Here is a 50,330-nt window from a genome sequence, read left to right as displayed (position 1 = left end):
CCCCCCCCGCGGGGCCCCCCCCGCGGGGGGCGCCACCCCACCCTCTCCCCCCGGGCGGGGCCCCCCCCTGCGCGGCTTCTTCTTTATTTTTTTTTTTGACATGTCATCACGGCACTCAGATGAAGGCACTCAGATGAAGGCAGGCTGCGTGTCACCCGAAAACTCCGGTGGCCCGTGCCCGGAACATTGCCCGTACCCGGAACAATGGTTCGCAGCTGCGCTAAGTGTTTGAGGTGCAACATCAGACCCGGCCCCTGAGCCTCCGGCCCGAACCACGCCCAAAACGCCCGTCACGGGCGTTATTCAGGACGGGGAACGGGAAAAACCCTCAGGGTGTGGATTGCGCTGCCAGTGAATCCAGCCAGATCAGCAGGTCCTGAACATTCCGGTCAAGCCAGAGCCGGAGCTGGTCAACGCCGCTGACATAGGAGGACAGATAGGGGTCCACCTGCGGCACCGCGCGGGCGATCTGCGGGGCAAAGACATAGATGGCAATCAGGATTGCCGCGCAGAGGATCACCAGCACGAAGCCACGGCCGAAACCGCCCCCGCGCGCGGTGACCGGCAGATCACCCTCGCCCGGCGCGCTCTGGGGGGTGCCGCGCTCATGATCGCTGCGCAGGGTGGAGTTGATCTCTTCGATGTCGGGCAGCAGTTCCCGGCGCGAGGACATGGCGGCGGCGCGGGCCTCTTCCTCTGACAGCGGTTCCGGCTCGCCCCGCATCCGCGCCATCCGGCGGCGGGCCTCCAGCGCGCGGCGTTCGCGGTCGTCTTCGGGGTCGGCCACATCCAGCCCCAGATCGGGCTGGCTTTCCAGCGGCTGCGCCTGCTCCTGGCGGCGTTTGCGCGCCTCATGCTCGGCTTCCGCTTCCTGGCGCAGGATGTCGGCCACCGCCGGATCCAGCTTGCGCCGCTCCGGCGCCGGGGCGGGCCGGGCGGGTGGCGGCGGCGGTGCGGTTTCCTCGTCCGGTGCCGGGGCATCGGGCGGCGGCACCTCGACGGCGTCTTCACTTACCTCTTCGGGGGCATGGTCCGGGTGATGCTGAAACCAGGTCTGGCCGCAATTGGAACATTGCACATCCCGCCCGGTTGCCGGCATGACGTCATCGGGCACTTCATATTGTGCATCGCAATTCGGACAGGTCAGCCTCATTGATGTTCCCGCTGCTCTCCATGGTCCCGTTTCGGGCCGTTAACCATTTTCGACCAGCATAGTGCAAGATTTCCGCAGGAAAAGTGCAATCTCGACGCTGGACCCCGATGTGGTGCATTGAATCCCCGGCGGTGCTCAGGCACAACAGGTCGACAAAACCCGGGGAACCTGCGTGATCGAGCTGGAAAATGTGGCCTACAGCTATGGCGGCGGCGAATTGCTGTCGGACATAACGCTGAAACTCGCGCCCGGGTCCTTTCATTTCCTGACCGGCCCCTCGGGTGCGGGCAAGACAACCCTGATGAAGCTGTGCTACGGCGCGCTTTTGCCCACGGCGGGCCATGTGCGCCTGTTCGGGGCGGATGTGCGCGGGCTGGGCCGGGATGACATTGCCATGGTGCGCCGCCGGGTCGGCGTGGTGCATCAGGACGTGCAGTTTCTCGACCATCTGGATGTGTCGGAAAACGTCAACCTGCCGCTGACCGTTTCGGGTCGCAACGCCGAGGCCGCGGGCGGTGACCTGGCCGAGCTGATGTCCTGGGTCGGGCTGACCAACCGGGCCAATGCGCTGCCGCCGGAGCTGTCGGGCGGCGAACGCCAGCGCGCCGCCCTGGCGCGGGCCGTCATCATGTCGCCCGACGTGGTGCTGGCGGATGAGCCCACGGGCAACATCGACTGGGACATGTCGCAACGCCTGCTGCGGCTGCTGATCGAGCTGAACAAGATGGGCAAGACCGTGCTGATTGCCACCCATGACCTGAGCCTGATCCGCGCCACCAAGGCGCATGTACAGGCCCGGGTGCTGCGCATCGCAAACCGCCGCGTCCAGCTGGCGGGGGCGGACCTGTGAAGCCGGGGGCAGGCAGCCTGCGCGCCCTTTTGGCGGGAGACCGGCAGGCGGACCGGGTGGTGCCGCCTTCGGGCTTCACCGCGCAGCTGACCCTTTTCGCGGCCGGTGCCATGGCGTTTCTCGCGGTCTTTGCGCTGGCGCTGTCGCTGGCGGCGGGCCGTCTGGCGGAACGCTGGGGGTCGGAGCTTGCCCGCACCGCCACTGTGCGGATCGTGGCCCCGCTGGACCAGCGCGCGGCCCAGACCGACGCGGCGCTGCGCATTCTGGAAACCACCAGGGGGGTGGCGACCGCCCGCGCCCTGACGGATGCGGAACAACAGGCGCTGCTGGCCCCCTGGTTCGGCCCGGACCTGGCGCTGGACGCGCTGCCGGTGCCGCGGCTGATCGAGGTGATCGAGGACAGTGACGGCATGGATGCCGCAGGCCTGCGCCTGCGGCTGGCCGCCGAGGTGCCCGGTGCGGTGCTGGACGATCACGGGCGCTGGCGCGAACCGCTGGTGCAGGCGGCCTCGCGGCTGCGGCTGATCGGCTGGGTCTCGATCGCGCTGATCGCGGCGGCGGTGGCGGCGATGATCACCCTTGCCGCACAGGCCGCCCTTGCCGCCAATGCGCAGGTGATTGCGGTGCTGCGTCTGGTGGGGGCTACCGATGATTACATCGCCCAGGCCTTTGTCCGCCGGTTCACCCTGCGGGCACTCTCGGGGGCGGCGGCAGGCACGGTTGTGGGCCTGATCGCCGTGGTGCTGCTGCCCAGCGCCTCCGAAACCGGCGGTTTCCTGACCGGGCTGGGCTTTCGCGGGCTGCACTGGCTGCTGCCCGTCCTGATTCCGCTGCTGGCGGGGGGCGTCGCCTTTGCCGCGACGCGGGCCGCGGCACGGCGCACCTTGAGAGGGCTTTCGTGATGCTGCAATGGATACGGTCGATCCTTTACGTGGTGCAGGTGACCTTGGCGATGCCGCTTGTCGGCCTGGCCTTCGCCCCCTGGGCCATGTTCTCCAAACGCGGCGCCTATACCGCCTGCAAGACCTATGCCGCCTGGTGCATGTGGTCGGCGCGCTGGCTGATTGGGCTGCGCTGCGAAGTGCGCGGCCCGGTGCCGCAGGGAGAGGTGCTGATCGCGGCCAAGCACCAGTCCTTCCTCGACATCATCATGATCTTTCACGCCCTGCCGCGGGCCAAGTTCATCATGAAGCGCGAGATCCTCTGGACCCCGGTGATCGGGCAATACACCAGGCGGATGCAGATGATCGCGGTGGACCGGGGCAAGCGCGGCAAGGCGATAGCCAAGATGATCGCGGATGTGGAGGCGGGCAAGATCGAGCCGGGGCAGATCGTGATCTATTCCCAGGGCACCCGGGTCGCGCCGGGCAAGCGCATTCCCTACAAGATCGGCAGCGCCGCGCTCTACGAGCAGTTGCAGCAGACCTGCATCCCGGCGGCGACCAACGCGGGCTATTTCTGGCCGCGCCGGGGGCTGTACCGGCGGCCGGGGGTCGCGGTGGTCGAATTCCTCGACCCGATTGCGCCGGGGCTGGACCGGGCCAGCTTCATGCAGCGGCTTGAAGAGGTGGTGGAACGCCGGTCGGACGCGCTGTTGCAGGAGGCCGGCTGGCGTGCGGCGGATTGAGGATATCGCGGCGCTTGAGGCGCTTTACGGCAGGCCCGGCGCGCCGTCACTGCGCAAGGTGGCGGACCGGCTGACGCCGCTCTACCGCAAATGGATCATGGCGTCGAAGCTTTGCATTCTGACCACGGTGGGGCCTGACGGCACCGATGGCAGCCCGCGCGGCGACGATGGCCCGGTGGTGCTGGAACTGGATCCGCAGCGGCTGGCGCTGCCCGACTGGCGCGGCAACAACCGGCTGGATTCACTGCGCAACATCGTGGTGGATGGCCGGGTGTCGCTGATGTTCCTGGTGCCGGGGTCGAACAATGTGGTGCGGGTGAACGGCACCGCGATCCTGACCGACGATGCCGATCTGCGCGCCCGCTTCGACAAGTCCGGCCGCCAGCCCGCCACGGTGATCGTGATCACCACATCCGAGATCTATACCCAATGCGCCCGCGCGCTGATGCGGGCAGGCACCTGGGCCGGTGTGGACGAAAGCACCGGGTTGCCCAGCGTGGGAGAGATCCTGGCGGAGATGACCAGCGGCGAAGAGGGCGGCGCGCCCTATGACGATGCCTGGGGCGCACGGGCCGCCCGGACGATGTGGTAATGGCAACCTCTGCCCCATAGCAAAAGGGGGCCTGTATCGCGACACACCCCCCTCTCTTTTTGGCTCATAAATATCCCTGCGCAACGCATGCCGGGCCCGCCACCTCACATGTGGATCGGGCCATCCCCGCAGGCCAGCGCGGCTTCGCGGACCGCTTCGGAATAGGTCGGATGCGCGTGGCATGTCATCGCCAGATCCTGCGCCGAGGCGCCGAATTCCATCGCCACGCAGACCTCGTGGATCAGATCGCCGGCACCGGGGCCGATGATATGCGCGCCCAGGATGCGGTCGGTCTCCTTGTCCACGATGATCTTGACGAAACCGTCGCCCGCAAAAACCGCCTTGGCCCGGGCGTTGCCCATGAAGGAGAACTTGCCGACCTTATAGGCGCGGCCCGCTTCCTTGAGGGTGGCTTCCGTCTCGCCCACCGATGCGACCTCGGGGTGGGTGTAGATCACGCCGGGGATCACGCCATAGTTCACATGGCCGTGCTTGCCCGCGATCACCTCGGCCACGGCCATGCCCTCGTCCTCGGCCTTGTGGGCCAGCATCGGGCCTTCGATCACGTCGCCGATGGCATAGATGCCCTTGACGGAAGTAGCCCAGTGGTCATCGACCGCGATCTGGCCGCGCTTGGTCAGCGCGATGCCCAGGGCATCGAGACCGACGCCGTCGTGATAGGGTTTGCGCCCGGTGGCGACCAGCACCACATCGGCGTCGATCACATGTTCGCTGTCGTCCTTGCGCAGCTTGTAATGCACCTTGGCCTTGGTCTTGGTCGCCTCTGTCTTCTGCACGGCGGCCCCCATGATGAAGTCCAGCCCCTGCTTTTTCAGCATCCGCTGGAAGGTCTTCTGCACCTCGGGGTCCATGCCCGGTGTGATCGCATCGAGGAATTCCACGACGGTGACGTCCGAGCCCAGGCGCGCATAGACGCTGCCCAGCTCCAGCCCGATCACGCCGGCGCCGATGACCACCATCTTCTTGGGCACCTTGCCCAGTTCCAGCGCGCCGGTGGAGGTGACGACGACTTTCTCGTCGACCTCGACGCCGGGCAGGGACGCGGCTTCGGACCCGGTGGCGATGATGATGTTTTTCGCCTCATGCACCTCGTCGCCGACCTTGACCTTGCCGGCCTCGGGGATGCTGCCCCAGCCTTTCAGCCAGTCGATCTTGTTCTTCTTGAACAGGAATTCGATGCCCTTGGTATTGGTGTCGATGGTGGATTGCTTGTAGCTCAGCATCTGTTTCCAGTCGACCGAGGGGCTTTTGCCCTTCAGGCCCATCTCGGCAAAGTTGTGCTCTGCCTCATGCAGCATATGGGAGGCATGCAGCAGCGCCTTGGAGGGGATGCAGCCGACGTTCAGGCAGGTGCCGCCCAGGGTGTCGCGCCCCTCGACGCAGGCGGTCTTCAGGCCCAGCTGCGCACAGCGGATGGCGGCGACATAGCCGCCGGGGCCGGAGCCGATTACGATGACATCATAGGTGGACATGTGTGTCTCCTTGGGTGTTGAGCGTGTTGACAGCGAGGGTAGGGGGGCCAGCCCCCCGGCGCAAGCGCCTCCCCCCGGTGGTATTTACTGGAACAATGAAATCAAAAGAGCGCCACCAGCAGCATCAGCAGGGTGGCAATGAAACCGGCAAACCAGATCAGCGACCGCCAGGGCCGCCAGCCCAGCGCATAGGCAGGCACATAGAGCAGCCGCGCGATCAGGTAGACCCAGCCGCAGAGCGCGGTCAGCGCATTGTTCTGCCCCGACATCTGGATCACGCCCACGGCAATGGCAAACAGGATCAGCCCCTCGAAGTGGTTGTCAAAGGCGCGGCCGAGGCGCGCGGTGCGGTCGGTCAGCGTGTTGTTGGGGGGCCGGTCGCGGGCGGACATGGTGAAGCCGGGCCCCAGCTCGCGGTTGGCGGGCACCGCGTAGAGCGCGAATTGCAGGTATTGCAGGATCGCGGCGAGGGTCAGGGCAGTGAGTTCCGGGGTCATTTGGTGTCCAGAAAATACGCCGAAGAGGAGGTGACCGTGCCGCCATCGTCCGAGGCCAGGGCGTTGGACCTTTCGATCCAGGCCTGCGCCTTGTCGCGGTCATTGACCTTGAGCAGGAAGAAGGCATGGGTATCGCTGTCGGCGTCCTTCCAGACCTGCAGCACGGTCAGCCCCGCGTTGCGCCGGGCCTCGTCATCCTTGTCGAAGGCGGCTTTCCAGTCGGCGAAGGAGGTGACGTGCTGGTGGACGATCATCTGCATGGCAAGTCCTTTCAAAGCGCCTGGAGGTAGAGGACGGCGGTGGCGATGAAGCCCGCCAGCCAGGCCAGCGTGCGCACCGCAGGCACGCCGAGCGCATAGACCGGCAGGTAGATGATCCGCGCGATCATGAAGACCTGAGCAGCCAGCAGGGTGGTGGCATTGGTCTTGTTCAGGACCTCAAGGATCAGCACGGCGGGGGCAAAGAGGGTCATTGCGACGAGGGAGTTGTTCAGCGCCCGTTCGATCCGCGCCACCATGCCCCGGGTGCCGCGGTTGTCGTCGCGCGAGGACATGATGTAGCCCATGGAAAGCTGGTTCATGGCGCCCATCACCTGCAACAGGATGGTGATCATGACCAGCAGGCCATAGGCGATGAGGATGGTGATTTCGGTCATGGTTGAACTTTCACTTTGGAGTCAGGGGCGCGCAGGGGGTGCCTTGATGAAATCGTAATTTCCAGCCGCCGCTGGAGCTGTCCCAGATTGAGGACCTGTTTGCCCATTCTGTCGACCCGTCATACCGGACTTCTGATACATAAGTTACGATACTTATGTCGTCTGACAAGGCGCGGCTCATCATTTGATGAAGCGTTGCGTCGATGGGCGTTGCCTGATCGGGCGAGAAAAGCATCTCCGTGCGCGTGTATCTTCGCCCGGAGCGCCCGAACTCTGCGAAATCATCCGCGAAAACCTGTTCCATCAGGTCGGGATCAAAACGCGAGACGGTCGCCCAAAGCGAATGTTCGATGGCATGGAGTTCCTGCATCCGGGTCCCGTTGTTCAGCAGGTCATGGGGCGGAACCCCACCCTGTCGGTTCTGCAAACACGGTCGCGCAGCCTATTGCTATCGCCGAGGCCCACAAACACGTTCGCCATGGTCGAGGCCGCGACGGATTGCGCGATTTGCAACATGCAAGCAAGGGCGACGGTGAAGAGGATCGGGGTCATGTGACTTGCCTTAGTTTATAGTGAAAAACCCAGTGAACCAATGAGATTGATCCGAGAACAGTCACCCCTATTACATACCGTTGTGCCGCGTGTTCATCGCAGGTTGGGCACGGGAGTAGTCGCTGCAGGATGAATAATGCGGCCAAAAAAGACCAAAATAGAGCAGCATATTTATTGGCTTTCAGAGTGCGTATGGCGTTTTGACCAGTCGTTCGAGCGATATATGCATAGAGAAACAGAATTCCCCCGAGTGTGATGCTTGAATTAATTACAGCAATCCGAAAATAGCTATCGGACGTGGCATAAATCAGGACCCACGCCGTGCTCCCAGAAACCGCCAAGCATATAAAAGCACACCAAATCTGGAGCGCCTTGTTCAATGAGCTGACTGTTTGCATGTCTTCAGCGGATCTCACAAATCCATCAGCAAGCGGCGCGGGTCTTCCAGTGCCTCTTTCACACGCACGAGGAAGGTGACCGCCCCCTTGCCGTCGACGATGCGGTGGTCGTAGCTGAGGGCGAGGTACATCATCGGGCGCACCACGATTTCGCCGTTCACCACCATCGCGCGGTCCTGGATCTTGTGCATGCCCAGGATGCCGGATTGCGGCGGGTTCAGGATCGGCGAGGACATCAGCGAGCCATAGACGCCGCCGTTGGAGATGGTGAAGGTGCCGCCCTGCATGTCGGCCATGCTGAGCTTGCCGTCGCGCGCCTTGACGCCCAGGGTGTTGATTGTTTTCTCAATCTCGGCAAAGGACATGGCGTCGGCGTTCCTGACCACCGGCACCACAAGGCCGGTGGGGGTGCCCACGGCGATGCCCATGTGGACATAGTTCTTGTAGACCACATCGGTGCCGTCGATCTCTGCGTTCACGTCCGGCACTTCGTTCAGGGCGTGGCAGCAGGCCTTGGTGAAGAAGGACATGAAGCCCAGCTTCACCCCGTGTTTCTTTTCGAAGAGCACCTTGTATTCGTTGCGCAGGTCCATCACCGCGGTCATGTCGACCTCGTTGTAGGTGGTCAGCATCGCGGCGGTGTTCTGCGATTCCTTGAGACGGCGGGCGATGGTCTGGCGCAGGCGGGTCATCTTGACGCGTTCCTCGCGGGCGGCGTCATCGGCGCTGGAGGGCGCGCGGGGGGCGGATTTCGCCTCCGGTGCCGAAGCGGCGGAGGTGCCTGCGGCGATGGCCCTGGCCACGTCCTCTTTCATCACCCGGCCATCGCGGCCGGTGCCGGTGACGGCATCGCGGCTGATGTTGTTTTCCGCCATCGCCTTTTTCGCGGAAGGCGCGTCTTCGACATCCTTGCCGCCCTTGCTTTCGGCGGCGGGGGCCGCTGCGCTTTGCTTTGCGGGGGCGGCGGCGCCGGTGCCTTCGCCACCGGAGATCACCGCGAGCTTTCCATTGGCCTCGACGGTGCTGCCTTCCTCGGCCAGGATCTGGGTCAGGGTGCCGGCGGCGGGGGCGGGCACCTCGACGCTGACCTTGTCGGTTTCCAGCTCGCAGAGCATTTCATCCTGCGCGACGGTATCGCCGACCTGTTTGAACCAGGTGCTGACGGTGGCCTCCGTCACGCTTTCGCCCAGGGTGGGGACCATGACATCGACATCATCGGCGGGGTCGCGGGGTTTCATTTCCTCGGCCCCGGCATCGACGGATTTCGGCGCCTCCTTGCCGGTGTCAGCCGCCTTGCCCCTGGGCGCTTCATCCCCGGCGGAGATATTGGCCAGCAGAGCATCGACGCCCACGGTTTCGCCTTCGGCGGCGACGATGTCGGCCAGGGTGCCTGCCACCGGGCTGGGCACTTCGACGGTGACCTTGTCGGTTTCCAGCTCGCAGAGCATTTCATCGACCGCCACGCTGTCGCCGGGTTTCTTGAACCAGGTGGCGACGGTTGCTTCGGTCACGGATTCGCCCAGGGTGGGCACACGTACTTCGGTCATGGGTTACTTTCCTTTGATGGTCAGCGCTTCGTCAACGAGAGCGGCTTGTTGTGCTTTGTGCTGGCTCGCCAGGCCCGTGGCGGGAGAGGCGGCTGTGGCGCGGCCGGCATAGGCCGGGCGGCCGTGTTTTGCACCGATGCGGCCCAGGACCCATTCGATGTTCGGTTCGATAAAGCTCCAGGCCCCCTGGTTCTTGGGTTCTTCCTGGCACCAGACCATTTCGGCATTCTTGAAGCGTTCCAGCTCCTTCACCGCGGATTGCGCGGGGAAGGGGTAGAATTGTTCGAAACGCAGGATGTAGATATCGTCGATCCCGCGGCTGTCGCGTTCTTCCAGCAGGTCGTAATAGACCTTGCCGGAGCACATGACGACGCGCTTGATCTTGTCATCGGCGACCAGCTTGGTCTCTGAATTGCCCTTTTCCGCGTCGTCCCACAGGACCCGGTGGAAGCTGCTGCCGGTGGTGAACTCCTCGGCCTCGCTGACCGCCATCTTGTGGCGCAGCAGGGATTTGGGTGTCATCAGCATGAGCGGCTTGCGGTAGCTGCGGTGCAGCTGGCGGCGCAGCAGGTGGAAGTAGTTGGCGGGCGTGGTGCAATTGGCCACGATCCAGTTGTCACCGCCGCACATGGTCAGGAAGCGTTCCAGCCGGGCGGAGGAATGTTCCGGCCCTTGCCCTTCGTAGCCGTGAGGCATCAGGCAGACGAGGCCGGACATGCGCAGCCATTTGCTTTCGCCCGAGCTGATGAACTGGTCGAACATGATCTGCGCGCCGTTTGCAAAGTCGCCGAACTGGGCCTCCCATAGGGTCAGGGCGTTGGGTTCGGCCAGCGAATAGCCATATTCGAAACCCAGCACCGCATATTCCGACAGCATGGAATCGATGACCTCGTATTCCGCCTGCCCCTCGCGGATGTGGTTGAGGGGGTAATAGCGGTCTTCGGTCTCCTGGTTGATCAGGGCGGAATGGCGTTGGCTGAAGGTGCCGCGGGCGCTGTCCTGACCGGCAAGGCGGACCTTGTAGCCTTCGGTCAGCAGGGAGCCAAAGGCAATCGCCTCGGCGGTGGCCCAGTCAAAACCCTTGCCATCCTTGAACATCGCCGCTTTCGCCTCAAGCAGGCGGCCCACTGTCTTGTGCAGGGGGAAATCCTCGGGCGCGGTGGTCAGCGCCTTGCCGACTTCGGCCAGGGTTTCGCGGGAAATGGCGGTCTTGCCGCGCTGGTATTTCTTTTCCTTGGACTTATCGAGATGGGACCATTTGCCATCCAGCCAGTCGGCCTTGTTGGGGCGGTAATCCTTGCCCGCCTCGAATTCCTCGTTCATCTTTTTCTGGAAATCGGCCTTCATGTCCTCGATCTCGCCCTCGGGGACAAGGCCGTCCTTGACCAGCCGATCGGAATAGAGGCTGAGCGTGGTCTTCTGGCCCTTGATCTTCTTGTACATGATCGGGTTGGTGAACATCGGCTCGTCGCCTTCGTTGTGACCGAAGCGGCGGTAGCAGATGATGTCGATCACCACATCCTTGTGGAACTTCTGGCGGAATTCCGTGGCGACGCGGGCGGCGTGAACCACTGCCTCCGGGTCGTCGCCGTTGACGTGGAAGATCGGCGCCTCGACCACCAGGGCATTGTCGGTGGGATAGGGCGAGGAGCGCGAGAAATGCGGCGCGGTGGTAAAGCCGATCTGGTTGTTCACCACGATATGCATGGTGCCGCCGGTCTTGTGACCGCGCAGGCCGGAGAGGGCGAAACATTCCGCCACCACGCCCTGACCGGCAAAGGCCGCATCGCCATGCAGCAGGATCGGCATCACCTTGGTCCGCTCGCGGTCGTTCAGCTGGTCCTGCTTGGCGCGCGCCTTGCCCAGGACAACGGGGTTCACCGCCTCCAGGTGGCTGGGGTTGGCGGTCAGGCTGAGGTGGACGATGTTGCCGTCGAAATCGCGGTCGGACGAGGCCCCGAGGTGGTATTTCACGTCGCCCGAACCATCCACGTCTTCGGGTTTGAAGCTGCCGCCCTGGAATTCGTTGAAGATCGCGCGGTAGGGTTTCTGCATCACATTGGCCAGCACCGACAAGCGGCCCCGGTGGGGCATCCCGATCACGATATCCTTGACCCCCAGCTGGCCGCCCCGCTTGATGATCTGTTCCATCGCGGGGATCAGGCTTTCGCCGCCGTCCAGGCCGAAGCGTTTGGTGCCCATGTATTTGACATGCAGGAACTTCTCAAAGCCCTCGGCCTCGACCAGCTTGTTCAGGATCGCCTTGCGGCCGTTCTGGGTAAAGGAGATTTCCTTGCCATAGCCTTCGATCCGTTCCTTGAGCCAGCCGGCCTCTTCGGGGTTGGAGATATGCATGTATTGCAGCGCGAAGGTGCCGCAATAGGTGCGTTTCACGATGTCCACGATCTGGGCCATGGTGGCCACTTCGAGGCCCAGCACGTTGTCGATGAAGATCGGGCGGTCCATGTCGGCCTTTTCAAAGCCATAGGCCCTGGGGTCCAGTTCGGCATGGGTGCCGGTGTCGCGCATGCCCAGCGGGTCCAGGTCGGCGGCGAGGTGCCCGCGGATCCGGTAGGCGCGGATCAGCATCAGGGCGCGGACCGAATCCAGCACCGCGCTGCGCACCTGCTCCTCGGTGATCTGCGCGCCTTGTTCGGCGGCTTTTTCCTTGATCTTGCGGCCTGCGGCCTCAGCCTCGACCGGTTCGGGCCAGATGCCTGTCAGCGCGCCGATGTTGTCGCCCATGGGTGCCGGGGGCCAGTCGCTGCGCGCCCAGGAGGGGCCTGCCGCCTCTGCCCTGACGGCTTCGCCGTCGTCGCCCATGGCCTTGAAGAAGGCCGCCCATGCCGCGTCCACCGCATTGGGGTCGTTGGCGTATCTGGCATACATCTGTTCAAGGTATTCTGCGTTTTCACCTTCCATGAAGGATGACGCGTGGAACTGTTCGTTTCCGGGTTGTTCGGTCATGATGTGGCCTCGTTCGGGCGGGGGTTATGGTCAAATTCGGTTTCTAGAGGGCTTGCCTCAACGGCCTTCGTCCGTCGGGTGCGGCTGCGGCCCAGGTGCCCCCAAGGCAGGGGGCGGTCTGCTGCGGCGCGCTGTGCACCCCTGGCGGGGAGGCGTCAAGGTCACTCAGCGTGGCGGGGTCGATCAACTGGCGCAGGCGGTTGTCGCGCTGAACCTGGGCGGCGATGCCGCGCAGCCATTGGTCGATGCGGTGACGCTCATGCGTGCCAAGATCGTTGCGCGACAGGGGCGACTGGGCGCGATGCGCGGGAAAGCTGCCAGCGATGTCGGCGGCGGTCAGCCCCTGCGCCCAGGGTTCGATGCCGTCCAGATGGCGGCGCTGACGGGCGGCAATTGCGGCGGCCTGATCCGGGGCGAACAGGGTCAGCGGGCCGTCACCTTCGACATTTGCGGCGCGGGTGATCGCAAAGAGACGCCGCCGCAGCTGGTCCGCCCCGGCGGCATCCGGTGTCGGGGAAAGGGTTTCGAGGTGCCAGAACACATGGCCCAGGCCGATCGTTGTCAGATAGCCCGGTGATACATTCACGCGCGGGACATCACAGGTCACGCGGCCCTTGAGCGGGCCGTCAAAGCCGGCCATCGCCATCAGGCGTTCGGGCAGCGCAAGTGCGCGGTCCGGGCTGTGGTAGGGGGCGGCGATGACATGGAAGCCGAGGTCTGAAAGCTGCCGGAAACTTTCGGCGTAGCGCTGGATCGGAAACGCCTCCAGCCCGCGCGTGCCGAGATCCAGGCGGGCGTTCATGGTCTTGAGTTTCTGAACATAGGCGCTGGTCAGAAAACCGGCCTGTTCGCGGATCAGGACCAGAAGATCAATCCGGTCGAAGCCGAGCGTGGATACCGCGTCATGCAGGTGGCGGGCCGCGCGTTGGCGGCGGGAGTCGCTCTCGCGGGGGTCGAATTCGTTTCGGAAGCTGCCGTCGACCAGCAGCATCCGTGACAGCCGCTCTGCCGAGAGGATGACCGAGGCGTCCGGATGTGCCGCGCAGAACTGGCCAAAGCGGTCGATCAGATCGCTTTGTTCCGCCGTGCGGTCCGCCGGGGCGGCCAGAAAGGCATGGGCCAGCGGTTCGCCATTGGCATTGGGGTTCAGCAGGTCCAGCGGCAGGACCAGACCGGCATCCGCCAGCACGGCGGCATTGCCCCGGAGCCAGTGCTGAAAGCTGCTGGTGCCCGTCTTGAATGGCCCGATATGCAGGATCAGCCGGCGCATCACAGGATGCTCGGTCGGGGGCGGACGGTAAGGGCGGGCGGCTGTCGCATCATGTCTCGCGGGTTGGATGGGGGGCGAAGGGCCGGCCTGCTGTCGGCCCTTCGCCTGGTTCGGGCAGGGGATCAGCCCTTTTCGATCGCGGCCTTCACGGCCTCGCCCAGGGTGGCGGGGCTGTCGGCGACAACGATACCGGCGGATTTCATCGCTTCGATCTTGTCCTCGGCACCGCCCTTGCCACCGGCGACGATGGCACCTGCGTGGCCCATGCGGCGGCCCGGAGGGGCGGTGCGGCCCGCGATGAAACCGGCGGTGGGTTTCCAGCGGCCCTTCTTGCGTTCGTCGGCCAGGAATTGCGCGGCTTCTTCCTCGGCGGAGCCGCCGATTTCGCCGATCATGATGATGCTCTCGGTCTCATCGTCGGCCAGGAACATTTCCAGCACGTCGATATGTTCGGTCCCCTTGATCGGGTCGCCGCCGATGCCCACGGCGGAGGATTGGCCATAGCCGAGATCGGTGGTCTGCTTGACCGCCTCGTAGGTCAGGGTGCCGGAACGGCTGACCACGCCGCAGGAGCCGCGTTTGTGGATGTGGCCGGGCATGATGCCGATCTTGCAGGCGTCGGGGGTGATGACACCGGGGCAGTTCGGCCCGATCAGGCGGGATTTCGACCCTTCCAGCGCGCGGGCGACGCGCATCATGTCCAGCACCGGAATGCCTTCGGTGATGCAGACGATCAGCTCCATCTCGGCGTCGATGGCTTCAAGAATGGAATCGGCCGCGAAGGGAGGCGGCACATAGATGACGGAGGCATTGGCCCCGGTGACATGGCGCGCCTCGTGGACGGAGTTGAACACGGGCAGGTCCAGGTGGGTCTGACCGCCCTTGCCGGGCGTCACACCGCCGACCATCTTGGTGCCATAGGCGATGGCCTGTTCGGTGTGGAACGTCCCCTGCGAGCCGGTGAGGCCCTGACAGATGACTTTGGTGTTTTCGTCTACAAGTACGGCCATATTGGTTCCTTTGGGTATCCGTTAGAAGGGCACAAGCGGTTGAAACCGCCTGTGGTTAATCGATGATGGGTTGTGATCCGTCGTCGGGTTGCGGCGTGTAGCAGGCATATTGGCCATTTTGACCACAGGTTGGCGCGGCGGCGGCAGCCGGTGCCGGTGCAACCGTGGCAAGGCCGCTGCTGGGGTGGATGGCCTGCGGGCCGTTGCGCACCCCATCGTTGGCGGTGTTGTAATTGCATCCCGCAAGCAGGGCGCCCAGGCACAGCGCGGCGATGACGCGGGTGGATGTGGTATGGATCAGGTTCATCATTCTCTCCATTGTGTCAGGCGGCCGACTTGCGCAGCAGGACCGAGATATTGTCGTCGACCGGCAGGGTAAAGCGGTTGACCAGCCAGGTCCTGAACCCGATCTGCGCGGCGCATTTGCGCAGGCTGGACAGGGTGAAGTAATTGACGTGGTCGGGGTAGCGGAAGCCGCACCATTTCGGGCCGATCACGCGGCGGTTCAGCGAGGCGAAGTTCGGCACGCGGATGAAGACCCCGCCGTCGGGTTTCAGCGCCCGGTGCGCGCCCTTCAGCACGCCGGTCACATCGGTCTCATGTTCGAGATATGAGAACATGACGATGCCGTCGAACTGGCCCTTGTCGAAATTCCAGATCGCCTCGGCGCCCGCGCCATGCAGGCAATAGCCGCCCTGCGCGCGCATCCGTTTGTCCGAAATCCTGTGCAGCGCGGTGGACAATTCGATGCCGTAAGGCGTCATCGGTGCCGTGATCCGCTGGCCCCAGCCCGACCCGATGTCGAGCACATGGCCATCGTTGAACCAGCGCCGGAAGCTGTTGGTCTTGTCACGGTACATGCCCAGCGCATTGCGCAGCCTGCGCACATAGGGGCTGAACCGGGTCGATCCCCTGGAGGCGGCTTTCTTGTCCTCGTAGGTCTTTTCCCAGGCGAAATCCTCTTCCAGCGCCTCGTAGGCGGGGGGATTTTGCAGATAGGTCATGGTGCAGCCATTGCAGGTGGCCACCTGCCAGGGGTCCGGCGAATAGGCGGGAAGCGGGGTGGCATCCGTGTCGTGGCAGACCGGGCAGGGACGCGGGGCGCTTTGATCCATCATGACCCCTCCGGCAGGCCAAGCCCGTCATAGAGGCGGTCAACCGCCATGAAGGTCACAGGGGCATGGGGCGCGTTGCGCAGGCCCACATGGACCACGGCAACCCGGCCGCGCAGCAGTTCGCGCCCCTCGATCAGGGTGGTGCCGGGGGTGACCGCATGGGTATCGGGCAGCGGAATCGGGGTGCCGAAGACCGGCGGCGTCGCCATCTGGATGCGCAGCGCCTCGATGGCTGCGGCGGTATGATCGCCGTCAAAGGCCACTTCGCAGCGCCGTTCGACGCCGCGCTGGGCATCCGCCGGGCGCGGCTCAAGACTGTCGTCCCAGAAGGTCAGGGTGAAGGGGGCGGTTCCGGCGCTCATGTTGTCGCGGGCCTGGGCCTCCGTCTGGCCGGCCTTGAAGCACCAGGCGTTGAAGCTGTCGATGGCCAGCTTCGCCTCGTTTCCGGACGCCAGAACCGGCCCTGCCGCAAGATATGCGGTCAGGGTTACGGTCAGGGTCACAAGGCGAAGGGAGCGCATCAGATGGCCTTTGGTTCGGGACTTAGCCTTTGACGGCTTTCACGATCTTTTCGGCACCGTCCTTGAGATCGTCAGCAGCGATCACATCGACATCGGAGTTATTGATGATCTCCTTGCCCTTTTCGACATTGGTGCCTTCGAGGCGGACCACCAGCGGCACCTTGAGGCCCACTTCCTTGACCGCGGCGATCACGCCCTCGGCGATGACATCGCAGCGCATGATGCCGCCGAAGATGTTCACCAGGATGCCTTTGACCTGCGGGTCGGAGGTGATGATCTTGAAGGCCTCGGTCACTTTTTCCTTGGTCGCGCCGCCGCCCACGTCGAGGAAGTTGGCAGGCTCGGCCCCGTAGAGCTTGATGATGTCCATGGTGGCCATCGCCAGGCCGGCGCCGTTGACCATGCAGCCGATCTCGCCGTCCAGCGCGATGTAGTTCAGGTCGTATTTGGAGGCTTCGAGTTCCTTGGGGTCTTCCTCGGTGGTGTCGCGCAGTTCCGCGATGTCGGCGTGGCGGTAGATCGCGTTGCCGTCAAAGCTGACCTTGGCGTCCAGCACCTTGAGGTCGCCGCCGTCGGTGACGATCAGCGGGTTGATCTCCAGCATCTCCATGTCTTTTTCCAGGAACGCCTTGTAGAGCAGGCCCATCAGCCCGACGCATTGCTTGACCTGCTTGCCTTCCAGCCCGAGGGCAAAGGCGATGCGGCGGCCGTGGAAAGCCTGGTAGCCGGTGGCCGGATCGACAGAGAAGGACAGGATTTTCTCGGGCGTCGATGCGGCGACTTCCTCGATGTCCATGCCACCCTCGGTGGAGCAGACAAAGGACACGCGCGATGTCTGGCGGTCCACCAGCAGGGCCAGGTAGAGTTCGGTTTCGATGCCGGAGCCGTCTTCGATGTAGATGCGGTTGACCTGTTTGCCCGCCGGGCCGGTCTGATGCGTGACCAGGGTGCGGCCCAGCATCTTCTTGGCCTGTTCGGCGGCCTCTTCCACGGATTTGGTCAGGCGCACGCCGCCTGCGTCACCGGCATCTGCTTCCTTGAACTTGCCCTTGCCGCGGCCGCCTGCGTGGATCTGCGCCTTGACCACCCAGAGCGGGCCATCCATCTCGCCGGCGGCGTTCTTGGCGTCCTCGGCCTTGAGGACCACGCGGCCATCGGAGACGGGCGCGCCGTAGCTGCGCAGGAGGGCTTTGGCCTGGTATTCGTGGATGTTCATCGCAAAAGGATCCCGTAGTTGGTTCAAGAGCAGGGCGCAGCGCGCGCGAGTCTTATCTGTCGGGAACCAGACTTTCTCAGTTGCGGGGATATTGAAAGTGGAAACTGCAGTTTGTGATCACACGCGGAAAAGGTGTGATCACAAAATCGGCGACTTTAAGCGGATGTCAATGAAACATGGGTGAACCAGGGTCTGGAGTTCACTTTTTACCCCCTTGGGGTTCGGTGCGGGCCGCGGGGATTCTGTGCGCCGGGGCCGCGCCGCGCCGCCCGTCATCCGGCGGAACTGCCCTGCGCGCCGTGCTCCAGCCAGGCGCGGTCCTGTGGCCCGAGATGGGCGTCCATCATGCTGTCATAGGCGGACAATTCCGCATCGCTGAGCTTGCCGATCCATTTGCCGCCACTGGCGCTGTGGAAGAAATCGGAATCCTTCTTCATGAAGCCGGTGCCGCCGCCCGGTGCATACCGCGCGGCATGGGCCTTCATGTTGTCGAAGGTGGCGGCCTGGATCAGCGCCTCCATCAGCGCGGCGGGGTGCGTTATGCCCAGCAGCCCGGCCACCCTCGCAAAGGTGCCGGGCAGATCGCGGGTCATGTCGGCATAGTGAAACAGCGCGACATTGGGGCGCTCGGCGAGGGCAGCGGCGGCCTTGTAGTGTTGCAGGATATGCGCAAGCGGCATGGCATCGGTATCGAAGCCTTCGGCCCCGCCGTCCAGGAAGCGGCGGAAGGTGGTGCCGTCGCGGTCATCCTCCGGATACCAGAAGTCGAGCAGGTGCATGGGGATGTTGCGCAGGTGTTTGCGGTAGGAGAAATGCGCATCCAGCGGGTGGCGGAAGACGCAGATATATTGCGCCTCGTCATCCAGCGGCAGACCGTCCATCGGCGTGTGGCTCTTCAGGCAGCGCCGATGGGTCATGGCTTCGAGCCGCGCGGCCACCTCCGGCAGTTCACGCAGGCGGATGTCGACCCATGGCATCCGGAGGGCGACTTCGGTTTCGACATCGGGGTCGCCGGAGAACAGCAGGGCGATGATGGTCTGCATCCAGGTGGTGCCGCATTTCGGCGGGGAGGCGACGATGACGTCGTCGGGGCGGATATTGACACTGTCCCAGCGGCGGTTGTCGGTCAGGGCACCGAGGTAGAGTTTTCGGCGGGTCATGTCTGGGCCTCCTGCAGGGTCCGGTACAGGGAAAGTGCTGTGCGGGCAGAATGCAATGGTAAAATGGCCGGGGGGGCTGTGCGAGGTGTAGCTGCCGTCGATCACTAGCAGCCAAGGCCCGGAACAAGCCGAAGGCGCCGGGCCATCGCCTGCCCGTGCCCCGGGTAGGCGATTTGGTGAGGCTGGGCGTGTCCCCGATGGGGCTCATCACGGTTGAGAAATAAAGTGGCATGAACATAGGTCAGCATCGCCCACCCCGGGCAGGCGACGGCCCGGCATGTGCCTTATCTCACACCGGCATCAGCGCCCAGTAGTCGAGGTCGAGCAGGACCTCGGGCAGGTATTTGCCATCCTCGCCTTTCAGCCTGAAGGGCGCGCCCCCCCTGGTCGCCACCAGCCGCAGGCGGATGGCGCCGACGCCGGGGGTGGATGTTTCGGCCTTGTCCAGCACTTCGGACCAGGCGCGGATCGTGTCGCCTGCAAGGCAGGGGTTGGCATGTGCCCCGCCGTTCAGGCCCACGACCATCTGCGCATTGGCCAGCCCGTTGAAGGACAGCGCCCGGGCCATGGAGATCACATGGCCGCCATAGATCAGGCGGCTGCCGTCGGGGCGGGCGGAGGTGTCGAAATGCACCTTGGCGGTGTTCTGCCACAGGCGGGTGGCCAGCATGTGTTCGGCCTCTTCCACTGTGACGCCATCGACGTGGTCGATCTGTTCGCCCACCTGGTAGTCGCCCCAGCGGTGCGGCTCGCCTGCCAGTTCGAAATCGTAGTGCGTGAAATCAAGCCCCTTCGGGATCACCAGATCGCCCGCGTCCAATGCGGCGGGCAGCTCGGGGACAACCGTGTCGGGCGCGGGGGCGTCGAGGTTCCTTTTGCGGACCATGACCCAGCGGACATATTCCAGCACGGTTTCGTCATGTTGGTTCAACCCGGTGGTGCGCACATAGACCACGCCGGTCTTGCCGTTGGAGTTCTGCTTGAGGCCGATCACCCGCGATTCGCTGCGCAGGGTGTCGCCGGGCCAGACCGGGCTCAGCCAGCGGCCCTGGGCATAGCCAAGGTTCGCCACGGCATTCAGCGAGACATCCGGCACGGTTTTGCCAAAGACCACATGGAAGGCGATCATATCGTCCAGCGGGCTGAAGGGCAGGCCGCAGCCTTGGGCGAACTGGTCGGAGGAATAGAGCGCGTGGCGCGCGGGGTAGAGCATGTGGTAGAGCGCCCGTTCACCCGACGTGACGGTGCGCGGCACCGCGTGGCGGATGGTCTCGCCCAGGGTGTAATCCTCGAAGAAACGTCCGGCGTTGGTCTTGGTCATCAGTGGTCCCCCAGCCTGGTGTCGGGGGTATAGGTGCCTTCGACCTCTTTCACGACCGACTGGCCGCAGCGCATGACTCCGGCGGCGTGATCCCATGTCTGGGTGGGTGAGCCGTAAAGTTCCCAGCCCTTGTTCAGGGCAGCGGTGACCTTGTGGCAGAAGGCGGAGGTGTCTTCTTCGGACAGGAAGCGATAGAGTTTCATGCAGGCTCCGTGCGGGTTCAGGAGGGGAAGGGCGAGACGCCCAGCCAGCTGTGGATCGTCACGACCACGGCAAAGATGACGGCGGTGATCACCACCAGCCGGATATAGGTGGCGCGCCCGGCATGGGGGGGCGGGGTCCAGCCGGGTTCGGCGCGGTTGATCAGGATGACGCTGACCACGGCCCAGGCCAGCAGCCCGCCGAAGAGGATGATCGAGGCCAGATCGCCGTTCACCAGCAGGTGCGCCACGGCCCAGGTCTTGACCGCGAGCAGCTGCGGATGGCGGGTCCTGTAGGCGGGCCAGGCCTTGGCCCCCTTGGCGGCAGAAGAACCGAAGATCCAGAAGGCCAGCAGCATCAGCAGGTTGTTGATATGGACCATGAAGGCGGGCGGGTTCCAGACCGGGATGAAGTCGGCACCGCGATAGCCGATGATCATCAGCGCCACGCCGGCCACGATCAGAACCGCCACCAGGCCCTTGCCGGGTTCGCCGAGTTTCGCCCGGGCATCGGGGGCGAGGCGTTTGAAATAATGTGCGCCCACCCAGAGGATGAGACCGAGGATCAGAAGGAACATGGCGCTACTCCGCGCTGAGGGCTGCGATTGCCTCCAGTTTTGCCAGTGTTTCGCGGGCAGTTGCAACATGCAGGTTTTCCACGATCTTGCCGTCCACCACCGCGACGCTCTGACCGGAGGCGATGACTTCCTCGTAGGCGGCGATCTGGCGGCGGGCGAGATCGGCTTCTTCCTCGGTGGGAGAGAAGGCCGCGTTGGCCACCTCAAGCTGTGCCGGGTGGATCAGCGTCTTGCCGTCAAAGCCCATGTCGCGGCCCTGATCGCATTCGGCGCGCAGGCCCTCGTCGTCCTTGAAGGCGTTATAGACCCCGTCGATGATGGCGCAGCCATGGGCCTTGGCCGCCAGCACGCAGAGGCCGAGGCCGGTCATCAGCGGCAGGCGGTCGGCGCGGAACCGCGTTTGCAGGTCCTTGGCCAGATCGTTGGTGCCCATGACCATGGCCTGCAATGACCGGTGCGCGGCGATGGCGGGGGCGTTGAGCATGGCACCGGGGGTTTCCATCATCGCCCAGAGCGGCCTGTCACCGACGATTTCAGCCAGTGCTTCGAGGTCGGCGGGGCTGCCCACCTTGGGCAGCAGGATCGCGTCGGCATCCATGTCGCGGGCGGCCTGCGCGTCGTCCTTGCCCCATTCGGTGTCCAGCGCGTTGATGCGGATCACCTTGAGCCGCGCGCCATAGCCGCCTTCGCCTAGCGCCCCGGCCAGGGTGGCGCGGGCGGCAGATTTCTCGTCCGGGCTGACCGCATCCTCAAGGTCAAAGATGATCGCATCGCAGGGCAGGCTGCGGGCCTTGTCCAGTGCGCGGGGTTTGGAGCCGGGAATATAGAGCGCGGAACGCAGGGGGCGGGTGATCTTGGACATGGGGCCTCCGATGGGGTTGGCCGCGCCGGGCGGCGGCGTGTGGACATATTGTTGCGCGCAGATGCTCATTTTTGATTGAAAAGTTCAAGGGGAAACGCGCCGCAGCGCAGCGAAAATCAAATTGAACAGGTTCCGTACGCATCGTTAACCAGTATTTCAGGGAGTTGCCCGCATCCTTTGCCCCGTCGCCTGTCCAGGGGAAGATGGTTCCGGCAGGGCCGCCGGACACCCGGTCAGCAGGCGCATTGGCACGTAACCTGGCCCACCCAGGTCGCACGGGCAGAGCCCGGACAGGTCCGCCGATCAGGGTGCAGCCTTTCGAATGAAGGCAGTGAAATGAAGCAGATGATGAAAATCTTCAATCTGGCCGCGCTGACGGCGGGGGCGGTGGCCTATCTGGCTGCAACCACGGATGTGGCCGCGCAGACCCGGCGCAACTGCGGGCCGCGCGATGTGGTGGTGGCGCGGCTGGCGGAGGGATATGGCGAGACGCGCCAGTCCATCGGGCTGGGGGCGAACAATGCGGTGGTCGAGGTCTTTGCCTCTGACGAGACGGGAAGCTGGACGATCACGGTGACAATGCCGGGCGGGATGACCTGCCTTGTGGCCTCCGGTCAGGCCTTCGAACAGGTGGCGGAGGCGCTGCCCGCCCGGGGGCAGGATGCCTGACGGCGGAAAATTTTCAGAAAAGTCATATGTCAGGTGACATATGAATGGGGTGGTCCGGCGTCAGGTCAGGCCATCCCAGATCAGCTTGGTCCCGGTGATCAGAAGCAGGGCATAGGTGATGCCAAAGAACAGTTTTTCCGGCACCACGTGATGCGCGCGCACCCCCGCCCAGGTGCCCAGAAGGGCGAAGGGAGCCAGCAGGAGATTGGCCGTAAAGGTCTGGCTGGTGAACATCCCCAGCGCGGCATAGGGGAAGAACTTGATCAGGTTGAAGACGCAGAAGATCAGGACGGTGGTGGCCTGGAACTGTGTCTTGGTCAGACCGCGTGTCAGCAGGAACACCGCCGCCGGGGGGCCGCCCGCATGGCTGACGAAGGTGGTGAACCCGGTGACCGAGCCGATGAACAGCCCGGCGCGGTCGGAAAACCGCAAATTTGTCAAGGGAAGCCAACCCCTTGCAAGGCTGACCTTCCAGAACACGAAACCGACGGAGACACCGCCGATCAGCAGGCGGAACACATCTGGTGAGGCGACCCGGTAGAGCGCCGCGCCCAGGGCGATGCCGGGCAGCCCGCCGAGGATCAGCAGCCTGGCGTCGCGGGTGCTCCATTTCTTCCAGTAGGGTCTGAGCGAACTGGCGTCGATCAGCATCAGCAGCGGCAGCATCACGCCAAGTGCCAGGCCGGGTTCGACGACCAGCGCCAGGATGGTGGCAGCGGCAAAGGCCGCGCCCGAGCCGAAGCCCGCCTTGGACACCCCGGCAAAGAAGACCGCAGGCCCGGCGACCAGAAAGAAGAACAGATCGAAGGTCAGCATGTCTTAGTTTATACCCACCTGAAATCAGTGGATTTTCCGTGGAACTTGCCTGGCATCTGTCAGTTCGTCCTTCAATCGGTGCGTGACACCGGACACATACGAAGGAGTAGTATTATGAAACGCTTTCTGAGCACAACTGCCGTCATCCTTGCCCTGACGGGCGGCGCCTATGCGCAATCAACCGCAGAGGTGAACACCAACATGGGTGCGGTTGAATTCGAACAGGGCGATTTCTATGCCAGCAACCTGATCGGCATGCGCATCTATAATGCGGAACAGGGTGTCGATGCGGACCAGCCCGTTGCGGCGGGGGCCGAGGCCGAATGGGACGACATCGGTGAGATCAACGACATCATCGTGGCCCAGGATGGCAGCGTGCGCGCCGTGATCCTTGGCGTTGGCGGGTTCCTCGGGCTGGGTGAACGTGACGTGGCCGTTTCGATGGACGACATCACGGTTGTCCGTCAGGACGGTGACATGAATGACCGGTTCCTCGTGGTTTCCACCAGCAAGGAAGCGCTGGAAGCGCTGCCGGAGTTCGACCGCAACATGGGCGATGAAACCCTGAACGGCGAGACCCTGGAGCAGAACGCGGAAGCCACGGCGCAGGACGCTGAAAACATGGCTGAAAACGCGGCTGAGGCAACCGAGCAGACGGCAGAGGACGCCGGGGCCGCCGTTGCCACCACCGCCGACAACATGCAGGACGAGATGACCCGTCCGGCCTATGAGCGCGAGGGGTACCAGAATGCCGAGATGGCCGAGGTCGAGAAGCTGACGGCGGAAGAGATCAACGGCTCTTACGTCTATGGCTCCAACGACGAGACCGTGGGCGAGATCGACAACCTGATGGTCGGCGATGACGGCAAGCTGACCGAAGCCGTGATCAATGTGGGCGGCTTCCTGGGAATTGGCGAAAAGCCGGTTCTGGTAAGCTTTGACGACATCCAGGTGCTGAAAAGCGAAGATGGCAGCGACTATCGCTTCTACATCAACAGCACCAAGGAACAGCTGGAACAGATGCCTGAATATCAGGACTGAACGCCCGGAACATGACCGAAAACCGGTCATGCTGTTCGAAAAGGTCGCCCTTTTGGGCGGCCTTTTTCTGTCGGGCGGTCCGGAACAGGGTGGTTGAAAGGCCGAACTTGCAGCACGGGCCGCATTTCGCTATGCCGCAACGAAATGCAACCCTGACGGAGAACATACCATGGCCAGACCCAAAATCGCGCTGATCGGCGCGGGGCAAATCGGCGGTACACTTGCACACCTCGCGGCACTGAAAGAACTGGGCGATGTCGTTCTTTTCGACATTGCCGAAGGCACGCCAGAAGGCAAGGCGCTGGACATCGCGGAATCGGGCCCTGCGGGCAAGTTTGATGCGACCCTGTCAGGAACGCAGGATTACGCGGATATCGCCGGTGCCGATGTCTGCATCGTGACCGCCGGTGTCGCCCGCAAGCCGGGGATGAGCCGCGACGACCTGCTGGGCATCAACCTCAAGGTGATGAAATCCGTGGGCGAGGGCATTGCGGCCCATGCGCCCGACGCTTTCGTGATCTGCATCACCAACCCGCTCGACGCGATGGTCTGGGCGCTGCGCGAATTCTCCGGCCTGCCGCATGAAAAGGTCTGCGGCATGGCGGGCGTGCTTGATTCGGCGCGCTTCCGGCATTTCCTTGCCTCCGAGTTCAACGTGTCGATGAAAGACGTCACAGCCTTCGTGCTGGGCGGCCATGGCGACACGATGGTGCCGCTGGTGCGCTATTCCACCGTTGCCGGTATCCCGCTGCCGGATCTGGTCAAGATGGGCTGGACAAGCCAGGAGAAACTGGATGCGATCGTGCAGCGTACCCGTGATGGCGGCGCCGAGATCGTGGGCCTGCTGAAGACCGGTTCGGCCTTTTATGCGCCCGCGACCAGCGCCATCGAGATGGCCGAAAGCTATCTGAAAGACCAGAAACGCGTCCTGCCCTGCGCGGCCTATGTGGACGGCGCCTATGGTCTGGACGGTTTCTATGTCGGCGTGCCGACAGTGATCGGCGCAGGCGGCGTGGAGCGTGTTGTGGAGATTTCCATGAACAAGGACGAACAGGCGATGTTCGACAATTCCGTCAAGGCGGTCAAAGGCCTGGTTGACGCCTGCAAGGGCATCGACAGCAGCCTGAGCTGATCGCTGGAGAGACGCCAGCCGATTTGGTCTGGCAGGATGATGTGCAATGCCCCCGCAGATATCTGCGGGGGCATTTGCGTTTGAGGCGTATGTTGTCATTGCCGGGCAAAACCGACCTTTGCGTCACTTCGCTGACCCGGAGCGTGGCGCTACGTCCGATGGAGGGGGCGGGGGCCAAGCGGACATTCGTGAAAAATGCTGCGAACGGCGGGAAAGAGCCCGGAGTGACATGAGACACAAGCCGGGCCAGCGCCTGCCCGGGGTGGGCGATACTGACCTTGGTTCATGCCACTTTATTTCTCAACCTTGATGAATCCCATCGAGGGTACACCCAGCGTCACCAAATCGCCTACCCGACCGGCGGGCAGGCGATGGCCCGGCGCCTTCGGCTTGTTCCGCGCTTTGGTTGCCAATGATCAACGGCAAGAAAGTCCCGCATAGCGGACTCTCGCGCGTCTCAGAGCGCGGGTCTGGCGTCAAAATGGGCAAGTGAGTCGCAGGTCTGTGATCACACAAAATATCCGTGTGATCACAAAACGGAAATTCTTGCGGATTTCTGCATTTTTCCGCCAAGCTTCCCCATAAAACCGCGTGTTAGCCTGTTCAGCCCTCGTGACACTCCTGCAAAAACCGCTATCACTAGGTCAGCCAAGGACCAAAATACAGCCACTCACATCAAAGGACCAGACTTATGGCCGATGTAAACCGGGGCAACCGCCCGCTGTCACCGCATCTGACAATCTACCGCCCGCAACTGACCTCCATGACGTCGATCCTGACGCGCATCACCGGCAATGCCATGCTGGTCGCGGCGCTGCTGATCGTCTGGTGGTTCCTGGCGGCGGCGACCAGCGAAGGGTATTTCGACGTGGTCAACGGTTTCGTGACCAGCTGGTTCGGCGATCTGATCATGTTCTTCAGCGTGCTGGGGCTTTGGTATCACACGCTGGCCGGTATCCGGCACCTGATCTGGGACAACGGCTATGCGCTGGATGTGCCCACGGCGGAAAAGCTGGGCTGGGCCTGCATCGGCGGTGCGGTGCTGCTGACGGTGCTGACCGTCATTATCGTGTAAGGAGAGACTGATGGCTTATCTGACAGATCGCAAACGCGCCACCGGCCTCGGCTCCGCCAAAACCGGGACCGCCCATTTCTGGGCGATGAAGGTCAGCTCCGTCGCGCTGCTGATCCTGATCCCGCTTTTTGTCTTTACCTTCGGGTGCGCGCTGGGCGGCACCTATGAAGAGATCCTGGCCTATTACAGCCGTCCGGGCCCCGCGATCATCGCGGCGCTGACGCTGGTTGTCGGCTTCAAGCACTTCAACGACGGGGTGCAGGTATTGATTGAGGATTACGTGCACGGGACGGCGCAGAAGCTTGCGATCATCCTGATGACCTGCCTCAGCTACGGCGCGGCGGCGGTGGGCGTTTTCGCCATCGCGCGCCTGGCGCTCTGATCCATTCATTCCCGAGGGGAGACCGAACATGGCTGCATATGAGTATGAAACCCACGAGTATGACGTGGTTGTTGTTGGGGCGGGCGGTGCAGGCCTGCGCGCGACATTGGGGATGGCGGAGCAGGGGCTGCGCACGGCCTGTATCTCCAAGGTGTTCCCGACCCGGTCGCATACCGTGGCCGCACAGGGCGGCATTGCCGCGTCGCTGTCCAACATGGGCCCGGACAACTGGCAGTGGCACATGTACGACACGGTGAAGGGCTCCGACTGGCTGGGCGACACCGATGCGATGGAATACCTCGCCCGTGAGGCGCCCAAGGCGGTCTATGAGCTGGAACACTACGGCGTGCCGTTTTCGCGGACCGAAGAAGGCAAGATCTATCAGCGGCCCTTTGGCGGCCATACCACCGAATTCGGTGAAGGCCCGCCGGTGCAGCGCACCTGCGCCGCCGCCGACCGCACCGGCCATGCGATTCTGCACACGCTCTATGGTCAGAGCCTGAAACAGAACGCGCAGTTCTACATCGAATATTTCGCCATCGACCTGATCATGTCCGAAGATGGCGTGTGTCAGGGTGTGCTGTGCTGGAAGCTGGACGATGGCACCATGCACCTCTTTGCGGCCAAGATGACCGTGCTGGCGACCGGCGGCTATGGCCGCGCCTATTTCAGCGCCACCTCGGCGCATACCTGCACCGGCGACGGTGGCGGCATGACCGCGCGGGCCGGCCTGCCGCTGCAGGACATGGAATTCGTGCAGTTCCACCCCACGGGCATCTATGGTGCCGGCTGCCTGATCACCGAAGGTGCGCGGGGCGAGGGCGGATACCTCACCAACTCCGAAGGCGAGCGGTTCATGGAGCGTTATGCGCCCACCTACAAGGACCTTGCCAGCCGTGATGTGGTCAGCCGCTGCATGACCATGGAGATCCGCGAAGGCCGGGGTGTGGGCGAGAACAAGGACCACATCCACCTGCACCTGAACCACCTGCCGCCCGAAACGCTGGACCTGCGCCTGCCGGGGATCAGCGAATCCGCGCGTATCTTTGCCGGGGTGGACCTGACGAAAGAGCCGATCCCGGTGTTGCCGACGGTGCACTACAACATGGGCGGTATCCCCACGAACTATTGGGGTGAGGTGCTGGCCCCGACCAAGGACAAGCCCGACAATGTCTCGCCCGGCCTGATGGCCGTGGGCGAAGCGGGCTGCGCCTCCGTGCACGGGGCCAACCGCCTCGGCTCGAACTCGCTGATCGACCTGGTGGTCTTTGGCCGCGCCGCTGCGATCCGCGCCAAGGAAGTGGTGGATGCCAATGCCCCGGTGCCGGTGCCCAACAAGCGCTCGGTCGAGGCGGCGTTCAGCCGGTTCGACGGGCTGCGCTATGCCAGTGGCCATGTGCCGACAGCAGAGCTGCGCCTTGAGATGCAAAAGACGATGCAGGCCGATGCCGCCGTCTTCCGCACCGACAAGACCCTGGCCGAGGGCGAGGAAAAGATGAAGAACGTCGCAGGCAAGCTGGACGACCTGCATGTCACCGACAAGTCGCTGGTGTGGAATTCCGACCTGATGGAAACGCTGGAGCTGACCAACCTGATGCCCAATGCGGTGGCCACGATCACCGCCGCTGCGGCGCGCAAGGAAAGTCGGGGCGCCCATGCCCATGAGGATTATCCCGACCGCGACGACGAGAACTGGCGCAAGCACAGCCTGATCTGGTTCAAGGGCAATGAGGCCTCGCTGGGCTTCCGTGGCGTGCATCTGAAGCCGCTGACCAGCCATAACGAAGGCGGCATCGACCTGAAAAAGATCGCCCCCAAGGCGCGGGTGTATTGAGATGCGCCTTGCAGGCATCGCTGTTCTTGCCCTGGCCATAGCGGGCTGTACCGAAGTGACCGAGGCGGTGGACAGCACCGCGCGGGCGGGGGCAAAGGGGGTTGTCACCGAAACCCTTGCCACCCGTTTCCCGCAGGTCCCCAAGAAGCTGATCACGCCCTTCACCGATTGCATCATCGATTATGCCGATGCGCTGGAAGTGCGCGAATTCGCCCGTGCCGCCGTTGTCGGCGTGGACGATTCGACAGTGACCATCGTACGCAACATCCTGGCGCGGCCCGATACGCAGACCTGTCTCAAGGCGCGCACCCTCGAAGCCGGGTTGAGCTGACCCATGAACGCCCTGCCGCATCCCACCTTCGAGCCGGTCGCGGAATCGCTGACCCTTGAGGCGATGCGCGCGGCGTTCCGGGCGGCGGACCGGCCGCTGCGGCAAAAGCTGATGGCGGCGCTGCCGCCTGCGGTGGTCGAATTCGCGGGCATCCGCATGTATGTGGACCCGCGCGACAATTATACCGACCGGATGATCTGGCTCTATGGCCAGCCGCCCGAGATGAAATCGCTGACCGCATTGACCGAAGTGGTCGAGGGCAAGAATGCCTTCATCCTGGATATCGGGGCCAATTGCGGGGCCTTTGCCGTGCCGCTGGCGGTGGCGGCGGGCAAGGGCAGCCGGGTGATCGCCTTTGAGCCGAACCCGGTGATGATCGGGCGTCTGGGCCATAACGTGCAGCTGAACGGGCTGGGCCATATGGTCCGGATCGAAGGTTGCGCGCTGGGCGCGGAACGCGGCGAGGCGATGCTGAACTTTCACGGAAACAACTTTGGCCAGGCCTCGCTGCTGCCGGTCAAGCGGCGGTCGCGCAGTGGCGGCAGGCTGGTGCCGGTGCGTCCCCTGCTGGATTTCGTGGAGGCGGCGGCGGGTCACGATGTCTCGGTTTTGAAGATCGACGTCGAGGGCGCGGAGCCTGCGGCCCTTGGCCCGCTGCTGGCGGCGGGCGGCTGGCTGCCGGATGTGATGCTGGTGGAAACCGATCACGCCGCAGATTGGGACAGCGACCTGCTGGGCATGATCGAAGGTCTGGGCTTCAGGGCCGCGATGCAGGCCGAACAGAACACATTGTTTGTCCGTTAGGGCAGGCGGAATTGAACGCCCCCTGGCGGGGTCTGATTGAAACCGGCGGCGACGCCAGAACAGGAGATGCTACATGGTTCAGCTGACGCTCCCCAAGAATTCCCGCATGACCAGCGGCAAGACATGGCCCAAGCCCGAAGGGGCCGGCAACCTCAAGGAATTCCACATCTACCGGTGGAGCCCGGATGACGACAAGAACCCGGCGCTGGACACCTATTTCGTGGACATGGACAGCTGCGGCCCGATGATCCTGGACGCGCTGATCAAGATCAAGAACGAGATCGACCCGACCCTGACCTTCCGCCGGTCCTGCCGCGAGGGCATCTGCGGCTCCTGCGCGATGAACATCGACGGGATCAACACGCTGGCCTGCACCTATGGCGTGGCCGAGGTGAAGGGCGTGGTCAAGATCTATCCGCTGCCGCATATGCCGGTGGTCAAGGACCTGATCCCGGACCTGACCCATTTCTACGCCCAGCATGCCTCGATCCAGCCCTGGCTGGAGACCGAGACACCGGCCCCCGCGAAGGAGTGGAAGCAATCCACCGACGACCGCGAGAAGCTGGACGGTCTTTATGAATGCATCATGTGCGCCTGCTGCTCGACCTCCTGCCCCAGCTACTGGTGGAACGGCGACCGCTATCTCGGGCCGGCCGCGCTGCTGCACGCCTACCGCTGGATCATCGACAGCCGCGACGAGGCCACGGGCGAGCGTCTGGACGACCTTGAGGACCCCTTCAAGCTCTACCGCTGCCACACGATCATGAACTGCGCCAAGACCTGCCCCAAGGGGCTGAACCCGGCCAAGGCGATTGCGAACATCAAGAAACTGATGGTCGAACGGACCGTTTGATCCTGAACAATTGAACATATGGACGCGCGGCGGCTGTCATAACCCGCCGCGCGTCTTACGTCAGAACCATGCTTGCACCGATCTTCTTTGTCATCGCGGTCATTGCCGTCGCCATCTATGCCCACCGCCACGCCGGCACCCGCCGATGCCGCTGGCGCGAGGACCGCGCGGGGGCCAGGGGGGCGCTGATGAAATACAATTGCGTCACCTGCGGGGCCGAGGCCTTTCGCGCCAAGGGCAAGCCGGACCGCTGCCTGGCAAGGCTGAACCGGCCCGGTCTCTGAACACAGTTGCTTTCCGGTCCTGACCCGCGCAGGCTGCGGTCATGACCAAGATCGAATTCCTCTGCCCGCCCGACCTGCTGGGCCGCATCCCCGCGCCGCAGTCTGCGGCGAAATTCCTGCCCGAATGGTTTCGCGATCTGGACCGCGAAATGGATATGAAGGATGCCCATGGGCTGCCCGGGCTGACGGTGCGCGCCTGTCTGCCGGTGGCCGATGTGATGGCACAGGGCTGGATCATTCCGACCCCTTTCGACATCTGGACGGTGGTTGACCCGCAGACCCGCGCGATGGAGTTTCGCTGGGCTTCCGATCTTCCCTTTGCCCCGATTGATGCCCATCACCCCGGCCAGATCGGCGCGGAATATCCGCCCTTCGAGGGGGCGCAGCCGCTGAAGCTGATCAACCCGTGGCGGGTGGTCCTGCCACCGGGCTGGTCGGCCAGTTTTCTGCATCCGGTCAATCACTTTGAACTGCCCTTTGCCGAGTTCAACGGGACAGTTGACTGCGATGCGCTGGATGTGCCCGTCAATGTCCCGTTTCTGTGGACCAGCACCCGGGGGGCGCTGCGGATGCCCGCGGGCACGCCGATGGTGCAGGTGATCCCCTTTGAACGTGCGGCCCAGATGCGGCAGGCCGAGGTGCGCGCGGAAACCGCCGGGGAACAGGCGCGCCGTCAGGCCGCCAACAGCCGCAAGCACAGCGAGGAATCGGTCTATGCCCGCGAATGGCGGCGGCGTCATGAAAAGTCGCCTTCGGGGTGACGGTGGGCAGGATAGGCAAAGGGGGAGGCCATGACACAGACATCTTTCAAGGCAGATGTGATCATCGTGGGGGCGGGGCTGGCCGGGATGGCCGCCGCCCATGAGGCGGTGCAGCGGGGGCGCCGGGTGCTCCTGCTGGATCAGGAGGCACCGCAGTCGCTGGGCGGTCAGGCCTTCTGGTCGCTGGGCGGGTTGTTCATGGTCGACACGCCGGAGCAGCGCCGTCTGGGGATCCGCGACAGCGCCGAGCTGGCGCTGAGCGACTGGATGGGATCGGCGCAATTCGACCGGGAAGAAGACGCCAACCCCCGCGCCTGCGCCGAAAGCTTTGTCGATTGGGCGGCGGGGGGCATGCGCCAGTGGTGCCACGATCTGGGGATGCGCTGGTTTCCGGTGGTGGGCTGGGCCGAGCGGGGCGGCGCGCTGGCGGGGGGGCATGGCAATTCGGTGCCGCGTTTCCACATCACCTGGGGCACCGGCACCGGCGTGGTGAAACCCTTTGTCCGGCTGATGACGGAACATGCCGCCGCAGGGCAGCTGAAACTGGCGTTCCGGCACCGTGTGACCGGGTTGATCACCCGTGATGGCGGCGTGACCGGGGTGCAGGGCGATGTGCTGGAGGACAGCACCGCGGCGCGGGGGGAAAGCACCTCGCGCAGGGTCACGGGGCAGTTCGAATACGGGGCAGAGGCCATTGTGCTGACCACCGGCGGCATCGGCGGGAACCATGAGCTTGTGCGGGCCAACTGGCCGCGCGACAGATTGGGCGCGCCGCCCGCGCGGATGGTGTCCGGGGTGCCGGATTATGTGGATGGCAAGATGCAGGAGATCGCCGTGCAGGCCGGGGCAGGCACGATCAACACCGACCGCATGTGGCATTACTGCGAGGGGATCGAGAACTGGAACCCGATCTGGCCCAACCATGGCATCCGCATCCTGCCGGGGCCATCCTCGCTCTGGTTCGATGCGCGTGGCACCCGGATGGAAGCGCCATGTCTGCCCGGTTTCGACACGCTGGGGACGTTGAAACGCATCCTGCAGGCGGGAGAGCACAGCTGGTTCATCCTGACGCAGAAGATCATCGAAAAGGAATTCGCCCTGTCCGGCTCGGAGCAGAATGCCGATCTGACCGAAGGCGGCTGGCGCGAGGTCCTGCAGGCGCGCCTGGGCAAGGGGGCAACCCCGGCGGTGGAGGCCTTCAAGGAGAAGGGCGCGGATTTCGTGGTTGCCGATGATCTGGAGAGGCTGGTGGCGGGAATGAACCGGCTGACGCCGGAACATCCGCTGGAGCTGGAGCAGATCCGCGCGCAGATCAGGGCGCGCGACCTGCAGCTGACCAACCCGTTTTCCAAGGATGCGCAGATCACCGCGATCCGGGGGGCGCGGGCCTATCGGGGCGACAGACTGATCCGCACCGCGAAGCCCCATGCGATCCTCGATCCGGCCAACGGGCCGCTGATCGCGGTGCGGCTGAACGTGCTGACCCGCAAGTCGCTGGGGGGATTGCACACCGATGTGCAGGGCCGAGTCCTGACGCCCTCAGGCGCGGTGTTGCCCGGCCTTTATGCCGCCGGAGAGGTCTGCGGCTTTGGCGGCGGCGGGTATCACGGATACAACGCGCTGGAAGGAACCTTTCTGGGCGGTTGCCTGCATTCCGGCCGGATGGCGGGACAGAACGCCTGAGGTCAATACAGGCGCTGCGCCTGCCCGGTGGTCAGATCAATGCGCCACATCGCCTCCTGCGTGGGGCAGCAGCGCGGCTCGCCGGGGCCGGGCATGGTGGTCAGCAGCTGAAGCTGCCCGTTCTGGAACTGCGGCGCGCGGGGCTCGTGACCAAAGAGGTTGTAGACGGGGGTGGAGAGCTGCCAGCCCTGCGCCGTCTGCCGGAATACCCCGGCCCCAAGTGCGACGCTGCCCGCCGAACCCGGGATATGGACATAGGCAATGCCAAGGCTGACCCGGGCCTGTGCGGGATCGGGGCTGTCGGGCATCCAGTAAGACGCTTCCATGCTGCCGGTGGTCGACAGGTTGCCGAGCAGCAGCGCATCGAGGTTGCCCCAGCCTTCCTGCGCCAGGGCGCCCTTTGCCGCCAGCAGCAGCGCCAGCATCGCTCCGATGATCCGCATCATTGTCCTTGCTCCCTTGATCCCGGGCCATGATTGCGCTGACCACAGGATCAGGCAAGCCCCTTGCGCCGGGAACGTGCCTAAGGCGTCTTTACTCTGCCCGCGCGAGGCGGCAGCTTTGCCGGGACCAAACCGGAGTTCTGACATGTCCCTTGCCCCGCCTGACGCCGATGCCCGCCGCGAGGTGGCACCCGTGATCTGCTATCCGGTGGAGACCCTGCCGCCGCCGGACATGGCGCTCTATGACGCTGCGCGCGCCAGTCTTGCAAAGACGGCGGAAGTCATGGTGCCGCCGCGCGAGGCGGGTGTGTTCACGGTGCCTGCGGGCCATTTCTTTCGGATCACCAGTGTCGAGGGGCCGCAGGTGGGCGACCTGAACCTGTGGCATCTGAATGACCTCTCCGAGCGGTTCTATTCCGGCAAGACCCGCGCCCTGCATGGCACCCATCTGACGCGGGGGGACCGTATGTGGTCCGCCTTTCCCCATCTGCGGCCGCTGGCCACGATCACGGCGGATACGCTGGGCTGGTACGGCATCGACGGTTACGGCGGGTCGGTGCATGATGTGATCGGCACCCGCTGCGATCCCTATACCCACAATCTGCTGTCAGGCGGCCAGTATCACCATTGCTGCCATTCCAACCTGACCCGCGCCCTTGCCGCACATCTGGGCATGGACCTCTCGGAGGCGGAGCGCCATGTTCACGACGTGCTGAATGTCTTCATGTGTACCGGTTTCACCCGCGACACCGGGCAATATTTCATGAAGGCAAGCCCGGTGCGGCCCGGCGATTTTCTGGAATTCTTTGCAGAGGTGGACCTGCTGGGTGCGCTCAGCGCCTGCCCGGGTGGCGATTGTTCGACCCTGCATTCCTCGGATGTTGCCAGTTGTCATCCGCTGCTGGTGGAAGTCTTTGCGCCGGAGCCTGCGGCCCTGACCGGATGGCAAAGCCCCGCGCGGAATGCTTATGCGGGCGGGCACGGCAGCTGAGCCGTTGTCAGTGGTCGCGCCCGGGGTGCTGCCTTTATCCGGTTCGTAAAGCGCTGCAACCTGTCGGAACCGCTTATCCGGGGCGCCCGGAAGCGGTTCCCGTTTTTAGGCTTTATGCGCCCGGTGCTGATCCGCAAATGAAGACATGTCAAAAATGACATGTCAGTTTGCTGACAAACCCGGAAACGGCTGCCGCCGGAGGTAAATCGTTCTTCTGCGCTCAGCGTTACGTTTTCGAACGAAGGGCCGCGCCCGAGCCTGGGAGGGCGCATTGAGACGCGCATTCGGAGCGCTTCCCTTACAAATATCAATGTTGTCAGTGTGATACGAGAAGTCACCAAAAGCGCCCTCCCGTTTTGCCGGAGGCAAACCTTCGGTTTGACGGGAGGGTCGGGCGCGGCCCGGGCTGACACCCGGGCCAAGGCTTGTGGCTGGCGTCGTGGAAGAACGATTTCGTTGTTTCGGGGGGGACGGGTGCAGGAACGTGCTTTTTCAGCAGCCTCACATGACATGTCAAAAATGACATGTCTTCATTTGCAAAGAACCGGGGGGCGGGCAGGTGGAAAACATCGGGGGCTGTGGCATGTCGCGCAACTGGGAGGCTTCCCGGCGCATTTTCTTAATCCCGTCAACAGGCCACGCAGGGCTATCCTGACCCGGCTGCCAGGCGTTTCCGGCCCGGACCGGACATTGATCATACCGAACCAAACCACTGCTGTGGTCGCCAAGGCAAGGCAGGGAGCCGCGTGGAAATCCGTCAACCGAAGGTCTGTTTCCAATCGTAGAGTTGTCCGAGAATATCACCAAGCGCGGATCCCTTGCGCGTCAGGGAGTAACCGACACGTTGACGCGCGTCACCTTTGGGGGTTCGCGCAACCATCCCGTTTTCCTCGAAGTCTTTCAACTGGGCCCGCAGCACCTTTCGGCTGACGCCTTCCATCTCACGCTGAAGCTCAAGAAAGTGACGCTCTCCTGCGGTGAGGCAATGAAGGATTTTTGGCCCGTGCTTTCCGCCCAAAATGCGCAAAGTCTCTGCCACCGGACATTGCCCTGTCACCGGGTCAGCCCATGGGCGGGTCGTTGGAGTTGCGTCTTTCATCTTTGATCTCCGGTTACAAAAAGGTGCCCAATTTCGCGCCCCCTCGGTTCAGGGCAATGTCGCCTGACCTTAGCAACAGCGGACCGCGCTCATGACCAGGCCCCAGATCGAGACTATCCCAATTCTGCCTTTGGGGATGCTTAATTCCTTCCTCATAATACACGGAGAGGATGCCATTCTTGTGGACACCGGGCTACCCGGGTCCGAAGCAAAGATTTTCAAGCGGTTGAAGAAACTTGGCCTGAGTTGGCTCAATGTAAAATTGATCGTTCTGACGCACGCGCATATCGATCATGCCGGGTCTGCCATCGGGATAAAGGCTTTGACCGCCGCTCCGATCTGCGCCCATGCGCTTGAAGTTCCATATTGTTCTGGTCAGCCACCCAGGCTTGCGGCAACGGGTCCGTTCGGTAGGGCATTCCAAAAGACCGGCGCAATTGAAAGACCGTTTTCCTATTTCAAACCGGATGAGATCATGACGGCAGGGGAAATGGGCCTTGAGGATCGCGGGTTTCCACTGAAAATCATTCACACTCCCGGGCACACGCCGGGATCGGTTTCGGTGCTGTTGGAAGATGGCCGTGTCATTGCGGGAGATCTGGCAGCTTCCGGCGTGTTGCTCGGTGGTATTTTGATGCGCAGCAAACCCAAGCGACCGCCTTTTGAAGAAGACCAATTGGCGGTGGCAGCCTCATTGGAGCACTTGTTACAGCGCGGGTGCAAGACGTTCTACCTTGGCCACGGAGGGCCTTTGAGCGCGGATCGGATAAAGGAACACGTGTCAGCTCTGAGACGCGTTCAAGTGTGATCCATGCGTCGCCACGTGCCAAGACCTCCTTCGCTGCCACCACGTAGCACGGTCAATATGGGCTCTTTCCGGACTTCCGCAGCGACATCCATGAACCTGCGCCATGCGCCCGGTGCTGAGGCGCAAATGAAGACATGTCAAAAATGACATGTCTTCATTTGCAAAGAACCGGGGGGGCGGGCAGGTAAAGTTCCGGGGGCTGGCATGTCGCGGCAAACCTGAACCCCCATGCCCTGCCGCTCGGCCACAGGTCCCCACTGCACCTAACCGCCGTCAAACGCCGCCTTCAACGCAATCTCGACCATGTCGCCGAAACTGCGCTCGCGCTCCGCGGCGGGCAGGGCCTCACCGGTTTGCAGATGGTCCGAGACCGTCAGCACCGCCAGCGCACGGCGGCCGTGACGTGCGGCGAGGGTGTAAAGCTCTGCCGCCTCCATCTCGACCCCCAGGATGCCATGGCGCACCATCTGTTCGTCCAGATCGGGGCGTTCGGCATAGAAGACATCCGAGGAATAGATGCCGCCGACGTGGGTTGTGGTCCCTTTGGCTTTAGCTGCAGCGACAGCAGCGCGCAGCAGCGACCAGTCGGCACAGGGGGCAAAATTCACCTCCCGGAAGATGCCGGAGGAGGGCGATGTGATCGTGGTGGCCGTCATCGCGATGATGACATCGCGGATGCCCACATGGGGTTGCATCCCGCCGCAGGATCCGATGCGGATCAGGGTCTGCGCATTGTAATCGCGGATCAGCTCGTTGGCATAGATCGACAGCGAGGGCATGCCCATGCCGGAGCCCTGAATGGTGACGGTATGACCCTGCCAGGTGCCGGTGAATCCCAGCATCCCGCGCACTTCATTGACCAGCCGCGCGTCTTTCAGAAACGTTTCGGCGGCCCATTTCGCGCGATAGGGATCGCCCGGCATCAGGACAGTTTCGGCAATATCTCCGGGCTTTGCGCCGATATGAATGGTCAAGGCGTTCTCCTGTGTTGTCTGGGGACAAGCATGCAGAACCCGCAGGGCGGGGGCAAGTTGCAATGGCGGTTCGCAGTCTGATCCGGTTTCCGGGAATTGGCGGTTCCTGCGCCAATTCCCGCTGTGCTTTGAATACAGCAGCCGCCAGGACCAGGGGGGCTGACCTCAGATTTTCATTTTCGCAGGGTCGGTGCCTTTTTCAACTTCAGCGCGATACCAATTCGGCTGACGGCCTTTTCCTGTCCAGGTTTGCGACCGGTCCGCAGGGTTTGCGAATTTCGGCTTGGAGGCTGCTTTCGGCTTTGCCGCCTTCTTTGCCTTGCGCGCCGGTTTCTCGTCATCGGTCAATTCGCTCAGCGAGAAGCCGAATTCCGCAGCCGCCTTTTCTGCCGCCTTGCGTGCTTCACGACGGTCGCGGGCCTGCGCATTGGCCAGCGCCTTTTTTACGTCAGAAAGGATCTTCTCCAATTCCTTCGCGCTTTTTGATTTAAAATCCAATTCCATTGGTTCTTCCTTTTAGTCTGTCTAGACCTCAAGGCTGTAATACAAATGGCAGAGGATTCCAGTTCAAATTTGTGTCAGAGCTATTGCGCTGCAACCGCTGCGGGATCCACCAGGGTCACGATATCGGCCATGATGGTATTCAATTCGAAATCCTTGGGGGTATAGACCCGCGCAACGCCCATCGCCTTGAGCCGTTTTGCGTCTTCCTCGGGAATGATGCCGCCCACGATCAGGGGTATTTCGCCCAGGCCCGCTTGACGCATCTGCCCCAGCAGGTCCTCGACCAGCGGAATATGAGAGCCCGACAGGATCGACAGGCCAATGACATGCGCCTTGTCGTTGCGCGCGGCTTCGACGATTTCGGCGGGAGTCAGCCGAATGCCTTCATAGGCGATGTCCATGCCGCAGTCGCGGGCCCGCACGGCGATCTGTTCGGCGCCGTTGGAATGGCCATCCAGCCCCGGTTTGCCCACCAGGAATTTCAACCGGCGGCCCAGCCGGTCGCTGACGGAATCCACCGCGGCGCGCAGGTCGTCCAGCCCTTCGGTCTTGTTCGACTGGCCTTTTGCAACGCCGGTGGGGCCACGGTATTCGCCATGGACGGCGCGCATCTGTGCGGCCCATTCGCCGGTGGTCACCCCGGCCTTGGCGGCTGCGACCGACGCGGGCATGACGTTGCGCCCTTCTGCTGCGGCGGCGCGCAGGTCCGCCAGTGCCGCCTTGACCGCACCCTCGTTGCGCTCTGCGCGCCAGGCGTTCAACCGCTCGATCTGGTCGGCCTCGGTTGCCGGATCCACCACCATGATGCCGCCGTCGCTGGTCATCAGCGGCGAGGGCTCACCCTTTTGCCATTTGTTCACCCCGACCACGATGGTTTCACCGGCCTCGATCCGGGAAAGACGTTCGGAATTGGATTCGACCAGCCGGCCTTTCATATAGTCGATGGCAGAAATTGCCCCGCCCATGCCGTCGAGATTGGCCAGTTCGGCGCGCGCGCCCTGTTTCAGCAATTCCACCTTGGCATCGACTGCCGGGTTGCCGTCGAAAAGATCGTCGAATTCCAGCAGATCGGTTTCATAGGCCAGGATCTGCTGCATCCGCATCGACCATTGCTGATCCCAGGGGCGCGGCAGGCCCAAAGCCTCATTCCAGGCGGGCAATTGCACGGCACGCGCACGGGCCTTTTTCGACAGGGTCACTGCCAGCATTTCGATCAGAATGCGGTAGACGTTGTTTTCCGGCTGCTGTTCGGTCAGCCCCAGGGAATTGACCTGCACGCCATAGCGGAAACGGCGGTGTTTCGGATCTTCGACACCATAGCGTTCGGCGCAGATTTCATCCCAGAGATCGACAAAGGCGCGCATCTTGCACATTTCGGTGACAAAACGGATGCCCGCATTCACAAAGAATGAAATGCGGCCCACGAGTTTCGGGAAATCCTCTTCGGCCACGCGGGGGCGCAATTGGTCGAGCACGGCGGTGGCGGTGGCCAGGGCAAATGCCAGTTCCTGCTCGGGCGTCGCGCCGGCCTCTTGCAGGTGATAGGAACAGACATTCATCGGGTTCCATTTCGGCACATGAGTATAGCAGTATTCGGCCACATCCGCGATCATCTTGAGCGATGGGGCAGGGGGGCAGATATAGGTGCCCCGGCTGAGGTATTCCTTGATCAGGTCGTTCTGCACCGTGCCCTGCAATTGCGAAACATCCGCGCCCTGTTCCTCGGCCACGGCGATATAAAGCGCCAGCAGCCAGGGGGCGGTCGCGTTGATGGTCATCGAGGTGTTCATCTGTTCCAGCGGGATCTGGTCAAAGAGCGCGCGCATGTCGCCCAGGTGGCTGACCGGCACGCCGACCTTGCCGACCTCGCCCCGGCTCAGCACATGGTCGCTGTCATAGCCGGTCTGCGTGGGCAGATCGAAAGCCACGGAAAGACCGGTCTGCCCCCGCTCAAGATTGGAGCGGTAAAGCGCGTTGGAGGCGGCGGCGGTGGAGTGGCCGGCATAGGTCCGGATCAGCCAGGGGCGGTCTTTCTGGGTCTCGGTCATCGGTCCATCCTTGAATCGGTTCGGCAATATTGTTGCGTTGACCCGTATCTAGAGGAAACTTTGCGCAACTGTCAATTCGCTGCGTTGCGGCATTTCCATCTCACCTCAAACCCCGGACCGGCCCTGTCAGATGTGACAGATCATCCGTGTCGCGCTGCGAAAACCAAAGATCAGGCGGAAAGGGCCAAGGTGTTCCTGGCCCGTGGCTTCAAAACCGAACCGTTCATAAAGCGCGCGGGCGCGCGGGTTGGTGTCGATGACATCTAGCCGGATGGATGATTTGCCCTGCGCCTTTGCCGTCTCCCTGATCGCATTCAGCAGCGCGCTGCCTAGCCCCTGACCACGCGCTTCACCTGCGACGCAGATCCCGTCCATCAGCAGCGTGTCATCCGACAATTCCCGTTCGACAAGGCCCAGCAGCGGACCGCGCCAGCAGGCGGAGAGGAAACCGTAACTGCGCGCGATGTCCCGCAGGTTGCCGCCGATCAGCGATCCTTCGGCGGTCTTGAAGCCCGCAACGCCCTGCACCCTGTGACCGGCGTCGCGGGCCACCAGGGCAAATGCCGGGTTCAACTGGTCGGACAGGAACCGAAGCGCCTTTGCGGGCGGGCCCAGGACATAGTGCAATTTGCCGGAAAAGGCGGCCCAGTAGAGATCGGCGACGCGGCTTCGTTCATCCTCCGAGAAGCCTTTCGATATGGTGAATTCCATTGCGCTGCCTTTCCTGTCCCCCAATTACATATTGTCCTTGCCCCCTGCCGCTGCAAGGGTGCGCCCATGACGCAGATTGTCGAATTGCCGCTGTGGCTCTTTATCCTGATATTGCTTTTTGCCGCAGTCACGGCATTGAGCCACCTGCTGCTGCCCTCTGTCCGCTGGTTTTTCCGCCTGCGGCTGGAACGGGCGGTCAAGCGGCTGAACCGGCGGCTGAAACGCCCCATCGAGCCGTTCAAGCTGGCGCGGCGGCATGACATGATCCAGCGGCTGATCTACGACCCGGATGTCACCCGCGAGATCGTCAATTACGCGGCCAAGAACCGGGTGCCGGAAAACGTGGCCTTTCAGAAAGCCCGTGAATACGCGCGGGAGATCGTGCCCAGTTTCTCGGCCTTTGCCTATTTCAGTTTCGGGATCCGGGTGGCGCGGCTGCTGGCCAATTCGGTCTACCGGATCAAGACCGCCGACAGCAATGATGCGACCTTCGATGCGATCCCCAAGGATGCGACGGTGGTTTTTGTGATGAACCACCGGTCCAACATGGATTACGTGCTGGTGACCTATCTTGCGGCGCGGGATTCGGCGCTGGCCTATGCGGTGGGGGAATGGGCGCGGGTCTGGCCGCTGAGCTGGCTGATCAAGTCGCTGGGGGCATATTTCATCCGCCGCCGGTCGCGCGGCGCGCTCTATCGCAAGGTGCTGGCGCGTTATGTGCAGATGGCCACGGCCGGGGGTGTGAACCAGGCGATGTATCCCGAAGGCGGGCTGAGTCTGACCGGGGCGCTGCAACCGCCGAAGATGGGGCTGCTGTCCTATGTGGTGGAAGGGTTCGACCCCGAAAGCGAACGCGACGTGGTGTTGATGCCGGTGGCGATCAACTATGACCGGGTGCTGGAGGACAAGGTGCTGATTGCGGCCGACCAGCGTGGCGACAGACGCTTTGGCGCGCGGATCACGGTGGTGGTGGGGTTCATCCTGCGCAAGCTCTGGCAGCGGCTGACCCGTCAGGAAACCCGGTTCGGCACGGCAGCGGTGGCATTCGGCGCGCCCCTGTCGCTGCGTGAGGCGGGGGCGGATGCGACGGTCGAGGCCTTGTCGGACGAGCTGATGGCGCGGATCTCCGGTGCCATGCCGGTGCTGAGCGTGCCGCTGATCAGCACCGTCCTGCTGGAGGGCCAGGCGCTGGAGACGCAGGCGCTACTGGACCGGGCCGCCCAAGTGCTCGGCCAGGTGCCGCTGGCCAACCGGGCGGTGGATGCATCGGAGCTGGAAACCGAATTGCGCCAGGCGCTGAACGGGCTGCGCGCACGCGGCGTGGTGCTTTGTGACCAATCGACCTGGCGCGCCAACCCGGAAGAAGTGGCGGTGCTGCGGTTCTATGCCAATTCGATTGCCCATCTGCTGCCGGAGAATGCTGCACCCGCATTGGATGTTTCTGCGACTGCGAGGTCATAAAATTACAAAAATGACCCCTGAGAGGTTGCATAATTGCGCAACCAGTCATATTCCGTCCTGACAACCGGCGATTCTGCATCGCGGCACAATTGATTCACGGACAGGAGGCCCGCATGGCACTCGACACGACCATCGCGCAATACGACGCACCTGAGAAGGACCTCTACGAGATGGGCGAAATGCCCCCGATGGGGTATGTTCCCAAACAGATGTATGCCTGGGCGATCCGCCGGGAACGTCACGGCGACCCGGACAAGGCTATGCTTCAGGAAGTGGTCGATGTGCCGAAGCTGGACAGTCAGGACGTGCTGGTCCTGGTGATGGCGGCGGGCATCAACTACAACGGGGTCTGGGCCGCGCGCGGTGTGCCGATCAGCCCCTTCGACGGCCACAAGCAGCCCTATCACATCGCGGGGTCGGATGCTTCCGGCATCGTCTGGGCCGTGGGTGACAAGGTCAAGCGCTGGAAAGTCGGGGATGAGGTGGTGATCCACTGCAACCAGGACGACGGCGATGATGAACATTGCAACGGCGGCGACCCGATGTATTCGCCCAGCCAGCGGATCTGGGGATACGAGACACCGGACGGGTCGTTCAGCCAGTTCACCCGCGTGCAGGCCCAGCAGCTGATGCCGCGTCCCAAGCATCTGACCTGGGAGGAATCGGCCTGCTATACCCTGACGCTGGCCACCGCCTACCGGATGCTCTTCGGCCACGAGCCGCATGACCTGAAACCGGGCCAGAACGTGCTGGTCTGGGGGGCGTCGGGCGGTCTGGGTTCCTATGCGATCCAGCTGATCAACACCGCCGGTGCCAATGCGATTGGCGTGATCTCGGATGAATCCAAACGCGACTTCGTGATGGATCTGGGGGCCAAGGGCGTGTTGAACCGCAAGGATTTCAACTGCTGGGGGCAATTGCCCACGGTGAACACCCCCGAATATGCCACCTGGTTCAAGGAGGCCCGCAAGTTCGGCGCGGCGATCTGGGAGATCACCGGCAAGGGCAACAATGTCGACATGGTGTTCGAACACCCCGGCGAGGCGACCTTCCCGGTGTCCACATTTGTGGTCAAAAAGGGCGGTATGGTTGTGATCTGCGCCGGCACATCCGGTTTCAACCTGACCTTTGACGTGCGCTACATGTGGATGCACCAGAAGCGCCTGCAGGGCAGCCACTTTGCCCATCTGCAGCAGGCGGCCTCTGCCAACAAGCTGATGCTGGAGCGGCGGCTGGACCCCTGCATGTCGGAGGTCTTTACCTGGGCCGACCTGCCCGAGGCGCATATGAAGATGATGCGCAACGAGCATAAACCCGGCAACATGTCGGTGCTGGTGCAGGCACCCACCACCGGGCTGCGCACCCTGGAGGACGCGCTGGACGCCCGCGGCTGATCGCGCGCCCCATTTCCGTCATTTCCGACGCCCGCGAATCACTCTCGATTCGCGGGCGTTTTCCGTCCCCGCGCGGTGCCCTGTTTCATTCCGGGGGGTTGGCATTTCCGCCCCCCGCCATTTCTGGGGAGGGGAAAGCGGCGAATTTTCGTCAAAATCTCCTACATGCTATGATTGAATTAACCTACCATTAACCATTTGGAAGCGAGGCTGTGCATGCGTAGTGACTGGATTTTGGACGTTCTTGCCGACCTCAGGACTTTTGCCTTGTCAAGCAACCTGCCCGCCCTTGCGGAGCAGCTGGATGACGCGGCGCTTGTGGCCATGGCCGAGATCGCCGCTCTGGAACAGGGAACGCAGGGTACGGTGAATGGTCAAGACACGGCAGATAGATTTCATAATGGAGGCGCTGGAGCAGGCTGACTCCCACGCCGGATTGCAAAGCGCGACGGAGGCGCTGCGCGATCTGCTGGGCATTGACCATGTGCTGTATCACTGGGTCGATTCAACCGGCGAACAATACGGCTGCGGCACCTATTCGGTCGCCTGGCAGGAACGCTACATCGCGCAGAATTATCTGCGCATTGATCCGGTGGTGCTGGGCTGTTTCCAGCGCTTTCACCCGGTCGACTGGAAACAGCTGGACTGGTCGTCCAAGACCGCAAGGGCGTTTTTCGCCGAAGCGCTGGAATATGGGGTCGGCAACCAGGGGCTGTCGGTGCCGCTGCGCGGCCCGAATGGCCAGTTCGCGCTGTTCACGATCAACCACAGCTGCATGGATGCGGAATGGGAGGCCTTTGTCGCGGAGCACCGGCACGAGCTGATCCTGATTGCGCATTTCCTGAACGAAAAGGCGCTGGAATTCGAACCGGACCGGCTGCCGGAAACCGCGCAGGCCCTGTCGCCGCGCGAGGTGGACGCGATGACCCTTCTCGCCGCCGGGCAGAGCCGCGCGCAGGTGGCCGACCAGTTACAGATCTCGGAACATACGCTGCGGGTCTATATTGAAAGCGCGCGGTTCAAGCTGGGGGCGCTGAACACCACCCATGCGGTGGCCCGCGCGTTGAGCCGGGGATTGATCGTGGTGTGATCCCGAGGGGCGCGGGTGCAGGGGGCGCTGCCCCCGCAGCCTTTGGCTGCCCCCCCGGGAATATTTAAGGCCAAAAAGAGTGAAAGGTGTTGCGCCTGTCCGGTGAGCGGCGTGCGCGGTGCCAGCGCTGTGTTAACGGGTCTGCGGCTAGGGCTTTGGCATCTTGTCAGAGCGGAGAAGCCCATGCTGCGTTACCTTTATGCCGATCAATTGCACCACCACCCCCGACTGGCCCGGCAGATGTTCCGGGACCGGGCCGATCAGTTTCGCACCCGGCTGGGCTGGGAAGTTCAGGTCGATGCAGCGGGCGAGGAGCGGGACGCTTACGATGCGATGAACCCGCTTTATGTGATCTGGGAACAGGCGGATGGCGGCCATGGCGGGTCGATGCGGTTTCTGCCCACCACCGGGCCGGCTATGGTGAACGATCATTTCGCGCATCTGCTGTCGGGCCCGCTGCGCAGCCCGCTGATCTGGGAATGTACGCGTTTCTGTCTGGCGCGCAGGGCGGATGCCCATGTGGCGGCGGCGCTGATGCTGGGCGGCGGCGAGATCATGCGCGGCTTTGACATCCGGCATTTCGTCGGGGTCTTTGATGCGCGGATGGTGCGGATTTACCGGATGATCGGCTCCAGCCCCGAGGTTCTGGGCAGTGCCGGGCAGGGGCGTGACAGGATCAGCGTGGGTCTGTGGCACTATAGCGAAGCGGCACAGGCGCAGGTGGCGCAGCGTGCCGGGATCAGCCCGGAGCAATCGCGGTTCTGGTTCGATCAGGCTTTTGGCAGCCGGATGCCCGTGGTTTTGCAGCAAAGCGCCTGAACCCGCTGGCCCCCGCTGGCGGGCTCGCCTAATGTCGGCGCATGACTCTGCCCAGCCTTACATATTCCGACGATCAGGCCACCGCCTATGACGGTGTGGCCGAGATGCTGCGCGGCGCCGGGATCGACCTGGAAGACAGCCTGCTGATGCCGCCGCCCGGCGGGGCCGACCAGGTGATGGCGGTGACCGGCAAGGCGGGATCGGGCAAGACGCTGCTGCTGGCCGAGCTTTACAAGGCGCTGGAAGAGGCCGGGGTCGAGGTGGTCTCGGGCGATTACGAGAGCCGCAAGCGCCGCGACAAGCGCACGCTGGCGATTCTCGCGCCCACCAACAAGGCGGCCTCGGTGCTGCGGCTGCGCGGGGTGCCCGCGACCACGATTCACCGCATCCTCTATACCCCGGTCTATGACCCGGAATACGAGCGGATCGCGGAATGGCTGGCGGGCAATGGCGAACGGCCCGTGGATGTGGAGGGGCTGACGGAACTGGCGCTGGACCGCGCCGCGGCCTTTTATGCGGGCAACAAGTCGATCCCCGGCGCGCTGGCAGCGGCGGGGCTGCGCGGCTCGGATTTCATCACCGGCTGGAAACGGCGGGAGGAACCGCTGGACATCGGCTTTGTCGATGAGGCCTCGATGCTGGATGACAAGCAGTTCGAGGACCTGAAAGAGATTTTCCCGACCCTGCTGTTGTTCGGGGATCCGGCGCAGCTGGCCCCGGTGAACCAGTCCGGCACCATGGTATTCGAAAAGCTGCCGCAAAAGCGGGTGATGAACCTGAACCGCATCTTCCGGCAGGATGCGGATAATCCGATCCTGGATCTGGCCCATGCGCTGGCCGATCCGGACCTCGGCTTTGAACAATTCGAACGGATGGTGGAAGAGACCGCGCGCCGCGACGACCGCGTGGTCTGGGGCCAGCGGGTCGAGGTGGACCTGATGGCGCGTTCCCCGGTGCTGGTCTGGCGCAATGCCACGCGGATCCGGCTGATCAATGCTTTCCGCAACGTGCATGGCGCGCCCGAGGATGCGCTGCTGGAGGGGGAGCCGCTGATCTGCGACGGGCTGGAACTGCCGCTCAAGCACCGCAAGAAGCGGCTGGACCTGGAGGCGCGGGGTCTGATCAAGGGGGCGCAGGTGATCTACCTCGGCGCGGGGCGCAAGCCCGGCTTCAGCCGGTTGCACGTGATGGGGGCAGAGGACCCGCAGGTGAGCGCCGCCAGCATCGTGAAGATCGAAAAACCGGATGAGGAAGAACCCTTCATCCCCTTTGCCGCGCGCATGGGGGCGACCTTTCTGCATGGGGCCGCGGTGACCATTCACAAGGCGCAGGGCAGCCAGTGGGAAACGGTGCAGGTCTTTGCCCCCGATCTTTACGCCGCCGCGCGCATGGGCCGGATGGAGGCGGGGCAGCCGCTGTGGAAGCGGCTGGCCTATGTGGCCATCACCCGCGCGCAGGAGCGGCTGATCTGGGTGGTGCGCAACCGGTTGTCGAAACCTGGCGGGCCGCTGGTGGTGGACGACCTGCGCAGCCAGCCTGTGGCCCCCCTGTCGCTTGAAACCACCACGGAGGATTTCGGATGAAGAGCATCATTGTCACCGGCGCCAGTTCCGGGATCGGCCGGGCCACGGCGGAGCTGTTCCTGGAAAAGGGCTGGCGCGTGGGGCTGATCGCGCGGCGGGCGGAACTGCTGGCGGAGATGGCGAAGGCCCATGCCAATGCGGTGGCCCTGCCTGCGGATGTCACCGATGCCGGTGCCATGGCCGAGGCCTTCGACACTTTCGGCAGGCTGGACGTCCTGTTCAACAATGCGGGCAGCTTTGGCAAGGCAGGCCCTATTGACGAGATCCCGCTGGAAAACTGGGAGCAGGTGCTGGGCGTCAACCTGCATGGCATGTTCATCGCGGCAAGGCTGGCCTTTGGCGCGATGCGGGCGCAGGGCGGCGGGCGGATCATCAACAACGGCTCGCTCTCGGCCCACGTGCCGCGCCCCGGATCGGTCTGCTATACCACCACGAAACACGCCATCACCGGGCTGACCCGGTCGCTGTCGCTGGACGGGCGGCCCTTTGGCATCGCCTGTGGCCAGATCGACATCGGCAATGCGGAAACCGATATGGTGGCGGCGCTGAAGGTGGATAATCCGCAGATGGACACGATGGAGGTGCGGCATGCGGCGGCCTCGGTCCTGCATATGGCGGAGCTGCCGCCGGAGGCGAATGTGCAGTTCCTGACGGTGATGGCGACGAACATGCCCTTTATCGGGCGCGGCTAGGGGCGACCAAAGGGTATCACCCTTTGCGCCGCCGTTCTGCGGTGCCTTGCGCAGGAGAGAGCTCTGTGGTGTCGCGGTGGAACGACATCATCCTTCTGCAAATGAAGACATGTCAAAAATGACATGTGAGGCTGCTGAAAAAGCACGTTCCTGCACCCGCCCCCCCCGAAACAACGAAATCGTTCTTCCACGACGCCAGCCACAAGCCTTGGCCCGGGTGTCAGCCCGGGCCGCGCCCGACCCTCCCCCCGGGAGGGCGCTTTTGGTGACTTCTCGTATCACACTGACAACATTGATATTTGTAAGGGAGGCGCTCCGAATGCGCGTCTCAATGCGCCCTCCCAGGCTCGGGCGCGGCCCTTCGTTCGAAAACGAAACGCTGAGCGCAGAAGAACGATTTACCTCCGGCGGCAGCCGTTTCCGGGTTTGTCAGCAATCTGACATGTCAAAAATGACATGTCTTCATTTGCAGATACGCGGTCGGGGGAAAGGCAGGGTTGCCTGCAAGCCGGTGTCGGCGCACAGGCGTTTCACCTGCGGCTGCGCTCCAATCCTCGGGTCAGGAAGTTTCGCTGACTCGTGTAACGCGGCCTCAGAGATTTTCGAAATGTCCAATAGCCCCGGTCGAAATACCTGAAACTCCAGGCATGACGTAACCCGAGTCAGGTTTTTCACATGACGCTTTAGCGGCGCAACATGCTGAAGATGGCGGAGGCGCCCCAGCCTGCGCCGATGGCGATGACCAGCGACATCAGCCCGTAGAGCAGGGCGTTTTCCCGCGACAGGTTGAACAGCCAGCGTTCCAGGCCGACCTTGCGCACGTCGATGACGGTGTCGTATCTGGCCACGACCCTGCCGGCCCGTGTCAGGAAGATGCGGGCGGCATAATCGCCCTCTGTCAGGGCGGCGGGCAGGCGCACGGCGGCGCGGAACAGCGTGTCTTCGTCCAGTTTCACACCGCCCTCGATCACCTGGTACTGATCGGAGCGGGTGCGGATGCGGATCAGGGCCTCGGTAAAAAGCGTGGCATTGGAGATATGCATCGGCGCGCCGACAGAACGGATCGCGCGGGGGATGGAGATCTTGTGGCGCAGGTCCTCGACACGGGTCAGGACGCGGTTCAGCGGCCCGGAGGTGACAACGGCATAGTAGCTGGGCGCGCGGTCGACCTCGACCGCATCGGTGTTGAGCCAGATGCCGAATTTCTTTTCCTTGCGCCGCACCAGCACCGGGACAGAAGGGCCGGAGACGGTCACGACCACCCCGAGTGGGCCGATGTCCGGCGGCGGGGCGTCGCGTTTGACCGCGCCATAGACCAGGATTTCGGAGCCGTCGAAATTGGTGGTGATGGAGACTTCGGCCTGGCTGAGGCCCAGCACGATCTCCTCTTCCTGGGCGGAGAGGGACATGGGCATCAGCAGGGACACCAGGGTGGCGACCAGACGCATCATGTCAGTTTCACCGGGGAGATGGAGTAAAGCTCTGCCGGTTCCAGCAGCAGTTCGAGCGCCAGTTTGCCGCAGACCACCAGCACCAGCAGGGCCAGCAGGATGCGCAATTGTTCGGCTTTCATCTTGACCCCGATGCGGGTGCCGACCTGGGCACCGATCACCCCGCCGATCAGCAGCAGCACCGCCAGCACCACATCGACGGTATAGTTGGTGGTGGCATGCAGCATGGTGGTGAAGGCGGTGACGAAGATGATCTGGAACAACGATGTGCCGATCACCACCTTGGTGGGCATGCCCAGCAGGTAGATCATGGCAGGCACCATGATGAAGCCGCCGCCGACCCCCATGATCGCGGCGAGAATGCCAACCAGAACCCCCACCATCAGCGGCGGAATCACCGAGATGTACAGCCCCGAGATCCGGAAGCGCATCTTGAAGGGCAGCCCGTGCACCCAGTTGTGTTTTTTGCGCGGAGCAAGTTTGCCTTTCCTGACATTGCGCAGGGCACGCAGGGATTCCGCGAACATCAGCGCGCCGATGATCCCCAGAAAGACGACGTAGAACAGCCGGACCAGCAGATCCACCTGGCCAAGCGACCTGAGGTAGTTGAACAGGATGATCCCCAGCGCGGCCCCCACCAGCCCGCCGATCAGCAGCACCGATCCCATGCGCAGGTCCACCGTGCGTCGCCTGAAATGCGCCAGCACCCCGGAAAAGGAGGATGCGACGATCTGCGTGGCACCGGTGGCAACCGCCACGGCGGGGGGGATGCCGATGAAAAACAGCAGCGGGGTGAGGAGAAAACCACCCCCCACACCAAACATGCCCGAAAGCACGCCGACCAGCCCGCCCAGTCCCAGCACGAGGAAAGCATTGACCGAGACTTCTGCAATGGGGAGGTAGATTTGCATGCGCTCCATTAGCGCAGGTCATTTGACAAAATCAACTGTCCTCGCTGCTGCGCAGCAATAAGGACCGATGAAATGCAATGATCTGGCCCTATGCGGGAGGGT

Annotated in this window: 53 protein-coding genes; 24 read left to right on the top strand and 29 right to left on the bottom strand. The window is 63.4% G+C overall.

Annotation, left to right across the window (positions count from 1 at the left end):
• Positions 1-328 precede the first annotated feature (328 nt).
• Positions 329-1,153, bottom strand: a complete 825-nt coding sequence (locus O4H53_RS06340) for a zinc-ribbon domain-containing protein (protein ID WP_269362254.1) — start codon at positions 1,151-1,153, stop codon at positions 329-331.
• A 172-nt stretch (positions 1,154-1,325) separates the two neighbouring features.
• Between O4H53_RS06340 and O4H53_RS06335 the strand changes: the two genes are divergently transcribed.
• The 4 genes from O4H53_RS06335 to O4H53_RS06320 are packed head-to-tail and all read left to right on the top strand — an operon-like array spanning position 1,326 to position 4,222.
• Entirely contained in the window at positions 1,326-2,003 is a 678-nt protein-coding gene (locus O4H53_RS06335) for a cell division ATP-binding protein FtsE (RefSeq protein ID WP_269362252.1), read from the top strand.
• Positions 2,000-2,905, top strand: coding sequence for a cell division protein FtsX (locus tag O4H53_RS06330; RefSeq protein WP_269362250.1), 906 nt, complete (start codon positions 2,000-2,002; stop codon positions 2,903-2,905). The genes O4H53_RS06335 and O4H53_RS06330 overlap by 4 nt, the downstream gene beginning before the upstream one ends.
• Positions 2,905-3,630, top strand: a complete 726-nt coding sequence (locus tag O4H53_RS06325; RefSeq protein WP_269362248.1) for a lysophospholipid acyltransferase family protein — start codon at positions 2,905-2,907, stop codon at positions 3,628-3,630. The genes O4H53_RS06330 and O4H53_RS06325 overlap by 1 nt, the downstream gene beginning before the upstream one ends.
• Positions 3,617-4,222 carry a pyridoxamine 5'-phosphate oxidase family protein gene (locus O4H53_RS06320; protein WP_269362246.1) on the top strand — a complete coding sequence of 202 codons (606 nt, stop codon included), beginning with the start codon at positions 3,617-3,619 and terminating at the stop codon, positions 4,220-4,222. Before O4H53_RS06325 ends, O4H53_RS06320 begins: the two co-directional genes overlap by 14 nt.
• 104 nt (positions 4,223-4,326) lie before the next feature.
• Here the strand turns inward: O4H53_RS06320 and lpdA are convergent, their stop codons facing one another.
• The 19 genes from lpdA to O4H53_RS06230 form a co-directional block, all read right to left on the bottom strand.
• Positions 4,327-5,715 carry a dihydrolipoyl dehydrogenase gene (lpdA, locus tag O4H53_RS06315; RefSeq protein ID WP_269362245.1) on the bottom strand — a complete coding sequence of 463 codons (1,389 nt, stop codon included), beginning with the start codon at positions 5,713-5,715 and terminating at the stop codon, positions 4,327-4,329.
• A 101-nt stretch (positions 5,716-5,816) separates the two neighbouring features.
• On the bottom strand, positions 5,817-6,212 hold the full coding sequence (locus O4H53_RS06310; protein WP_269362244.1) for an MAPEG family protein: 396 nt from the start codon (positions 6,210-6,212) through the stop codon (positions 5,817-5,819).
• On the bottom strand, positions 6,209-6,472 hold the full coding sequence (locus tag O4H53_RS06305) for a hypothetical protein (protein WP_269362242.1): 264 nt from the start codon (positions 6,470-6,472) through the stop codon (positions 6,209-6,211). Before O4H53_RS06305 ends, O4H53_RS06310 begins: the two co-directional genes overlap by 4 nt.
• Before the next feature lie 11 nt (positions 6,473-6,483).
• Positions 6,484-6,867 carry an MAPEG family protein gene (locus tag O4H53_RS06300; protein ID WP_269362240.1) on the bottom strand — a complete coding sequence of 128 codons (384 nt, stop codon included), beginning with the start codon at positions 6,865-6,867 and terminating at the stop codon, positions 6,484-6,486.
• Between the two features lie 10 nt (positions 6,868-6,877).
• Positions 6,878-7,237: a nuclear transport factor 2 family protein gene (locus O4H53_RS27175; protein WP_443069516.1), complete on the bottom strand. Its 360-nt coding sequence runs from the start codon at positions 7,235-7,237 to the stop codon at positions 6,878-6,880.
• A gap of 14 nt (positions 7,238-7,251) precedes the next feature.
• Positions 7,252-7,419 (bottom strand): hypothetical protein, encoded by a 168-nt coding sequence (locus O4H53_RS06295; protein ID WP_269362238.1) that lies wholly within the window; start codon positions 7,417-7,419, stop codon positions 7,252-7,254.
• Between the two features lie 412 nt (positions 7,420-7,831).
• Positions 7,832-9,364 carry a 2-oxoglutarate dehydrogenase complex dihydrolipoyllysine-residue succinyltransferase gene (odhB, locus tag O4H53_RS06290; protein ID WP_269362237.1) on the bottom strand — a complete coding sequence of 511 codons (1,533 nt, stop codon included), beginning with the start codon at positions 9,362-9,364 and terminating at the stop codon, positions 7,832-7,834.
• A gap of 3 nt (positions 9,365-9,367) precedes the next feature.
• Complete coding sequence (locus O4H53_RS06285; RefSeq protein WP_269362235.1) at positions 9,368-12,331, bottom strand: 2-oxoglutarate dehydrogenase E1 component; 2,964 nt, start codon at positions 12,329-12,331, stop codon at positions 9,368-9,370.
• Between the two features lie 43 nt (positions 12,332-12,374).
• On the bottom strand, positions 12,375-13,601 hold the full coding sequence (locus O4H53_RS06280) for a hypothetical protein (RefSeq protein WP_269362232.1): 1,227 nt from the start codon (positions 13,599-13,601) through the stop codon (positions 12,375-12,377).
• A 122-nt stretch (positions 13,602-13,723) separates the two neighbouring features.
• Entirely contained in the window at positions 13,724-14,611 is an 888-nt protein-coding gene (gene sucD / locus O4H53_RS06275) for a succinate--CoA ligase subunit alpha (RefSeq protein ID WP_269362231.1), read from the bottom strand.
• A 55-nt stretch (positions 14,612-14,666) separates the two neighbouring features.
• Positions 14,667-14,918, bottom strand: coding sequence for a hypothetical protein (locus O4H53_RS06270; protein WP_269362230.1), 252 nt, complete (start codon positions 14,916-14,918; stop codon positions 14,667-14,669).
• A 16-nt stretch (positions 14,919-14,934) separates the two neighbouring features.
• Positions 14,935-15,729 (bottom strand): class I SAM-dependent methyltransferase, encoded by a 795-nt coding sequence (locus tag O4H53_RS06265; protein ID WP_269362229.1) that lies wholly within the window; start codon positions 15,727-15,729, stop codon positions 14,935-14,937.
• Positions 15,726-16,247 carry a hypothetical protein gene (locus O4H53_RS06260; RefSeq protein ID WP_269362228.1) on the bottom strand — a complete coding sequence of 174 codons (522 nt, stop codon included), beginning with the start codon at positions 16,245-16,247 and terminating at the stop codon, positions 15,726-15,728. Before O4H53_RS06260 ends, O4H53_RS06265 begins: the two co-directional genes overlap by 4 nt.
• Positions 16,248-16,269: 22 nt before the next feature.
• On the bottom strand, positions 16,270-17,463 hold the full coding sequence (gene sucC / locus O4H53_RS06255) for an ADP-forming succinate--CoA ligase subunit beta (protein ID WP_269362226.1): 1,194 nt from the start codon (positions 17,461-17,463) through the stop codon (positions 16,270-16,272).
• A gap of 272 nt (positions 17,464-17,735) precedes the next feature.
• Positions 17,736-18,623, bottom strand: a complete 888-nt coding sequence (locus O4H53_RS06250; protein ID WP_269362224.1) for a sulfotransferase domain-containing protein — start codon at positions 18,621-18,623, stop codon at positions 17,736-17,738.
• A gap of 289 nt (positions 18,624-18,912) precedes the next feature.
• Positions 18,913-19,944: a MaoC family dehydratase gene (locus tag O4H53_RS06245; RefSeq protein WP_269362223.1), complete on the bottom strand. Its 1,032-nt coding sequence runs from the start codon at positions 19,942-19,944 to the stop codon at positions 18,913-18,915.
• Positions 19,944-20,147, bottom strand: a complete 204-nt coding sequence (locus O4H53_RS06240; RefSeq protein WP_269362222.1) for a DUF1737 domain-containing protein — start codon at positions 20,145-20,147, stop codon at positions 19,944-19,946. Before O4H53_RS06240 ends, O4H53_RS06245 begins: the two co-directional genes overlap by 1 nt.
• A gap of 17 nt (positions 20,148-20,164) precedes the next feature.
• Positions 20,165-20,722 carry an NnrU family protein gene (locus O4H53_RS06235; RefSeq protein WP_269362219.1) on the bottom strand — a complete coding sequence of 186 codons (558 nt, stop codon included), beginning with the start codon at positions 20,720-20,722 and terminating at the stop codon, positions 20,165-20,167.
• A gap of 4 nt (positions 20,723-20,726) precedes the next feature.
• Positions 20,727-21,584, bottom strand: a complete 858-nt coding sequence (locus O4H53_RS06230; RefSeq protein WP_269362217.1) for an HpcH/HpaI aldolase/citrate lyase family protein — start codon at positions 21,582-21,584, stop codon at positions 20,727-20,729.
• Positions 21,585-21,932: 348 nt separating this feature from the next.
• Here O4H53_RS06230 and O4H53_RS06225 point away from each other — a divergent pair, with 348 nt between their 5' ends.
• Entirely contained in the window at positions 21,933-22,253 is a 321-nt protein-coding gene (locus O4H53_RS06225; RefSeq protein ID WP_443069515.1) for a hypothetical protein, read from the top strand.
• A 60-nt stretch (positions 22,254-22,313) separates the two neighbouring features.
• Here O4H53_RS06225 and O4H53_RS06220 read toward each other — a convergent pair whose 3' ends face one another.
• Entirely contained in the window at positions 22,314-23,069 is a 756-nt protein-coding gene (locus tag O4H53_RS06220) for a sulfite exporter TauE/SafE family protein (RefSeq protein ID WP_269362215.1), read from the bottom strand.
• A 114-nt stretch (positions 23,070-23,183) separates the two neighbouring features.
• On the opposite strand from O4H53_RS06220, the gene O4H53_RS06215 reads away from it, so the two are divergent.
• The 11 genes from O4H53_RS06215 (at position 23,184) to O4H53_RS06165 (ending at position 33,249) form a co-directional block, all read left to right on the top strand.
• Entirely contained in the window at positions 23,184-24,110 is a 927-nt protein-coding gene (locus O4H53_RS06215; protein ID WP_269362213.1) for a PRC-barrel domain-containing protein, read from the top strand.
• Positions 24,111-24,279: 169 nt separating this feature from the next.
• Positions 24,280-25,242 carry a malate dehydrogenase gene (gene mdh, locus O4H53_RS06210; protein ID WP_114274756.1) on the top strand — a complete coding sequence of 321 codons (963 nt, stop codon included), beginning with the start codon at positions 24,280-24,282 and terminating at the stop codon, positions 25,240-25,242.
• Positions 25,243-25,933: 691 nt separating this feature from the next.
• A complete protein-coding gene (gene sdhC / locus O4H53_RS06205) occupies positions 25,934-26,317 on the top strand; it encodes a succinate dehydrogenase, cytochrome b556 subunit (RefSeq protein ID WP_269362210.1) in 384 nt (127 codons plus the stop codon).
• 10 nt (positions 26,318-26,327) lie between these two features.
• Positions 26,328-26,699, top strand: coding sequence for a succinate dehydrogenase, hydrophobic membrane anchor protein (sdhD, locus tag O4H53_RS06200; protein ID WP_269362208.1), 372 nt, complete (start codon positions 26,328-26,330; stop codon positions 26,697-26,699).
• A gap of 28 nt (positions 26,700-26,727) precedes the next feature.
• Complete coding sequence (gene sdhA / locus O4H53_RS06195; RefSeq protein WP_269362206.1) at positions 26,728-28,533, top strand: succinate dehydrogenase flavoprotein subunit; 1,806 nt, start codon at positions 26,728-26,730, stop codon at positions 28,531-28,533.
• A 1-nt stretch (position 28,534) separates the two neighbouring features.
• Positions 28,535-28,864: a hypothetical protein gene (locus tag O4H53_RS06190; protein WP_114274752.1), complete on the top strand. Its 330-nt coding sequence runs from the start codon at positions 28,535-28,537 to the stop codon at positions 28,862-28,864.
• A gap of 3 nt (positions 28,865-28,867) precedes the next feature.
• Positions 28,868-29,668 (top strand): FkbM family methyltransferase, encoded by an 801-nt coding sequence (locus O4H53_RS06185; RefSeq protein ID WP_269362204.1) that lies wholly within the window; start codon positions 28,868-28,870, stop codon positions 29,666-29,668.
• Between the two features lie 73 nt (positions 29,669-29,741).
• A complete protein-coding gene (locus O4H53_RS06180; protein WP_269362202.1) occupies positions 29,742-30,521 on the top strand; it encodes a succinate dehydrogenase iron-sulfur subunit in 780 nt (259 codons plus the stop codon).
• Positions 30,522-30,589: 68 nt separating this feature from the next.
• Positions 30,590-30,805 carry a hypothetical protein gene (locus tag O4H53_RS06175; RefSeq protein WP_269362201.1) on the top strand — a complete coding sequence of 72 codons (216 nt, stop codon included), beginning with the start codon at positions 30,590-30,592 and terminating at the stop codon, positions 30,803-30,805.
• Positions 30,806-30,846: 41 nt separating this feature from the next.
• Positions 30,847-31,566, top strand: a complete 720-nt coding sequence (locus O4H53_RS06170; protein ID WP_269362199.1) for a hypothetical protein — start codon at positions 30,847-30,849, stop codon at positions 31,564-31,566.
• A gap of 30 nt (positions 31,567-31,596) precedes the next feature.
• Entirely contained in the window at positions 31,597-33,249 is a 1,653-nt protein-coding gene (locus O4H53_RS06165; RefSeq protein ID WP_269362198.1) for an FAD-binding dehydrogenase, read from the top strand.
• A gap of 2 nt (positions 33,250-33,251) precedes the next feature.
• Here the strand turns inward: O4H53_RS06165 and O4H53_RS06160 are convergent, their stop codons facing one another.
• A complete protein-coding gene (locus tag O4H53_RS06160; RefSeq protein WP_269362196.1) occupies positions 33,252-33,695 on the bottom strand; it encodes a hypothetical protein in 444 nt (147 codons plus the stop codon).
• 142 nt (positions 33,696-33,837) lie between these two features.
• Between O4H53_RS06160 and O4H53_RS06155 the strand changes: the two genes are divergently transcribed.
• Positions 33,838-34,683, top strand: coding sequence for an urea carboxylase-associated family protein (locus O4H53_RS06155; protein WP_269362194.1), 846 nt, complete (start codon positions 33,838-33,840; stop codon positions 34,681-34,683).
• Positions 34,684-35,440: 757 nt separating this feature from the next.
• On the opposite strand, the gene O4H53_RS06150 is transcribed toward O4H53_RS06155, so the two are convergent.
• Positions 35,441-35,782 carry a winged helix-turn-helix transcriptional regulator gene (locus O4H53_RS06150; RefSeq protein WP_269362192.1) on the bottom strand — a complete coding sequence of 114 codons (342 nt, stop codon included), beginning with the start codon at positions 35,780-35,782 and terminating at the stop codon, positions 35,441-35,443.
• A 91-nt stretch (positions 35,783-35,873) separates the two neighbouring features.
• Between O4H53_RS06150 and O4H53_RS06145 the strand changes: the two genes are divergently transcribed.
• Positions 35,874-36,590, top strand: a complete 717-nt coding sequence (locus O4H53_RS06145) for an MBL fold metallo-hydrolase (RefSeq protein ID WP_269362190.1) — start codon at positions 35,874-35,876, stop codon at positions 36,588-36,590.
• A gap of 263 nt (positions 36,591-36,853) precedes the next feature.
• Here the strand turns inward: O4H53_RS06145 and deoD are convergent, their stop codons facing one another.
• The 4 genes from deoD to O4H53_RS06125 form a co-directional block, all read right to left on the bottom strand.
• Entirely contained in the window at positions 36,854-37,564 is a 711-nt protein-coding gene (deoD, locus tag O4H53_RS06140) for a purine-nucleoside phosphorylase (RefSeq protein ID WP_269362188.1), read from the bottom strand.
• A 165-nt stretch (positions 37,565-37,729) separates the two neighbouring features.
• Complete coding sequence (locus O4H53_RS06135) at positions 37,730-38,068, bottom strand: H-NS histone family protein (RefSeq protein ID WP_269362187.1); 339 nt, start codon at positions 38,066-38,068, stop codon at positions 37,730-37,732.
• Positions 38,069-38,148: 80 nt separating this feature from the next.
• Complete coding sequence (locus O4H53_RS06130; protein WP_269362185.1) at positions 38,149-40,143, bottom strand: protein meaA; 1,995 nt, start codon at positions 40,141-40,143, stop codon at positions 38,149-38,151.
• A gap of 99 nt (positions 40,144-40,242) precedes the next feature.
• On the bottom strand, positions 40,243-40,827 hold the full coding sequence (locus O4H53_RS06125) for a GNAT family N-acetyltransferase (protein WP_269362183.1): 585 nt from the start codon (positions 40,825-40,827) through the stop codon (positions 40,243-40,245).
• 66 nt (positions 40,828-40,893) lie between these two features.
• Between O4H53_RS06125 and O4H53_RS06120 the strand changes: the two genes are divergently transcribed.
• The 6 genes from O4H53_RS06120 to O4H53_RS06095 all read left to right on the top strand — a co-directional run bounded on the left by O4H53_RS06120 (position 40,894) and on the right by O4H53_RS06095 (position 47,866).
• Complete coding sequence (locus O4H53_RS06120) at positions 40,894-42,288, top strand: 1-acyl-sn-glycerol-3-phosphate acyltransferase (RefSeq protein ID WP_269362181.1); 1,395 nt, start codon at positions 40,894-40,896, stop codon at positions 42,286-42,288.
• Positions 42,289-42,401: 113 nt separating this feature from the next.
• Positions 42,402-43,682 carry a crotonyl-CoA carboxylase/reductase gene (gene ccrA / locus O4H53_RS06115; RefSeq protein ID WP_114274740.1) on the top strand — a complete coding sequence of 427 codons (1,281 nt, stop codon included), beginning with the start codon at positions 42,402-42,404 and terminating at the stop codon, positions 43,680-43,682.
• Between the two features lie 370 nt (positions 43,683-44,052).
• Complete coding sequence (locus O4H53_RS06110) at positions 44,053-44,772, top strand: helix-turn-helix transcriptional regulator (protein WP_269362178.1); 720 nt, start codon at positions 44,053-44,055, stop codon at positions 44,770-44,772.
• A gap of 183 nt (positions 44,773-44,955) precedes the next feature.
• The gene (locus O4H53_RS06105; RefSeq protein WP_269362176.1) at positions 44,956-45,591 is read left to right on the top strand and encodes an acyl-homoserine-lactone synthase; all 636 of its coding nucleotides are present in this window, start codon (positions 44,956-44,958) and stop codon (positions 45,589-45,591) included.
• 41 nt (positions 45,592-45,632) lie between these two features.
• Entirely contained in the window at positions 45,633-47,174 is a 1,542-nt protein-coding gene (locus tag O4H53_RS06100) for an ATP-dependent DNA helicase (RefSeq protein WP_269362175.1), read from the top strand.
• Positions 47,171-47,866 (top strand): SDR family oxidoreductase, encoded by a 696-nt coding sequence (locus tag O4H53_RS06095; RefSeq protein WP_269362173.1) that lies wholly within the window; start codon positions 47,171-47,173, stop codon positions 47,864-47,866. Before O4H53_RS06100 ends, O4H53_RS06095 begins: the two co-directional genes overlap by 4 nt.
• 683 nt (positions 47,867-48,549) lie before the next feature.
• On the opposite strand, the gene O4H53_RS06090 is transcribed toward O4H53_RS06095, so the two are convergent.
• On the bottom strand, positions 48,550-49,317 hold the full coding sequence (locus O4H53_RS06090; protein ID WP_269362171.1) for a TIGR02186 family protein: 768 nt from the start codon (positions 49,315-49,317) through the stop codon (positions 48,550-48,552).
• Entirely contained in the window at positions 49,314-50,228 is a 915-nt protein-coding gene (locus tag O4H53_RS06085) for a sulfite exporter TauE/SafE family protein (RefSeq protein WP_269362169.1), read from the bottom strand. The genes O4H53_RS06090 and O4H53_RS06085 overlap by 4 nt, the downstream gene beginning before the upstream one ends.
• Between the last annotated feature and the right edge of the window lie 102 nt (positions 50,229-50,330).

This window comes from Sulfitobacter sp. G21635-S1 (assembly GCF_027213915.1).
Lineage (GTDB): Bacteria > Pseudomonadota > Alphaproteobacteria > Rhodobacterales > Rhodobacteraceae > Sulfitobacter.
Note: the sequence above shows the minus strand (reverse complement) of the source record. Positions and strands in the feature narration are given on the sequence as shown.

What these genes read in the sequence shown, in the direction of transcription:
- O4H53_RS06220 (WP_269362215.1), bottom strand. Translation starts at nt 23,069, where the DNA reads ATGCTGACCTTCGATCTGTTCTTCTTTCTGGTCGCCGGGCCTGCGGTC.
- O4H53_RS06310 (WP_269362244.1), bottom strand. Translation starts at nt 6,212, where the DNA reads ATGACCCCGGAACTCACTGCCCTGACCCTCGCCGCGATCCTGCAATAC.
- sdhA (WP_269362206.1), top strand. Translation starts at nt 26,728, where the DNA reads ATGGCTGCATATGAGTATGAAACCCACGAGTATGACGTGGTTGTTGTT.
- O4H53_RS06105 (WP_269362176.1), top strand. Translation starts at nt 44,956, where the DNA reads ATGCTGCGTTACCTTTATGCCGATCAATTGCACCACCACCCCCGACTG.
- sucD (WP_269362231.1), bottom strand. Translation starts at nt 14,611, where the DNA reads ATGGCCGTACTTGTAGACGAAAACACCAAAGTCATCTGTCAGGGCCTC.
- O4H53_RS06260 (WP_269362228.1), bottom strand. Translation starts at nt 16,247, where the DNA reads ATGCGCTCCCTTCGCCTTGTGACCCTGACCGTAACCCTGACCGCATAT.
- O4H53_RS06135 (WP_269362187.1), bottom strand. Translation starts at nt 38,068, where the DNA reads ATGGAATTGGATTTTAAATCAAAAAGCGCGAAGGAATTGGAGAAGATC.
- O4H53_RS06295 (WP_269362238.1), bottom strand. Translation starts at nt 7,419, where the DNA reads ATGACCCCGATCCTCTTCACCGTCGCCCTTGCTTGCATGTTGCAAATC.
- O4H53_RS06270 (WP_269362230.1), bottom strand. Translation starts at nt 14,918, where the DNA reads ATGAACCTGATCCATACCACATCCACCCGCGTCATCGCCGCGCTGTGC.
- O4H53_RS06155 (WP_269362194.1), top strand. Translation starts at nt 33,838, where the DNA reads ATGTCCCTTGCCCCGCCTGACGCCGATGCCCGCCGCGAGGTGGCACCC.
- O4H53_RS06180 (WP_269362202.1), top strand. Translation starts at nt 29,742, where the DNA reads ATGGTTCAGCTGACGCTCCCCAAGAATTCCCGCATGACCAGCGGCAAG.
- O4H53_RS06285 (WP_269362235.1), bottom strand. Translation starts at nt 12,331, where the DNA reads ATGACCGAACAACCCGGAAACGAACAGTTCCACGCGTCATCCTTCATG.
- O4H53_RS06280 (WP_269362232.1), bottom strand. Translation starts at nt 13,601, where the DNA reads ATGCGCCGGCTGATCCTGCATATCGGGCCATTCAAGACGGGCACCAGC.
- mdh (WP_114274756.1), top strand. Translation starts at nt 24,280, where the DNA reads ATGGCCAGACCCAAAATCGCGCTGATCGGCGCGGGGCAAATCGGCGGT.
- O4H53_RS06145 (WP_269362190.1), top strand. Translation starts at nt 35,874, where the DNA reads ATGACCAGGCCCCAGATCGAGACTATCCCAATTCTGCCTTTGGGGATG.
- O4H53_RS06110 (WP_269362178.1), top strand. Translation starts at nt 44,053, where the DNA reads ATGGTCAAGACACGGCAGATAGATTTCATAATGGAGGCGCTGGAGCAG.
- O4H53_RS06305 (WP_269362242.1), bottom strand. Translation starts at nt 6,472, where the DNA reads ATGCAGATGATCGTCCACCAGCACGTCACCTCCTTCGCCGACTGGAAA.
- O4H53_RS06100 (WP_269362175.1), top strand. Translation starts at nt 45,633, where the DNA reads ATGACTCTGCCCAGCCTTACATATTCCGACGATCAGGCCACCGCCTAT.
- O4H53_RS06170 (WP_269362199.1), top strand. Translation starts at nt 30,847, where the DNA reads ATGACCAAGATCGAATTCCTCTGCCCGCCCGACCTGCTGGGCCGCATC.
- O4H53_RS06175 (WP_269362201.1), top strand. Translation starts at nt 30,590, where the DNA reads ATGCTTGCACCGATCTTCTTTGTCATCGCGGTCATTGCCGTCGCCATC.
- O4H53_RS06265 (WP_269362229.1), bottom strand. Translation starts at nt 15,729, where the DNA reads ATGATGGATCAAAGCGCCCCGCGTCCCTGCCCGGTCTGCCACGACACG.
- O4H53_RS06215 (WP_269362213.1), top strand. Translation starts at nt 23,184, where the DNA reads ATGAAACGCTTTCTGAGCACAACTGCCGTCATCCTTGCCCTGACGGGC.
- O4H53_RS06125 (WP_269362183.1), bottom strand. Translation starts at nt 40,827, where the DNA reads ATGGAATTCACCATATCGAAAGGCTTCTCGGAGGATGAACGAAGCCGC.
- odhB (WP_269362237.1), bottom strand. Translation starts at nt 9,364, where the DNA reads ATGACCGAAGTACGTGTGCCCACCCTGGGCGAATCCGTGACCGAAGCA.
- O4H53_RS06325 (WP_269362248.1), top strand. Translation starts at nt 2,905, where the DNA reads ATGCTGCAATGGATACGGTCGATCCTTTACGTGGTGCAGGTGACCTTG.
- lpdA (WP_269362245.1), bottom strand. Translation starts at nt 5,715, where the DNA reads ATGTCCACCTATGATGTCATCGTAATCGGCTCCGGCCCCGGCGGCTAT.
- sdhD (WP_269362208.1), top strand. Translation starts at nt 26,328, where the DNA reads ATGGCTTATCTGACAGATCGCAAACGCGCCACCGGCCTCGGCTCCGCC.
- O4H53_RS06150 (WP_269362192.1), bottom strand. Translation starts at nt 35,782, where the DNA reads ATGAAAGACGCAACTCCAACGACCCGCCCATGGGCTGACCCGGTGACA.
- O4H53_RS06190 (WP_114274752.1), top strand. Translation starts at nt 28,535, where the DNA reads ATGCGCCTTGCAGGCATCGCTGTTCTTGCCCTGGCCATAGCGGGCTGT.
- O4H53_RS06120 (WP_269362181.1), top strand. Translation starts at nt 40,894, where the DNA reads ATGACGCAGATTGTCGAATTGCCGCTGTGGCTCTTTATCCTGATATTG.
- O4H53_RS06085 (WP_269362169.1), bottom strand. Translation starts at nt 50,228, where the DNA reads ATGCAAATCTACCTCCCCATTGCAGAAGTCTCGGTCAATGCTTTCCTC.
- sdhC (WP_269362210.1), top strand. Translation starts at nt 25,934, where the DNA reads ATGGCCGATGTAAACCGGGGCAACCGCCCGCTGTCACCGCATCTGACA.
- O4H53_RS06090 (WP_269362171.1), bottom strand. Translation starts at nt 49,317, where the DNA reads ATGATGCGTCTGGTCGCCACCCTGGTGTCCCTGCTGATGCCCATGTCC.
- O4H53_RS06185 (WP_269362204.1), top strand. Translation starts at nt 28,868, where the DNA reads ATGAACGCCCTGCCGCATCCCACCTTCGAGCCGGTCGCGGAATCGCTG.
- ccrA (WP_114274740.1), top strand. Translation starts at nt 42,402, where the DNA reads ATGGCACTCGACACGACCATCGCGCAATACGACGCACCTGAGAAGGAC.
- O4H53_RS06165 (WP_269362198.1), top strand. Translation starts at nt 31,597, where the DNA reads ATGACACAGACATCTTTCAAGGCAGATGTGATCATCGTGGGGGCGGGG.
- O4H53_RS06160 (WP_269362196.1), bottom strand. Translation starts at nt 33,695, where the DNA reads ATGATGCGGATCATCGGAGCGATGCTGGCGCTGCTGCTGGCGGCAAAG.
- O4H53_RS06250 (WP_269362224.1), bottom strand. Translation starts at nt 18,623, where the DNA reads ATGACCCGCCGAAAACTCTACCTCGGTGCCCTGACCGACAACCGCCGC.
- O4H53_RS06095 (WP_269362173.1), top strand. Translation starts at nt 47,171, where the DNA reads ATGAAGAGCATCATTGTCACCGGCGCCAGTTCCGGGATCGGCCGGGCC.
- sucC (WP_269362226.1), bottom strand. Translation starts at nt 17,463, where the DNA reads ATGAACATCCACGAATACCAGGCCAAAGCCCTCCTGCGCAGCTACGGC.
- O4H53_RS06340 (WP_269362254.1), bottom strand. Translation starts at nt 1,153, where the DNA reads ATGAGGCTGACCTGTCCGAATTGCGATGCACAATATGAAGTGCCCGAT.
- O4H53_RS06225 (WP_443069515.1), top strand. Translation starts at nt 21,933, where the DNA reads ATGAAAATCTTCAATCTGGCCGCGCTGACGGCGGGGGCGGTGGCCTAT.
- O4H53_RS06230 (WP_269362217.1), bottom strand. Translation starts at nt 21,584, where the DNA reads ATGTCCAAGATCACCCGCCCCCTGCGTTCCGCGCTCTATATTCCCGGC.
- O4H53_RS06235 (WP_269362219.1), bottom strand. Translation starts at nt 20,722, where the DNA reads ATGTTCCTTCTGATCCTCGGTCTCATCCTCTGGGTGGGCGCACATTAT.
- O4H53_RS06300 (WP_269362240.1), bottom strand. Translation starts at nt 6,867, where the DNA reads ATGACCGAAATCACCATCCTCATCGCCTATGGCCTGCTGGTCATGATC.
- O4H53_RS06245 (WP_269362223.1), bottom strand. Translation starts at nt 19,944, where the DNA reads ATGACCAAGACCAACGCCGGACGTTTCTTCGAGGATTACACCCTGGGC.
- O4H53_RS27175 (WP_443069516.1), bottom strand. Translation starts at nt 7,237, where the DNA reads ATGCAGGAACTCCATGCCATCGAACATTCGCTTTGGGCGACCGTCTCG.
- O4H53_RS06240 (WP_269362222.1), bottom strand. Translation starts at nt 20,147, where the DNA reads ATGAAACTCTATCGCTTCCTGTCCGAAGAAGACACCTCCGCCTTCTGC.